57 protein-coding genes (2 of these 57 only partly in view) are annotated in these 54,179 nt (G+C 69.4%); 27 read left to right on the top strand and 30 right to left on the bottom strand.

All coding sequences use genetic code 11. From position 1 onward, the window contains the following. Window positions 1-2,818 carry the 5' portion of an NAD-glutamate dehydrogenase gene (locus tag ABTW65_RS22435; RefSeq protein WP_350664205.1) on the bottom strand. The gene continues 1,133 nt to the left of window position 1, outside the view, so 2,818 of the gene's 3,951 nt are visible here — the first part of the coding sequence; the start codon lies at window positions 2,816-2,818; its stop codon lies beyond the left edge, outside the window. 184 nt (window positions 2,819-3,002) lie between these two features. Between ABTW65_RS22435 and ABTW65_RS22440 the strand changes: the two genes are divergently transcribed. The 3 genes from ABTW65_RS22440 (at window position 3,003) to ABTW65_RS22450 (ending at window position 5,716) form a co-directional block, all read left to right on the top strand. Then, the gene (locus tag ABTW65_RS22440; RefSeq protein ID WP_350664208.1) at window positions 3,003-3,476 is read left to right on the top strand and encodes a DUF2505 domain-containing protein; all 474 of its coding nucleotides are present in this window, start codon (window positions 3,003-3,005) and stop codon (window positions 3,474-3,476) included. Between the two features lie 51 nt (window positions 3,477-3,527). Then, window positions 3,528-4,004, top strand: a complete 477-nt coding sequence (locus ABTW65_RS22445; protein ID WP_160024749.1) for a DUF2505 domain-containing protein — start codon at window positions 3,528-3,530, stop codon at window positions 4,002-4,004. A gap of 122 nt (window positions 4,005-4,126) precedes the next feature. After that, on the top strand, window positions 4,127-5,716 hold the full coding sequence (locus tag ABTW65_RS22450) for a lysyl oxidase family protein (protein WP_350664210.1): 1,590 nt from the start codon (window positions 4,127-4,129) through the stop codon (window positions 5,714-5,716). A gap of 28 nt (window positions 5,717-5,744) precedes the next feature. On the opposite strand, the gene ABTW65_RS22455 is transcribed toward ABTW65_RS22450, so the two are convergent. Then, the gene (locus ABTW65_RS22455) at window positions 5,745-6,089 is read right to left on the bottom strand and encodes a DUF6912 family protein (RefSeq protein ID WP_350664213.1); all 345 of its coding nucleotides are present in this window, start codon (window positions 6,087-6,089) and stop codon (window positions 5,745-5,747) included. A gap of 25 nt (window positions 6,090-6,114) precedes the next feature. After that, on the bottom strand, window positions 6,115-7,569 hold the full coding sequence (locus tag ABTW65_RS22460) for a wax ester/triacylglycerol synthase family O-acyltransferase (protein ID WP_350664215.1): 1,455 nt from the start codon (window positions 7,567-7,569) through the stop codon (window positions 6,115-6,117). Window positions 7,570-7,731: 162 nt separating this feature from the next. On the opposite strand from ABTW65_RS22460, the gene ABTW65_RS22465 reads away from it, so the two are divergent. The 3 genes from ABTW65_RS22465 (at window position 7,732) to ABTW65_RS22475 (ending at window position 9,815) form a co-directional block, all read left to right on the top strand. After that, window positions 7,732-8,106, top strand: a complete 375-nt coding sequence (locus ABTW65_RS22465; RefSeq protein ID WP_350664217.1) for a hypothetical protein — start codon at window positions 7,732-7,734, stop codon at window positions 8,104-8,106. Continuing rightward, window positions 8,103-9,431: a hypothetical protein gene (locus tag ABTW65_RS22470; RefSeq protein WP_350664219.1), complete on the top strand. Its 1,329-nt coding sequence runs from the start codon at window positions 8,103-8,105 to the stop codon at window positions 9,429-9,431. The genes ABTW65_RS22465 and ABTW65_RS22470 overlap by 4 nt, the downstream gene beginning before the upstream one ends. Window positions 9,432-9,554: 123 nt before the next feature. Continuing rightward, on the top strand, window positions 9,555-9,815 hold the full coding sequence (locus tag ABTW65_RS22475) for a helix-turn-helix domain-containing protein (protein WP_350664221.1): 261 nt from the start codon (window positions 9,555-9,557) through the stop codon (window positions 9,813-9,815). A 101-nt stretch (window positions 9,816-9,916) separates the two neighbouring features. Here the strand turns inward: ABTW65_RS22475 and ABTW65_RS22480 are convergent, their stop codons facing one another. The 3 genes from ABTW65_RS22480 to sigE form a co-directional block, all read right to left on the bottom strand. Then, entirely contained in the window at window positions 9,917-11,320 is a 1,404-nt protein-coding gene (locus tag ABTW65_RS22480; RefSeq protein ID WP_350664223.1) for a S1C family serine protease, read from the bottom strand. Window positions 11,321-11,390: 70 nt separating this feature from the next. Beyond that, window positions 11,391-11,861, bottom strand: coding sequence for an anti-sigma factor (locus ABTW65_RS22485; protein ID WP_350664226.1), 471 nt, complete (start codon window positions 11,859-11,861; stop codon window positions 11,391-11,393). After that, complete coding sequence (sigE, locus tag ABTW65_RS22490; protein ID WP_406031469.1) at window positions 11,858-12,454, bottom strand: RNA polymerase sigma factor SigE; 597 nt, start codon at window positions 12,452-12,454, stop codon at window positions 11,858-11,860. Before sigE ends, ABTW65_RS22485 begins: the two co-directional genes overlap by 4 nt. Window positions 12,455-12,632: 178 nt before the next feature. On the opposite strand from sigE, the gene ABTW65_RS22495 reads away from it, so the two are divergent. Then, entirely contained in the window at window positions 12,633-13,268 is a 636-nt protein-coding gene (locus tag ABTW65_RS22495; RefSeq protein WP_350664230.1) for an O-methyltransferase, read from the top strand. A gap of 90 nt (window positions 13,269-13,358) precedes the next feature. Here the strand turns inward: ABTW65_RS22495 and ABTW65_RS22500 are convergent, their stop codons facing one another. From ABTW65_RS22500 to ABTW65_RS22530, 7 genes are all read right to left on the bottom strand, one after another. Continuing rightward, entirely contained in the window at window positions 13,359-14,882 is a 1,524-nt protein-coding gene (locus tag ABTW65_RS22500; RefSeq protein WP_350664232.1) for a leucyl aminopeptidase, read from the bottom strand. Beyond that, window positions 14,883-15,056 carry a DUF3117 domain-containing protein gene (locus tag ABTW65_RS22505; protein WP_008358749.1) on the bottom strand — a complete coding sequence of 58 codons (174 nt, stop codon included), beginning with the start codon at window positions 15,054-15,056 and terminating at the stop codon, window positions 14,883-14,885. It abuts the gene before it with no gap. Window positions 15,057-15,201: 145 nt separating this feature from the next. Then, window positions 15,202-16,911, bottom strand: a complete 1,710-nt coding sequence (locus tag ABTW65_RS22510) for a hypothetical protein (RefSeq protein ID WP_350664234.1) — start codon at window positions 16,909-16,911, stop codon at window positions 15,202-15,204. 15 nt (window positions 16,912-16,926) lie between these two features. Further along, on the bottom strand, window positions 16,927-17,265 hold the full coding sequence (locus ABTW65_RS22515) for a DivIVA domain-containing protein (RefSeq protein ID WP_350664236.1): 339 nt from the start codon (window positions 17,263-17,265) through the stop codon (window positions 16,927-16,929). A 3-nt stretch (window positions 17,266-17,268) separates the two neighbouring features. Then, window positions 17,269-17,988: an LOG family protein gene (locus ABTW65_RS22520; protein WP_350664238.1), complete on the bottom strand. Its 720-nt coding sequence runs from the start codon at window positions 17,986-17,988 to the stop codon at window positions 17,269-17,271. Further along, entirely contained in the window at window positions 17,985-19,070 is a 1,086-nt protein-coding gene (gene dapE, locus ABTW65_RS22525; RefSeq protein ID WP_350664240.1) for a succinyl-diaminopimelate desuccinylase, read from the bottom strand. The genes ABTW65_RS22520 and dapE overlap by 4 nt, the downstream gene beginning before the upstream one ends. 21 nt (window positions 19,071-19,091) lie before the next feature. Beyond that, on the bottom strand, window positions 19,092-19,892 hold the full coding sequence (locus ABTW65_RS22530; protein WP_350664242.1) for a TetR/AcrR family transcriptional regulator: 801 nt from the start codon (window positions 19,890-19,892) through the stop codon (window positions 19,092-19,094). 99 nt (window positions 19,893-19,991) lie between these two features. On the opposite strand from ABTW65_RS22530, the gene ABTW65_RS22535 reads away from it, so the two are divergent. From ABTW65_RS22535 to ABTW65_RS22545, 3 genes are read left to right on the top strand one after another with little or no spacing between them, the layout of a single operon-like run. Next, complete coding sequence (locus ABTW65_RS22535) at window positions 19,992-20,447, top strand: nitroreductase/quinone reductase family protein (protein WP_350664244.1); 456 nt, start codon at window positions 19,992-19,994, stop codon at window positions 20,445-20,447. After that, window positions 20,444-21,406: an ATP-binding cassette domain-containing protein gene (locus ABTW65_RS22540; RefSeq protein ID WP_350664246.1), complete on the top strand. Its 963-nt coding sequence runs from the start codon at window positions 20,444-20,446 to the stop codon at window positions 21,404-21,406. Before ABTW65_RS22535 ends, ABTW65_RS22540 begins: the two co-directional genes overlap by 4 nt. After that, window positions 21,403-22,203, top strand: a complete 801-nt coding sequence (locus tag ABTW65_RS22545; protein WP_350664248.1) for an ABC transporter permease — start codon at window positions 21,403-21,405, stop codon at window positions 22,201-22,203. The genes ABTW65_RS22540 and ABTW65_RS22545 overlap by 4 nt, the downstream gene beginning before the upstream one ends. A gap of 61 nt (window positions 22,204-22,264) precedes the next feature. On the opposite strand, the gene ABTW65_RS22550 is transcribed toward ABTW65_RS22545, so the two are convergent. Then, the gene (locus tag ABTW65_RS22550) at window positions 22,265-22,741 is read right to left on the bottom strand and encodes an aromatic ring-opening dioxygenase LigA (RefSeq protein ID WP_350664250.1); all 477 of its coding nucleotides are present in this window, start codon (window positions 22,739-22,741) and stop codon (window positions 22,265-22,267) included. Window positions 22,742-22,878: 137 nt separating this feature from the next. Here ABTW65_RS22550 and ABTW65_RS22555 point away from each other — a divergent pair, with 137 nt between their 5' ends. After that, entirely contained in the window at window positions 22,879-23,292 is a 414-nt protein-coding gene (locus tag ABTW65_RS22555) for a cupin domain-containing protein (protein ID WP_350664253.1), read from the top strand. Between the two features lie 126 nt (window positions 23,293-23,418). Continuing rightward, window positions 23,419-23,889 carry a DUF6069 family protein gene (locus ABTW65_RS22560; protein WP_350664255.1) on the top strand — a complete coding sequence of 157 codons (471 nt, stop codon included), beginning with the start codon at window positions 23,419-23,421 and terminating at the stop codon, window positions 23,887-23,889. A 13-nt stretch (window positions 23,890-23,902) separates the two neighbouring features. On the opposite strand, the gene ABTW65_RS22565 is transcribed toward ABTW65_RS22560, so the two are convergent. After that, window positions 23,903-24,583, bottom strand: coding sequence for a class I SAM-dependent methyltransferase (locus ABTW65_RS22565; RefSeq protein ID WP_350664257.1), 681 nt, complete (start codon window positions 24,581-24,583; stop codon window positions 23,903-23,905). 79 nt (window positions 24,584-24,662) lie between these two features. Between ABTW65_RS22565 and ABTW65_RS22570 the strand changes: the two genes are divergently transcribed. Next, window positions 24,663-25,145, top strand: a complete 483-nt coding sequence (locus tag ABTW65_RS22570) for a hypothetical protein (RefSeq protein ID WP_350664259.1) — start codon at window positions 24,663-24,665, stop codon at window positions 25,143-25,145. A gap of 12 nt (window positions 25,146-25,157) precedes the next feature. On the opposite strand, the gene ABTW65_RS22575 is transcribed toward ABTW65_RS22570, so the two are convergent. The 4 genes from ABTW65_RS22575 to ABTW65_RS22590 form a co-directional block, all read right to left on the bottom strand. Next, on the bottom strand, window positions 25,158-26,135 hold the full coding sequence (locus tag ABTW65_RS22575; RefSeq protein ID WP_350664261.1) for a putative endonuclease domain-containing protein: 978 nt from the start codon (window positions 26,133-26,135) through the stop codon (window positions 25,158-25,160). Between the two features lie 95 nt (window positions 26,136-26,230). Continuing rightward, on the bottom strand, window positions 26,231-27,019 hold the full coding sequence (locus ABTW65_RS22580; RefSeq protein WP_350664263.1) for a class I SAM-dependent methyltransferase: 789 nt from the start codon (window positions 27,017-27,019) through the stop codon (window positions 26,231-26,233). Window positions 27,020-27,113: 94 nt separating this feature from the next. Then, window positions 27,114-30,344, bottom strand: a complete 3,231-nt coding sequence (gene ileS, locus ABTW65_RS22585; protein ID WP_350664265.1) for an isoleucine--tRNA ligase — start codon at window positions 30,342-30,344, stop codon at window positions 27,114-27,116. 268 nt (window positions 30,345-30,612) lie between these two features. Then, window positions 30,613-31,059, bottom strand: coding sequence for a GNAT family N-acetyltransferase (locus ABTW65_RS22590; RefSeq protein WP_350664267.1), 447 nt, complete (start codon window positions 31,057-31,059; stop codon window positions 30,613-30,615). Between the two features lie 56 nt (window positions 31,060-31,115). On the opposite strand from ABTW65_RS22590, the gene ABTW65_RS22595 reads away from it, so the two are divergent. The 4 genes from ABTW65_RS22595 to ABTW65_RS22610 all read left to right on the top strand — a co-directional run bounded on the left by ABTW65_RS22595 (window position 31,116) and on the right by ABTW65_RS22610 (window position 34,975). Then, the gene (locus ABTW65_RS22595) at window positions 31,116-31,886 is read left to right on the top strand and encodes an enoyl-CoA hydratase/isomerase family protein (RefSeq protein WP_350664269.1); all 771 of its coding nucleotides are present in this window, start codon (window positions 31,116-31,118) and stop codon (window positions 31,884-31,886) included. A gap of 58 nt (window positions 31,887-31,944) precedes the next feature. Beyond that, the gene (locus tag ABTW65_RS22600) at window positions 31,945-32,514 is read left to right on the top strand and encodes a DinB family protein (RefSeq protein WP_350664271.1); all 570 of its coding nucleotides are present in this window, start codon (window positions 31,945-31,947) and stop codon (window positions 32,512-32,514) included. An 89-nt stretch (window positions 32,515-32,603) separates the two neighbouring features. Next, window positions 32,604-34,793, top strand: a complete 2,190-nt coding sequence (locus ABTW65_RS22605) for a carbon starvation CstA family protein (protein WP_350664273.1) — start codon at window positions 32,604-32,606, stop codon at window positions 34,791-34,793. After that, window positions 34,790-34,975: a YbdD/YjiX family protein gene (locus tag ABTW65_RS22610; RefSeq protein ID WP_350664276.1), complete on the top strand. Its 186-nt coding sequence runs from the start codon at window positions 34,790-34,792 to the stop codon at window positions 34,973-34,975. The genes ABTW65_RS22605 and ABTW65_RS22610 overlap by 4 nt, the downstream gene beginning before the upstream one ends. A 4-nt stretch (window positions 34,976-34,979) precedes the next feature. Here the strand turns inward: ABTW65_RS22610 and ABTW65_RS22615 are convergent, their stop codons facing one another. Next, the gene (locus ABTW65_RS22615; protein ID WP_350664278.1) at window positions 34,980-35,270 is read right to left on the bottom strand and encodes a hypothetical protein; all 291 of its coding nucleotides are present in this window, start codon (window positions 35,268-35,270) and stop codon (window positions 34,980-34,982) included. Between the two features lie 68 nt (window positions 35,271-35,338). Here ABTW65_RS22615 and dapD point away from each other — a divergent pair, with 68 nt between their 5' ends. Further along, window positions 35,339-36,268: a 2,3,4,5-tetrahydropyridine-2,6-dicarboxylate N-succinyltransferase gene (dapD, locus tag ABTW65_RS22620; RefSeq protein WP_141803449.1), complete on the top strand. Its 930-nt coding sequence runs from the start codon at window positions 35,339-35,341 to the stop codon at window positions 36,266-36,268. 22 nt (window positions 36,269-36,290) lie between these two features. Then, window positions 36,291-37,139 carry a hypothetical protein gene (locus tag ABTW65_RS22625; RefSeq protein ID WP_350664280.1) on the top strand — a complete coding sequence of 283 codons (849 nt, stop codon included), beginning with the start codon at window positions 36,291-36,293 and terminating at the stop codon, window positions 37,137-37,139. A 102-nt stretch (window positions 37,140-37,241) separates the two neighbouring features. On the opposite strand, the gene ABTW65_RS22630 is transcribed toward ABTW65_RS22625, so the two are convergent. Genes ABTW65_RS22630 through fdxA form a run of 3 tightly spaced genes read right to left on the bottom strand, consistent with a single transcriptional unit; the run spans window position 37,242 to window position 39,737 of the window. Continuing rightward, window positions 37,242-38,270 (bottom strand): VldE C-terminal domain-containing protein, encoded by a 1,029-nt coding sequence (locus ABTW65_RS22630; protein WP_350664282.1) that lies wholly within the window; start codon window positions 38,268-38,270, stop codon window positions 37,242-37,244. A 37-nt stretch (window positions 38,271-38,307) separates the two neighbouring features. After that, the gene (dapC, locus tag ABTW65_RS22635; protein WP_350664284.1) at window positions 38,308-39,414 is read right to left on the bottom strand and encodes a succinyldiaminopimelate transaminase; all 1,107 of its coding nucleotides are present in this window, start codon (window positions 39,412-39,414) and stop codon (window positions 38,308-38,310) included. After that, window positions 39,414-39,737 (bottom strand): ferredoxin, encoded by a 324-nt coding sequence (gene fdxA / locus ABTW65_RS22640; protein WP_008358813.1) that lies wholly within the window; start codon window positions 39,735-39,737, stop codon window positions 39,414-39,416. The genes dapC and fdxA overlap by 1 nt, the downstream gene beginning before the upstream one ends. A 79-nt stretch (window positions 39,738-39,816) precedes the next feature. Here fdxA and ABTW65_RS22645 point away from each other — a divergent pair, with 79 nt between their 5' ends. Together ABTW65_RS22645 and ABTW65_RS22650 are read left to right on the top strand one after the other, a co-directional pair. Next, window positions 39,817-40,707 carry a GNAT family N-acetyltransferase gene (locus tag ABTW65_RS22645; protein WP_350664287.1) on the top strand — a complete coding sequence of 297 codons (891 nt, stop codon included), beginning with the start codon at window positions 39,817-39,819 and terminating at the stop codon, window positions 40,705-40,707. A gap of 101 nt (window positions 40,708-40,808) precedes the next feature. Continuing rightward, entirely contained in the window at window positions 40,809-41,759 is a 951-nt protein-coding gene (locus ABTW65_RS22650) for an endonuclease/exonuclease/phosphatase family protein (protein WP_350664288.1), read from the top strand. Here the strand turns inward: ABTW65_RS22650 and ABTW65_RS22655 are convergent. Continuing rightward, the gene (locus ABTW65_RS22655) at window positions 41,751-42,140 is read right to left on the bottom strand and encodes a VOC family protein (protein ID WP_350664290.1); all 390 of its coding nucleotides are present in this window, start codon (window positions 42,138-42,140) and stop codon (window positions 41,751-41,753) included. The genes ABTW65_RS22650 and ABTW65_RS22655 overlap by 9 nt on opposite strands. Window positions 42,141-42,203: 63 nt before the next feature. On the opposite strand from ABTW65_RS22655, the gene ABTW65_RS22660 reads away from it, so the two are divergent. Together ABTW65_RS22660 and ABTW65_RS22665 are read left to right on the top strand one after the other, a co-directional pair. After that, entirely contained in the window at window positions 42,204-42,455 is a 252-nt protein-coding gene (locus ABTW65_RS22660; protein ID WP_350664292.1) for a type II toxin-antitoxin system Phd/YefM family antitoxin, read from the top strand. Next, window positions 42,442-42,843, top strand: a complete 402-nt coding sequence (locus tag ABTW65_RS22665; protein WP_350664294.1) for a type II toxin-antitoxin system VapC family toxin — start codon at window positions 42,442-42,444, stop codon at window positions 42,841-42,843. The genes ABTW65_RS22660 and ABTW65_RS22665 overlap by 14 nt, the downstream gene beginning before the upstream one ends. Before the next feature lie 35 nt (window positions 42,844-42,878). Here the strand turns inward: ABTW65_RS22665 and ABTW65_RS22670 are convergent, their stop codons facing one another. After that, entirely contained in the window at window positions 42,879-43,709 is an 831-nt protein-coding gene (locus tag ABTW65_RS22670) for an esterase/lipase family protein (RefSeq protein WP_350664296.1), read from the bottom strand. Window positions 43,710-43,950: 241 nt separating this feature from the next. On the opposite strand from ABTW65_RS22670, the gene aspS reads away from it, so the two are divergent. Beyond that, complete coding sequence (gene aspS, locus ABTW65_RS22675) at window positions 43,951-45,300, top strand: aspartate--tRNA(Asn) ligase (RefSeq protein WP_350664299.1); 1,350 nt, start codon at window positions 43,951-43,953, stop codon at window positions 45,298-45,300. 45 nt (window positions 45,301-45,345) lie between these two features. Here aspS and ABTW65_RS22680 read toward each other — a convergent pair whose 3' ends face one another. The 4 genes from ABTW65_RS22680 to ABTW65_RS22695 all read right to left on the bottom strand — a co-directional run bounded on the left by ABTW65_RS22680 (window position 45,346) and on the right by ABTW65_RS22695 (window position 49,710). Next, a complete protein-coding gene (locus tag ABTW65_RS22680) occupies window positions 45,346-47,673 on the bottom strand; it encodes a VanW family protein (RefSeq protein ID WP_350664300.1) in 2,328 nt (775 codons plus the stop codon). 62 nt (window positions 47,674-47,735) lie between these two features. After that, window positions 47,736-48,092, bottom strand: coding sequence for a hypothetical protein (locus tag ABTW65_RS22685; protein WP_350664302.1), 357 nt, complete (start codon window positions 48,090-48,092; stop codon window positions 47,736-47,738). Then, complete coding sequence (mshB, locus tag ABTW65_RS22690) at window positions 48,089-49,000, bottom strand: N-acetyl-1-D-myo-inositol-2-amino-2-deoxy-alpha-D-glucopyranoside deacetylase (protein WP_350664304.1); 912 nt, start codon at window positions 48,998-49,000, stop codon at window positions 48,089-48,091. The genes ABTW65_RS22685 and mshB overlap by 4 nt, the downstream gene beginning before the upstream one ends. After that, a complete protein-coding gene (locus ABTW65_RS22695; protein WP_350664306.1) occupies window positions 48,997-49,710 on the bottom strand; it encodes a (deoxy)nucleoside triphosphate pyrophosphohydrolase in 714 nt (237 codons plus the stop codon). The genes mshB and ABTW65_RS22695 overlap by 4 nt, the downstream gene beginning before the upstream one ends. Before the next feature lie 112 nt (window positions 49,711-49,822). Here ABTW65_RS22695 and ABTW65_RS22700 point away from each other — a divergent pair, with 112 nt between their 5' ends. Continuing rightward, entirely contained in the window at window positions 49,823-51,439 is a 1,617-nt protein-coding gene (locus ABTW65_RS22700) for a M15 family metallopeptidase (RefSeq protein ID WP_350664308.1), read from the top strand. Between the two features lie 18 nt (window positions 51,440-51,457). On the opposite strand, the gene ABTW65_RS22705 is transcribed toward ABTW65_RS22700, so the two are convergent. Continuing rightward, a complete protein-coding gene (locus tag ABTW65_RS22705) occupies window positions 51,458-52,285 on the bottom strand; it encodes a thioesterase family protein (protein WP_350664310.1) in 828 nt (275 codons plus the stop codon). Between the two features lie 45 nt (window positions 52,286-52,330). Between ABTW65_RS22705 and ABTW65_RS22710 the strand changes: the two genes are divergently transcribed. Beyond that, window positions 52,331-52,708 carry a YidH family protein gene (locus ABTW65_RS22710; protein WP_350664312.1) on the top strand — a complete coding sequence of 126 codons (378 nt, stop codon included), beginning with the start codon at window positions 52,331-52,333 and terminating at the stop codon, window positions 52,706-52,708. A 46-nt stretch (window positions 52,709-52,754) separates the two neighbouring features. Further along, window positions 52,755-54,179, top strand: the 5' portion of a protein-coding gene (locus ABTW65_RS22715) for an AtzH-like domain-containing protein (protein WP_350664314.1). It continues 123 nt past the right edge of the window; the window shows 1,425 of its 1,548 coding nt (coding positions 1-1,425); the start codon lies at window positions 52,755-52,757; its stop codon lies off the right edge, out of view.

Here is a 54,179-nt window from a genome sequence, read left to right on the forward strand (position 1 = left end):
CCGCGGTGATCTCGTCGGTCTGCGGGTCGATGCCGAGCCGCTTGAAGTGGTGCTGCACCGAGACCCAGGCGCCACGCGAGGTGATGCCCATGGCCTTGTGGTCATAGCCCGCCGAACCGCCGGAAGCGAACGCGTCGCCGAGCCAGAAGTCGTACTCCGCCGCGACCGAGTTGGCCAGGTCGGAGAACGTCGCGGTGCCCTTGTCGGCGGCGACGACCAGGTAGGAGTCGTCGGAGTCGTGGCGCACCACGTCGGGCGGCGGCACGATCGCACCGTCCACCCGGTTGTCGGTGACGTCGAGCAGACCACGCAGGAACGTGACGTACGCGTCCGGACCGGCCACGCCCTTGGGGACGAAGCCACCCTTCGCGCCACCCGGCACGATCACGGTGTTCTTGACCTGCTGCGCCTTCGCCAGCCCGAGCACCTCGGTGCGGAAGTCGTCGCGCCGGTCGCTCCACCGCAGCCCACCACGGGCCACGGCGTCGAAGCGCAGGTGCACGCCCTCGACGTCGGGCGAGTAGACGAAGATCTCGTACGCCGGCCGCGGCAGCGGCAGGTCGGGCAGCTGCTGCGGGTCGAACTTGAGCGCGAGGTAGTTGCGCCCGCGGTAGTAGTTCGTCCGCGTCGTGGCCAGGATCGTGGTGACGTAGCTGCGCAGGATCCGGTCCTGGTCCAGGCTCGCCACGTCGTCGAGAGCCTCGATGATCGCCTCGGCCCGCTTCGTCTCGTCACGCGTGGTGAGCGAGGGGTCGAAACGGGTCTCGAACAGCTCCACGATCTGCCGAGCGATGCCCGGGTTGGTGCACAGCGCGCCCGCGATCGTCTGGAACGAGTTGGGCGTGCCGGCCTGACGCAGGTAGCGACCGTAGGCACGCAGCAACGTCACCTGTCCGTGGTCGAGACCAGCCAGGACGAGCGCATTCAGCCCGTCGACCTCGCTGCGGCCGGACCAGGCCTGGTGCAGCGCTGCGACCAGCTGTGTGGGCGTGCCGACCGGGGTCCCGGAGTAGGCGAGACCGAAGTCGTAGATGAACCACTCCTCCGACCCGGACGGGCCGACGCCCTCGAGGTCGTAGGGTCGCTCGTCGGTGACCTCGAAGCCGAACGAGGACAGGATCGGGAGCATCAGGGACAGCGAGAGCGGGCCACCGGTGCGGTAGATCTTGATCCGGAACCCGCCGGCGCTCTCGGGGTCCTTGTAGAAGGAGAAGTCGACCGCCTCACCCTGGTGCGAGAGCATCTCGAGCCGGGTCAGGTCGGCGGCGCCGGTGTCGGCGTCGAAGTCCTCCTTGTAGGCCTCCGGGAACGCGTCGAGCACGTGCGAGAGCCGGGCCGCGCCGTCCTCGCCCGCATGGGCGATGACCGCGCTGACCAGGTCGTCGCGCCAGCTCCGCGCGGCCTTGCGCAGCCGCGACTCGAGGCTGTCGACCAGCCCCGGGGTGTCCAGGGCCTTCCCCAGCGACTCGGTGGTGCCGTGGACCACGAAGTGCACCCGGGCGGTGGTCGACTCGCTGATGCGTACGGTGAACTCCAGGTCGGTGCCGCCGAGGGCATCGAGGAGCACCTTCGAGAACCGCTCGCGGACCGTCGTGTTGTAGCGGTCACGCGGCAGCGAGACGAGCACCGAGACATAGCGACCGTACGTGTCGGGCCGGACGGCCACCCGCAGGATGCGACGCTCGATCGCTCCCAGCGCGGCCTCGGCGAGGTCCATCAGCTCCTCGGTGGAGGCGTGGAAGAGCTCTTCGCGCGGGTAGGTCTCCATCGCGTCGAGCATCGCCTTGCCGGTGTGGCTGCGGGCGTCGTAGCCGGTGTGGTCGAGGACCGCGGCGACCTTGCCGCGTACGACCGGGATCCGGGTCACCGACTGGCGAGCCGCCTTCGTGGTGAACAGGCCGAGGAAGCGGTGCTCCCCCGTCACCTCACCGGCGCCGTTGAAGATCTTGATGCCGACGTGGTCGAGGTAGGCGGGCTCCCCGACTGTCGAGCGTGAGTTGGCCTTGGCCAGGACGAGCATGACCTTGTCGCGGGCGTGGGCGGCGACCTTGGGCGGCATCTTGCCGTGGTCGGGAGCCTGCGGCGGGTCGGCGCGCAGGATGCCCAAGCCGGTGCCGGAGCGACCGCGCAGGTAGTCGCCGTCGAGGCGGTACTCGCGGTAGCCGGTCAGCAGGAAGTGGTCCTCGGCCAGCCATGCCAGCAGCTCGGCGGCCTCGGAGGCCTCCTCGCGCGGCACGCTGTTGGGCGGGGTGTAGCGCAGGCCGGCCGCGATCTCCGCCAGGCGGCGGTGCAGCCTCGGCTCGTCCTCGACGACCTCGCGTACGTCCTCGAGCACTCCTTCGAGCCCGGAGACGATCTCCTTGGCGGCGTCGGGGGCGAGACGGTCGATCTCGATGTGCATCCAGGACTCGCTGATGTCGCCTTCGTTCACCCCCTCGAGCGCACCGGTCACGTCACGGGCGACGTCGATGACGGGGTGGACGACGAGATGTACGTCGAGGCCACGACGGTAGAGCTCGGTCTTGACCGAGTCCACGAGGTAGGGCATGTCGTCGACGACGATCTCGACGACGCTGCGGCCTCCGGCGGACCAACCGTCTGCGGCGGTGGTCGGGGTGAGGATGCGCACGGCGGCGGTGCCCTGCGGGCGATTCGCTGCCAGCGCCAGATGGGATCCCACCGCGCCGGCGAGATCAGCCTCGCTGCGGCCGGTGAGCTCCTCGGGAGCCACGTGGCGGAAGTAGGTGGTGCTCGGCAGGCGGTTCTGCAGGACGTTCTGCTGAGCTTGGACAGGTTTGATATGCGTCTCCGTTGACACACCTGTCACGGTATCCCGGGAGGGCTCTGAGTAGGCGGCTGGATCCGAAGGAATCGCCGATGTGAGTCATAGGCTCACGACCTGCCGCAGGCCTGGGGGTAAAGAGCATACTCCGGGAATGTGTCGGTTCTCTCGGCGGCTCCGCTGATGACTCTGGCCGCACTAGGCGTCATGATGTGTGGTTATGAGCAAAAAGCTGTCGGTCGATCTGGCCTACGACGCCCCGATCGCAGCCGTCTCCGGGATGCTCGCCGACGCGGCGTTCCGCGAGCAGGTCTGCGATGCCCAGCACGCGCTGTCCAGGAGCGTGGCGATCACCGGTTCGACGGTGAGCATCCGCTACGAGCAGAAGGTGAGCGGCGTGCCCGGGTTCGCCAAGAAGTTCGTGGGCGACTCCATCGAGGTGCACCAGGACGAGATCTGGTCGGCCGACTTCACCTCCGGCGACCTCAAGGTCACCCTGCCGGGCAAGCCGGGCTCGCTCTCCGGCATCGCGCGGCTGGCCGAGAACGGCACGAAGACCATCGAGACGGTCACCCTGACCGCTACGGTGAATGTGCCCCTGGTCAGCGGAAAGCTGGAGGATCTCATCCTCTCGATCTTCAAGAAGGCGCTCGAGAAGGAGCATGAGGTAGGCACCCGCTGGCTCGCCGCCTGAGCCTCCTCATCCCCCATCCCAACCCGCAGAAGAGCCCCAAAGGATTCGGCAATGACGACGACCCTTCAACACGAGCTCGTCTACGACGCCCGCATGGGCGAGGTCTCCGCGATGCTGGCTGATCCGGGCTTCCGCGAGCGGGTCGCCGACGCCCAGGGAGCGCTCCGTCGCCGGGTGACCATCGGCGGTGCGCCGCGGGAGGTCCGGATCGACCGGGTGCAGTCGACCGTCGGCGTACCCTCCTTCGCGAAGCGCATCGTCTCCGGCGACCTCACCGTCCATCAGAACGAGGTCTGGTCCTCCGACACCGTCGCCGTCGTCGACATCACCGTCCCCGGTGGCCTGGCCACCTTGCGCGGCAACATCTCGCTGTCCGAGTCCGACGGACGCACCACCGAGAGCGTGCGGCTGAACATCAAGGTGCCCGTGCCGCTGGTCGGGGCCAAGCTCGAGGAGTACGTCGAGGAGCTGATGCTCAAGGCCTTCGACCTCGAGCAGGCGGTCGGCGCGGCGTACCTTTCTCGCTGATCTCCCCGATCTGGTGCAACCAGACCAGGAAACCAACCGTCCCCATATGCGGCGGGCACTAGATTGCCGGCCACTCGGCGCCTCGGATCGGGAGGATCCAAGGCCGTTATAAGGGGATCTCGATGGTCAAACCTCGCACTCGCGTCCGGCAGCTGGTCTCGGCCGGCATCGGGCTGGTCGCAGCCGGACTCGTCGTCACTACGACGGTGACCGCGAACTACGGTGCCGCGAGCGGCACCACCGGCAAGGGAACGTTGAAGCTCGTCGCCGCCGCCGACACCGTCGAGGTGGCGTCGTACGACGGGGTGGCGTACGTGGAGCCGTCGGTCTGGCTGGCCGCCTATGACGCGGCCTTCGAGTTCCGTGCCAGCCACAAGGCCTACGACGAGCCGGTCAAGCTGACCAAGACCATCATCCGGGGCAAGAAGCGCACGACCACGACCGCGCCAGCCTCGATCGTCGACGGGATGAAGGGCTTCAAGGACGGCCTTCGGGTCACGCTCAAGAACAAGGCCGGCAAGGTGATCCTCGACGAGATCCGACCGCTGTGCCCCGGCGGCTACGACCGGCAGCGGGTGCAGACCGACGGCGCCACCGGACCGGTCTACCCGGAGTTCTGCGGCGGCAACTGGTTCACCAAGGGCGTGCTGTACGGGATCGAGCGGGGCATGGCGGTCCCGACCGTCTCCGACCTCGAGTTCGAGACCAAGGGCGAGACCGCGCTCACCATGACGATGAGCGTCAGCAAGCCCGTCGCCGACTTCCTCGGTCTGCCGAAGGCCAGCCGCAGCGCCAAGCAGAACCTGGTCATCGTCGACGGGTGCCCCGAGGGCGGCTGCGAAGGCGACGGCGGGGGCGAGGGCGAGATGAGCACTCACTCGGCCCATGGCGCCGATGATGACCAGGGCGCTCGCACCGTGGTGCCGCGAGAGTCGCTGGAAGGCGCCGAGGACGGTCGCGGACGACTCCCGCTGGGCGGCGGCGCAGGAGGTACGTCGCACGGCAAGCCCAAGAAGAGCAGCCTGCCCGACCTCGTCTCCGTGCCTGCCTGGCAGATCTCGACCGCGGTCGACGAGGAGGGCACCGATCGCCTCAACTTCGCCGCCAACGAGTGGAACGCCGGACCGGCTCCGATGATCGTCGAGGGCTTCCGTCGCGGCACCTCTCCGGTGATGGACGCCTACCAGATGTTCTACCGCGACGGTAAGCAGGTCGGGATGAAGCGCACCGGCACCATGGAGTTCCACGAGGCACCGGAGCACAACCACTGGCACTTCCTCGACTTCGCGAAGTACGAGCTGGTCGACGCCAAGGACAAGGTCGTCTCGACCAGCGGCAAGCAGTCGTGGTGCCTCGTGCCCACCGACCCGGTGGACCTGACCGTGCCCGGAGCGACGCTGCGACCGGGGCAGACCGGCCTGGAGTCGGCATGCGGCTCCAAGTCCGCGCTCTGGCTGCGGGAGAGCCTGCCCTCCGGCTGGGGCGACACCTACGACCAGTCGCAGACCCAGGCCTTCGACCTCTCCAAGGTCAAGAACGGCACCTACCGGATCAAGGTCACCGTCAACCCGGACGGCAACCTCTACGAGACCACCCGGTCCAACAACGTCAGTCACCGCACCGTGATCATCGGCGGCAAGGCCGGCGCCCGCACCGTCACCGTCCCGCCCTACCAGGGCGTCGACACCGAGACCTGGTGGAACGAGAGGTGAGCCCGGCCTGAGCCGGCGCCGGCGTCGATCACCCGATGAGCTGCGGGATCTCCTGGGTCGCGAACCAGCCCAGGTCCTCGTCGGGGTCGGCGTCGGCAGGCCGGTCGGCCAGGTCGGCGTGGACGGCGGCGACGAGCTTGAGCGGGACCACCTGGTCCCCCAGCGCGGCCGGAGCGTCGACGACGACGACGACCCTGCGTCCGGGGCCGGCCAGGAGTGCCGCCGAGTCGTCGGCGGCGCTCATCAGGGCGGCGTACTCGGCCTCTTCGCTGTCGTCGGCGGCCGCGTAGCCGTCGGCGGTGCCGGGCAGCTCGCCCTTGGCGTACCAGTCAGCGAGGAGCTCGAGCGTGGCGGGTACGTAGATGCGGGTCACGGGTCGGATTCTGCCTCACTCGCCGTCACTCGCCGGAGTTCTTGACCACGCGCAGGCCCCGGGGCGCGCGGAAGCGGCGTCCGGAGGCGGTGTCGAGCAGCTCGTCGAGGGCCTCGCTGATGCACTGTCCGACCAGCGACGCGTCGGGCACCAGGTCGCGGTCGGCGGTGATCGCGAAGAAGACCTGGCCGTCGTAGGAGGTCACCCCGATCGCGAGGGTGTGTCCCTCGGCCAGCGGGTGGATGGGATAGGAGGCCACCAGCCGGGAGCCGGCCGCATAGCGCGGCTCCTGCGGGCCGGGCACGTTGCACACCGAGAGCAGGTAGTCGTGCTCGCTCTCGGCGGCCACCCGGGAGCCGACCACGTGGAAGGTCGCCGGGGCGAAGCCGCTGATCCCGGCCAGCCGCTGCGCACTGACCGTGCGGGCGTTGGCGTTGTGCTGCTCGAACGAGTAGGACACCTGGTGAAGACGGACCACAGGCGACGGCTCGGCGACCGGGAGCACCACGAAGTGGGGTGCCACCGCGGAGCCGAGCTGGGTCGGGTCGAGCTCCTCGTCGATCACCGAGACCGGCACCAGCGCCGGCACCTGGCGTACGCCGGCCAGGGACTGCTGCCGGGTCATCAGCCAGTCGCGCAGGCCGCCGGTGACGGCGGCGAGGATGACGTCGTTGACGGTGCCGCCGTGGGTGTCCCGGATGCGGCGGAAGTCGGCGAGATCGGCCTGCAGCGTGACCACGAGCCGCTGCTGGGATAGGGGCCCGTTGAGCGGCGTCGGCCGCTCCGGAGCCCGGCGGGTGAGCGCCCGGGCGATGCCGGTGCCGGCGTTCTGGACGTCCTTGGCGACACCGGTGACCCGCCCCAGCGCGTACCCGCCCAGACTGCGCGCGGTGTCCGTCAAGGCGCTGACCGAGGTGACCGCCTCGAAGACCGCGCCCGCGACCAGGCGCGCGCTCGACTGCGGCTCCGGCGGCTCCCACAGGTCGGGTACGACCGGCCCGACTTCGGGCTTGTCGTCGAGCAGCAGCTGGACCAGGTCGACGGTCTCGGCGCCGTCCACCAGCGCCTGGTGGGTCTTGGTGATCAGCGCGACCCGGTCGCCGGCCAGCCCCTCGATGACGTACAGCTCCCACAGCGGCCGGGAGCGGTCGAGGGGCCGAGAGACGATCCGTCCGGCGAGGTCGAGCAGCTGATCCATCGAGCCCGGACGGGGCAGCGCGGAGCGGCGTACGTGGTAGGTGAGGTCGAAACGGTCGTCGTCCGCCCAGACGGGATAGGCGATGCGACCGGGCACCACACGGACCCGTTGCCGGTAGCGGGGCACGAAGGAGAGCCGGTCCTCGACGTGCTCGAGGAAGGCGCCGTAGTCGAAGCCCTCGGCCTTCGGCTCGATCAGTTCGATACTCGCCACCTGGTGCGGAACGGACAGCGTCTCCCCGTCCAGAAAGGCCACGTCCCGTGCCTTCAGCCGATCACTCACGCCGCCACCTCCGTAGCGCAGGCGCCATGGTACGGACGCGGCGGCGTGTTGGCCCCACGATTCGCTCGCTGACGCTCGCTCATGCCCTCTCAGCCCCCTCTTTGGTTCATGTGCGATTGTGGCAGACGCCAGCTTGAACTTAGTCCACGAAACGGGGAAGCAATGCGCCTCACGGCCCGGATCATCGCGGTCGTGGCAGCAATCTGCGGGATCGCGTGCATCGCGACAGCCTGCGGAAACGACGTCGCCACCGAGCCCAGCAACGACAGCGACCCGGTGGTCGTCGAGATCAACTTCTCCGGTAACTCGGTCGACCCGCACGGGACCCAGATCGACGTCCCCGTCGGCCACGGAGTCGAGCTCGACGTGACCGCCGACGCCGCCGGCGAGATCCACGTGCACTCCGACCCGGAGCAGTCCGCCGCCTACGGCGTGGGCACCACACGGATCAGCCTGGGCGCGTTCAAGATCCCTGGTCAGTACGAGGTGGAGTCACACACCCTCGGCAAGACCATCGTCACCCTCGAGGTCAAGTGATCCTCACCCACGGCGTGGGCGGTCGTCAGGACCTCCCACTGCCGCTCGAATACGTCATCGCGGGCGCAGTCCTCGCCCTCCTCGTCTCCTTCGGGCTGCTGGTGCTGACCACCAAGCGCGCCGCCGAGGGCCAGGTGGTCGGCGTACGCAACCCACGCGGCTGGCCGGTCCCCCGTCTCGGGCGTGTCGTCGACTCCCCCGCCTGGATCGCCCTGTGGCGCGTCGTCGGCCTGCTGATCTTCGCCTACTTCGTGCTGGTCGCCTTCGCCGGCTCCGACAACGCCAACAACCCCATCTTCGGGATGACGTACGTCTGGCTGTGGGTCGGCCTCGTCCCGTTCTCCCTGCTCTTCGGACGGGTCTTCCGGGCGATCAGCCCGGCCCGCACGATCGTGGCCGGACTGACGTGGCTGCGCGGCACCGGCGATCCGCCGCTGCGACTGCCCGAGCGTCTCGGCTACTGGCCGGCGGCGTTCACGCTGCTCGCCTTCGCCTGGCTCGAGCTGGTCTACCCGGAGAACAACTACCTCGGACCCGTACGCCTCTGGCTGGCCGTCTACCTGGCTGTGATGATCCTCGGCGGCGTGCTCTTCGGCGAGGAGTTCCTGGAGCGCTGCGACCCGTTCGAGGTCTACTCGTCGCTGACCGCGCGGCTGTCGGTGTGGGGACGTACGCCGGCCGGCAACCTGGTCCTGCGGACACCGCTCGGCAACCTGGACACCCTGCGCCCGACTCCGGGCCTGGTCGCGGTCGTCTCGGTGCTCTTCGGCACCATCGTCTACGACTCCTACCGGGAGTCGCCACCGTGGCTCCAGTTCGTGCAGAACCCGGAGATGTCGGGTGCCACCGCCTACCTGATCAGCAACATCGCGCTGATCGCGTTCCCGCTGCTCGTGGCCGGGTTCTACTGCCTCGGGACGATGCTGACCGGCGTCGGTGACGTACCGCGCCGGGCGCTGCCCGCCGAGCTGGCACCCTCGCTCGTGCCGATCATCGTCGGCTACGTCGTGGCCCACTACCTCAGCTACTTCTGGGAGAGCGGGCTGGCAACGCTGCGCAACGCCTCGGATCCGTTCGGAAACGGAAGCGACTGGTTCGGCACCGCAGACCTGCCGGTCTCCTACTTCTTCGCCTTCCACGCCACCCTGCTGGCCGTCATCAAGGTGGCCGCGGTGATCACCGGACACGTGCTGGGGGTCTGGTCGGCCCACATCCGGGCGCTCCAGGTGCTTCCGCGGCAGCACCTCGTGACCGGGCAGATCCCGCTTCTGCTCACGATGGTCGGCTTCACTGTCGGTGGGTTGTACCTGCTGTTCGCCGCATAGCGCATCGCTGCTTCACGGTTCACCCACCACGCATCCACAAAGCAGCGCAACAGTACCTAATGCGGACTAACAGGTTGGCGCGATGGTTTACGGCCGCTTGCAGAGTCTGGGAGACTGATCCTTATGTCTGGTACCCCCCGCTTCCTGACTCTTGCCGACGTCGCCGAGGTGCTCAACACCTCGAGCGCACAGGTCTATGCCCTTGTCCGCCGTGGTGAGCTTCCCGCCATCAAGATCGGCGGGCGCGGCCAGTGGCGCGTTGAGGCCAGCGTCCTCGAGAAGTTCATCGATGACATGTACTCGCAGACCAAGGCCTTTGTGGCCGACCACCCGTTCGTCGAGGCCGAGCCTGCTGCGCCCGCCGCCACGCCGGACGCTTCTTGAGTCAAAGCAACCTCAACCCCCACAACTAAACCTTCCCCACAACAACGCGAAGAGCTGCCAGGCACCGTGGTGCCGAGCAGCTCTTCGCGTTCTTTTCCTGGTCAGGCGAGGTTCTCGGTCTGCGCCTCGAGTTTGATCTTGAGCTCGTGGCGGGCGCCGTTGCGCATCACCGTGAACTCGACCGTCTCCCCCGGCTGGTGAGCACGGATGGCGACGATCATGCCGATCCCGTCGGTGACGGTGACGTCTCCGACCTTGGTGACCCGGTCGCCGTCCTTGAGCCCACCGGCGGCGGCCGGCGAGCCGGCCTCGACCACCGAGATCAGCGCTCCGTTGTGGTCGACGGCCTGCACGTCGACGGAGGCTCCCACGATCGGGTAGGTCGCCTTGCCGGTCTTCAGGATCTGCGCGGCGGTCACCTTGACCTGGTCGATCGGAATCGCGAAGCCGACGCCGATGCTGCCGCCCTCGCCGCCCTCTCCGCCACCTGCGGTGGCGATGGCCGAGTTGACGCCGATGACCTGGCCGACGAGGTTGACCAGCGGACCACCGGAGTTGCCGGGGTTGATCGCCGCGTCGGTCTGGACGGCGTTGATGTAGGAGGTGTCGTCTTCGGTCTGCCCGGTGCTCACCGGGCGCTGGAGCGCACTGACGATGCCCGAGGTCACCGTGGAGCTGAGGCCCAGCGGCGACCCGATGGCGACGACGCCCTCACCGATCCTCAGCCGTGAGGTGCTGCCGAGCGAGGCCGGCTCGAGCTCCTTGACCTCCGGCACGTTGAGCACCGCGAGGTCGTAGACGGCGCTGCGCCCGATCACGTCGGCCTTGTAGCGGCGGCCCTTGTGGTCGACCACCTCGATGCTGCCCTTGGCCTTGGCCGCGTCGGCGACCACGTGGTTGTTGGTCACCACGTGGCCGTTGCGGTCGAAGACGAAACCGGAGCCGGTCGCGGCATCCTCCACGCCCTGGTACTCGGCGAAGATCTGGACCGTCGAGGGCAGCAGCGTCGCGGCCACCTTCACGATGCTGGCGTCGTCGCCCTCCAGGGGCGCGTCGGTCTCGATCGAGCCCGGGTCGAGGCCCCCGCCGGCCAGGCTGGACATGTCGTCCTGATCCTCGAGTACGCCGCCGGCATAGCCACCCAGCACGCCGAGCAGGAAGGCGACAGCAGCCGCGAGCGCCCAGATCGGGCCGGGGATGCGGCGACGCGGCGACGAGTCGGTCCGGGTGGGTGATGACGGTGGTGGTGACGCAGGCGGGGCATCGAACCCGGGCAGGGACCCGCCCGGCGGGGGTGGTGGCACCAAGGGCGGCAGCGGAGCGGTGTCGGCGGCCGGAACCGGCGCGACGGCGGGTCTCGGCATGCCCGGCAACGGCACCTCGGCCGTGTCCCGCTCGTCATCGACAAGGTCGTCAGGGGACGACTGCCCGGCCGGAGGCACGTCGGACGGTGGCGCCCAACGGGAGATCGGCCGCGACTGGTCGTCTTGTGGTTCCTGCGTCACGACACCCATTCTTCCCACTCGCCCCAACTATCGGCAGCCCGGGTCTCGTGTCGCGTCACCGGGCGGTCGGTCAGCGGCGTACGTGGGCGACGACGGGAGCGCCCGGGGCGCCCGGCACCTGGGTGACCGCGGTGACCGGGAGGTTCCTGGGGACCGGCGCGTCGGCGGGCGCGGCGGCGAAGGTGAACATGCCGAAGACGGCGGCACTGACGGCACCGCCACCGGCGGCGACCATCACCAACGTACGCCGCATCGACCGGGGGTCGGAGTAGGTCTCATCGAGGTCGTCGGCGGGCCACATCGAGGCGCCGGCCAGGGCACCGCCGCGAAGCGAGCCCTTCAGGTCGGCCGGTGCGGTGACTCCGGGGTCGACGCTGAGGCCGGCCAGGCGTCGCTTGAGCCAGCCCTCACGCTCCACGGCGCGGCGGCAGGCGCAGCACTCGTGCACGTGCGCCCAGGCGCGCTCCTCGTCTGCTGCGGGGAGCTGTCCGTCGAGAAGGGCGCTGATGCGCGCGCCGAGGTGGTTGCCCAGAAGACTCATGAAGCCCCGCCCCACAACACCTTGGGCCCGGAGTGACGCAGTCGTCCGCCGCGCGGGGCGCGGTGGGCGAGGTTGTCACGAAGCATCGCCCGGCCGCGGTGGATACGCGAGCGGACGGTGCCGAGCTTGGCACCGAGGATCTCGGAGATCTCCTCGTAGGAGAGCCCCTCCACGTCACAGAGCACGACCGCGGCCCGGAAGTCGGGCGGCAGCGTAGCCAGCGCGCGCTCGATGTCGTCGTCGAAGCGCTGGTCGGTGTAGGCCACGTCCGGCGTCGGGCCGCTGCTCGTCAAGCGCGAGGCGCGCTCGTCGGAGAGGGCATCGAAGCGGATCCGCTGCTTACGACGGGCCTGGTCGAGGAAGAGGTTGGTGGTGATCCGGTGCAGCCAGCCCTCGAAGGTGCCGGGGCTGTAGGTGTCGAGAGAGCGGAATACGCGCACGAAGACCTCTTGGGTGAGGTCCTCCGCGTCGTGGCGGTTGCCGGTGAGACGGTAAGCGAGCCGGTAGACCCGGTCGGAGTGCTTCTCCACGATCTCGTCCCACGTCGGAACACCCGGCTCTACGGTCGGGGCCTGCGTGGGTTCGGCGGTCATGGTGCTCCTGTCGTCTGTCTCGCTGATCGCTGACATCTCCTACGGTAGATCCCCTGGGACCGGAAGGGCTGAGAGTTGCCTGTGAGGCTCCTATTTTTCCTCTTCCTGTGCTCTTCCAACGCACAAGTTGGATCAGGCGTTCCCGCACCGTTACGGGAAACAGGTTAGGTTTTGCGGTGTGACCAGCCCTGTCTCGACCGCAAGTTGGACCTACGCCGACGAGTTCGTCGGTGAGGACGACCTCCTCGCAGCCGCCCGATCCCGGGCCGAGGAGGTCGGTGTCGCGCCGATCGGGCCTGGCGGCGGCGCGGCGCTGCGCTTCCTCGCCTCGGTCCTCGACGCCAAGAACGTCGTCGAGGTCGGCACCGGCACGGGTGTCTCCGGGCTGTGGCTACTGCGCGGCATGCGCCCCGAGGGGGTTCTGACCACCGTCGACATCGAGACCGAGCACCAGCGGCTGGCCCGCCAGAGCTTCACCGAGGCCGGTTTCGGGCAGCGGCAGGCGCGGTGCATCGCCGGCGCCGCCCTCGACGTACTCCCCCGGCTCACCGACAACCACTACGACCTGGTGTTCGTCGACGGCGACAAGACCGAATACTCGGCCTACCTCAAGGAAGCGCTGCGTCTGCTCCGTCCCGGCGGCGTCGTCGCCTTCGACAACGCGCTGTGGCATGACCGGGTGGCCGACCCGTCCGTACGCGACGAGGAGACCGCCACCATCCGCGAGCTCAACCAGCAGGTCGCCGACAACGACGGCCTGATCCCGCTGCTGCTCCCGGTGGGCGACGGCCTGTTGCTCGCCCGAAAGTCCTAGCCCAAGCGTCACTCCCGTCGGCCGAGGCGGCACTCGAGTGCCATCTCGACCGACGTACGTGACCTCTCGGCCGGCGGGGGTGACGTCTCGTCAGGAACCGACGCCGGACAGCGGGTCGGCGCTCGCCAGCCAGCTGAGGAGGACCCGGGCACCGAAACCGGTGGGACCGGGAGTGAGCTCGTGGACATCGGCGTACGCGTCGCCGCAGGCGACGTCGATGTGGGCCCACGGGATGCCACCGGTGAAGTGGTGCAGGAAGAGCGCGGCGGTGATGGCGCCGGGCCCCCCGGGGGCGTTGTCGGCATCGGCGACCTTCGAGGAGAGCTTGTCCTCGTAGTCGGCGACCAACGGCATCCGCCACAGCGTCTCACCGGAGACATCAGACGCCTCGGCCAGCAGCGTGGCCAGGGCGTCGTCGTCGGCGAAGTAGCCGGCCATCGTCTGACCGAGCGCCACTCGCATCGCGCCGGTCAGGGTGGCGATGTCGACCAGGGCGGCCGGTTTGAGCTTGTCCACGGCGTACGCCATCGCATCGGCCAGCACGAGGCGGCCCTCCGCGTCGGTGTTGGTGACCTCGGAGGTGCGGCCGCCGTAGTGGGTGATCACGTCGCCGGGGCGCAGCGCCGAGCCGGAGATGGCGTTCTCCGCAGAGGCGATGAGGCCGACCACCTTGACCGGGCAGCCGATCTCGGCCAGCGCCGACATCACCGCGAGCACCACCGCGCCGCCGGTCATGTCGCGCTTCATGTTGACCATGCCGTCACCGGGCTTGATGTTGAGCCCGCCGGTGTCGAAGGTGATGCCCTTGCCGACCAGTACCACCGTCGGCGTCTTCCGTCCCGCCTTGCGGGGCGTGTAGTCGAGCCGGATCAGCCGGGGCGGGGTCGCCGACCCCTGGCCGACCGCGACGATGCCCCCGAAGCCCTCCGCCGCGAGCTGCTCCTCGTCCCAGACGGTGACCTTCAGGCCGGTCTCGGCCCCCAGAGTGTTGGCCTGCTCCGCGAGCCAGGCCGGGTTCTTCAAGTTGCTCGGGACCGAGGAGAAGAACCGCGCGCGCCAGCTGGCGCGCGCGATCGCCTGGGCCCGGTCCAACGCTGCCGCCTGGTCATCGCCCAGGTCGGCCAGAGTGATCGTCTCCACCGGTTTCCACGGCGCGCCCTCGGAGCGCCAGTGGAAGAGGAAGGACCCCAGGGTCGCGCCGGCCACGAACGGCTCCAGCCCGACCTCCGGGTCGGCTACCGGAATGGTCGTGACCACATCGGCCCGATCCCGCACTGCGCGAGCCAGCGCGGCCCCCGCCCGCCGGAAGTCGTCGCGACGTTGCGCGCCGACACCGATCAGAAGGATCTGTCGCAGAGTGCCAGAGCCGGTGACGGCGTACGTCGTCACCTCACCGGCACTGCCGGTGGCACCTTCGAACTCGAGGTGACCCAAGAGGTCGTGGTGGTCGCCGAGGTCGGCGGCACCAGGACCGATGACCAGCGCGTCTTCACCCGGGATGACCGGCAGCGCGATGATCTCGGCATCGAGGCTCTCCGGACCGAGCGGGTTGAGCGAGAAGGTGGGCGGCCCAACCTGCGACGGCAGAGCCGGTGACGGCAGCGTTGTGGTCATCTACGCGTTCAGCCCAAGACCTTTGATCTCTTCGCCGAGCGCGGCGGCCTCTTCGGCGTTCAGTTCGACGACCAACCGGCCACCACCCTCGAGCGGGACGCGCATCACGATGCCCCGACCTTCCTTGGTGACCTCCAGCGGACCGTCTCCCGTCCGCGGCTTCATCGCCGCCATGCGGCACCTTCTTCCGTGTCTCGCGTGTCGGCGCTCACCTGCCGGATGGCCTCGGAGCGCGCATTGCACGTCCATTATCCCTCATCAGGTCAGCAGACCTTACGGCAAGGTGGGAGTTTCGGCGGGTTGACCTGCTTCGAACCTGTCAGATGACCGAAGTTCCGTAGGCCCAGGTCAGCCAGATCGCGAGGATCACCAGCGTGAGGTGCACCGCGATGGCCGCTCCGGAGGACTCGTGGAACGCTCCGTCCCGGTCCCGGCGGTCGCCTCCGACGGGCCGGTCGTAGGCGTCGTCGTAGCGCTCGTCATAGCCGCGGTCGTAGGCCTCGTCGTAGTCGTAGCCCTGCGCGTACGCCTGGTCATAGCCCTGGTCGTAGCCCTGCTCGTGTCCCGCGTAGGCCGGCTCGTCGTAGCCCTGGTCGCGCTGACGTCGACGCGGCTGCGCGTCGGGCGCGGGCGGGGCCGGAGCAGGAGGCTCGGTCCGGTCGCGGCGCCGGTCCCGGTCGCGCGGACCGTAGGACTCGAAGGAGTAGGGATCGTACGTCTCGGGCTGCTGCCCCGCGGGGCGGCCGGACTGTCGGCTCGGCGCGGGCGGCGGCGCGGGTGCGGGTGCTGGCTGGGGTGCCGGTTGGGGTGCTGGCCGGGGCGCCGGGCGCGGTGCGCGCGGCGGGGTCGGCTGCTGTTGGCCCGGGTAGTCCGAGTAGCTGCTGTCGCGCCGGTATCGGCGGTCGGCGAACTCGTCGTGGTTCTCGTTGCGGCGGTCGTCATAGCGGTCGTCGTAGCCACGCGAGCGGCGCTGCGGCGGCTCCTGACGGCGACCCCACGGGTCCTGGCCGCCCTGACCCGGCTGGGGCTGCTCGGGCGCCGGACGCTGAGGGGCCGGACGCTGCGGGGCGGGGCGCTGGGGGGCGGGGCGCTGGGGAGCCGGACGCTCGCGCACCGGCTGCTCCGGGGCACGCCGCTCCGGCGCGGGTCGCGCGGGCGCTGGCGCAGGCGCCGGGCGGTCCTGCCGCGGCCGGGCGGGAGGCTCGGGGGCGGGCGGCTGAGGCACGGGCTGGTGACGTACGGGCTGCTGGGGCGCCGGCGGCTGGGGTGCGGCTGCCCGCCGGGGTGGCCGCTGCGGCGACGGCTGGGGCTGCGGTGCCGGCGGGGGCGGGGCCTGCCGCCCTGCCACCCGGCGACCGGTCTGCCCGTCCCGCATCGGCGCCGGCGCGGGAGCCGGGGCAGGCGCGGGAGCCGGAGCTGGGGCAGGTGCAGGAGCCGGCGGCGGCGCAGGCGACGGGTCGCGTTCGACCGGTGGCATCACCGCGGTCTCGTCGACACCCGCCGCTGCTCGCCGGGGCTCGGGCCGGCGTTCGGCCGGGCGTCCAGGCTGGGCGACGGGCTGAGGAACAGGCTGCTGAACCGATCGGCGCGGGTCGGCGTAGGCCGCCCGGTCGTCGGGCTCGGCGTAGTCGTCGTAACCGGCCTCGGCGTAGCCGGGCTCGTCGTAGCCGTAGCCGTCCTCGGCGTACTCCTCGTCGTAGCCGTCGTCATAGCCGTAGTCGTCGTGGCCGGCGGCCGCGGCGCGCTGCTCCTTGATCCGACGGGCGAGCAGGTAGAGGCCCGCGATCGCGGCTAGCCAGATCCCGAAGAGCCCGATGACACCCGGGACGTCGCCGCCGAGGAAGAACGAGGACGGCGAGGCGAGGAAGAGGACCCAGATCAGCAGGCCGGCGGCGCCGGCGTACAGGTGGATCTTGGGCGGCAGCCCCGCCTCCTGCGACTGCAGGAGGTGTGGCTTCAGATAGGTGAGCGCGACGATCACCGCGACCAGGACGGTCACGGCGTAGACGAGTACGGCAGCGAAGCTCACGGCAGCGATTCTGTCCTAGACGTCGGGCGAGCCCGAATCGGGCTCGGGCGTATGTGGTGTGAGTCCCCCGACTCCGACCTCGGCATCGGCATCCCCGGCCGCGGTCGACTCACGCCATTCTGCCTCCTCGGCAAGGCGGGCGATCAGAGCGTCCACCTCGTCCATCCGGTAGCCGCGGAAGGCCACCGAGAAACGTACGTGACGCAGGTCTGAGGCCTCCAGGACGCGGTCGCGGGGCACCAGAGCGTCCGGCTGGTCGCCGTACTCCTCCCCCATCGGCGCGCCCGTCCCGGCGGCTACGAGGGCGACTCCTCCGAGAGCCAGCACGATGAGTGCCGCGAAGATCCAACCCATCGGTCAGTCACGCGCCTTCAGCATCAGCTCGACCGCCTCGTCCACGTCGTCGGTGAGGGTGATCATGTCCAGGTCGCTCTGCTTGATCCGGCCGTCGGCCAGCATCGTCTCGCGCATCCAGTCGAGCAGCCCCTGCCAGTGCTCCACGCCCATCAGCACGACCGGGAACTGGGTGATCTTCTTGGTCTGGGAGAGCGTCATCGCCTCGAAGAGCTCGTCCATGGTGCCGAGACCGCCAGGCATGACGACGTAGCCCTGGGAGTACTTCACGAACATCATCTTCCGCACGAAGAAGTAGCGGAAGTTGAGCCCGAAGCTGACGTAGTCGTTGAGCCTGGCCTCGAAGGGCAGCTCGATGCCGAGGCCGATCGACTCCCCACCGGCCTCGAGGGCGCCCTTGTTGGCCGCCTCCATCGTGCCCGGACCGCCGCCGGTGATCACCACGAAGCCCGCTTCCGCGAGACCTCGGCCGACGGCCTCGGCCTGCGCGTAGGTCGGGTGGTCCTTCGGCGTGCGCGCCGACCCGAAGACCGAGACCGCTGGGCCGACCTCGGAGAGGTCGTTGAACCCCTCGACGAACTCGGCCTGGATCTTCATGACCCGCCAGGGGTCGGTGTGGACCCAGTCGCCGTGGCCGGAGCTGTCCAGCAGTCGCTGGTCGGTGGTGCTGCCGGCGGGGCGCCCCTTGGTGGGGCGTGGGCCGGAGCCGCTGCGTCGGGTCATGCGGTCAACCAATCACGAAGGGCCTGCTCGCAGGTGATGATCTCGGAGATCCGCACGTGCTCGTCGGCCTTGTGGGCGAACATCGGGTCACCAGGACCATAGTTGACCGCCGGTATGCCGAGAACCGTGAACCGCGCCACATCGGTCCAGCCGAACTTGGGCCCGACCTCGCCGCCGACCGCCTCGATGAAGGCCTTGGCCGCAGGACGGTCCAGACCGGGCAGCGCACCCGGGGCCGAGTCGGTCAGGGTGACGTCGTAGCCCTCGAAGAACTCGGTCACGAACGCCAGCGCCTCCTCCTCGCTCCGGTCGGGCGCGAAGCGGAAGTTGACCGTCACCACGCACTCGTCGGGGATCACGTTGCCCGCCACTCCACCGGCGACGAAGACCGCGTTGAGGCCCTCGTGATACTCCAGCCCGTCGATGACCGGCTTGCGCGGGAAGTACGACTCCAGGCGGCGCAGCACCTCGCCGGCCTTGTGGATGGCGTTGACGCCACGCCAGGAGCGGGCGCTGTGGGAGCGCTCGCCGGTGGTGCGTACCTCGACACGCAGCGTTCCCTGGCAGCCGGCCTCGACGCCGGCGTTCGAGGGCTCCATCAGGATCGCGAAGTCTCCGGCGAGAAGGTCGGGCTCACTGGCCGCGAGCTTGCCGAGGCCGTTGTGGACGGCCTCGATCTCCTCCGCGTCGTAGAAGACGTACGTCACGTCACGGTTGGGCTCATCGAGGGTGGCGGCGAGCTTGAGGATGACCGCGTCGCCGGACTTCATGTCGCAGGCGCCGAGGCCGTGCAGGATGCCGGTGGCCTCGTCGAGGCGGCTCGGGAAGTTGCCGTTGACCGGCACCGTGTCGAGGTGGCCGGCGATGACCACGCGCTCGGGGAGGCCGAGGTCGGTGCGCGCGACGATCGAGTTGCCGCGCCGCTCGACGACGAGGTGGTCGTACGCAGCCAGCGCCCGCTCCACTGCGTCGGCCAGCTCCAGCTCGTTGAGGCTCACGGAGTTGATGTCCATCAGCTGCCGGGTCAGCGTCACCACGTCGGTCGTCAGGTCGATCTCGGGAGTGTCAGGACTGGTTGTCACAGGCGCTAGTCAACCAGCCCTTCATGAGAGTTCGTCGGCCGCACCGGTTGACCGGCGCTCGACGTGCGCGAGCACCCCGTCGATGATCCTGGCCAGCCCGTAGTCGAGCTCGCGGGCGGGGTCGGTGGCCGCCTGGTAGGTCTCACCGGCGGCGGTGCCGACCCGGTTGGCCAGCGGATAGTGGCTGTCCGCCATGACCTCGTTCAGCGTGTCGTAGTTGGCCTCCCACCACTCCGACTCGGTCATCCCGGTGACCTGCTCGGCGCGGCGCTTCATGAGCTCGCTGCGGGCGATGTTGCCCGCGAAACCGATCAGCACGGCGACCGTCTGGTCCATCTCCAGGTCGGAGAGCCCGAGACCGTCGACGGCCTGCAGCTGCCACTCGTAGCGGTCGCTCATGTTGGGCCCGAGCCAGGGGCGTACGTCCTGCACCTCGAGCAGCCACGGGTGGGCGCGGAGCTCGTCGTGGGCGAGGTTGGCGACCAGCTCGAGGCGCTTGCGCGGATCCTCCGGCAGTTCCGGCAGCTCGGCGCGGCCGGTCACCTGGTCGGCCATGAGCACCAGCAGCGCGTCCCGGTTGGGCACGTAGGAGTAGAGCGTCATCGCGCCCAGACCGAAGCGCTGGGCGATCGCGCGCATCGTCACCGCGGCGAGGCCCTCGGCGTCGGCGATGTCGATCCCGGCGTCGACGATCTCGTCGACGCTCACCTTCTGCTTGGGCCCACGCCTGGTCCTGGGCTCGTCGCGCACCCCGGTCCGATGGCGCCACAGCAGGCGCAGGGACGGGTCCGACTGGTCTGGCTGGTCCGGCACGTCGCTCATCGTAACCTCCTCCGAAATAATTTCGTACGTCGTACGGAACAAATGCTACAGTCGGTCCGTTGACATCTTCGTACGACGTACGAAATTGGAGGAACGTGTATGCCGAACGACGCGAAGCCGGTCCCGCCGCGCTGGCTCAAGCCGATGAACAAGGTCTTCATGACCCTGTCGAAGACCGGGCTCGGGATGAAGGAGCTGCCGGTGCTCACCGTGCCGGGCCGCGCGAGCGGCAAGCCCCGCAGCACCCCGCTCTCGGTCCTGGACCTGGACGGACGGCGCTACCTGCTCGAGGGTTTCCCAGGAGCTGACTGGGCCCGCAACGTACGTGCCGCCGCCGGCCGCGGCACCCTCCGGATCGGTAGGAACACCGAGGAGGTGCGCCTCGTGGAGGTGGAAGGGGACGAGGCGTTGACCGTGCTCCGGGTGTGGCCGGAACGGATGACGGACGGCGCGAAGATCATGCTCGACGCCGGCGTGGTCACCGCGGTGACGCCGGAGGCGTTCGAGGCGGTCGCGGGCCGCTGCGGCGTGTTCCGGATCGAGGTAGGCCGATGACCTCGACTCCCCTCTCCGCACGCGGCGTGCGCAAGCGCTACCGCGACACCCAGGCGCTCGACGGTCTCGATCTCGAGGTCGCCGCCGGCACCGTGCACGCCCTGCTCGGGCCCAACGGTGCCGGCAAGTCGACCGCGGTGAACGTCTTCGCGACCCTGACCCGGCCCGATGCCGGCGAGGTGCGTGTCGGCGGCCACGATGCCGTACGCCACCCCGCCCGGGTCCGCTCCACGATCGGCCTGGTCGGGCAGAGCGCCGCGCTCGACGAGGCCCTCCACGGCCGGGAGAACCTGGTGATGTTCGGACGCCTCCATGGGTTGCCGAAGACCGATGCCGTACGTCGCGCCGGCGAGCTCCTCGACGCCTTCGGCCTCACCGAGGCCGGCGACCGGAAGGTCTCGGGATACTCCGGAGGGATGCGGCGGCGCCTCGACATCGCCGCCGGCCTGGTCACCCGTCCGCGGATCCTCTTCCTCGACGAGCCGACCACCGGGCTGGACCCACGCGGCCGCCACGAGGTCTGGGAGATGGTGCGGCAGGTGGTCGCCGACGGGACGACGGTGCTGCTGACCACGCAGTACCTGGACGAGGCCGACCAGCTCGCCGGCATGGTCACCGTGCTCGGCGCGGGCCGGGTGATCGCCGAGGGCACCCCGTCGGCGCTCAAGAGCGATCTGGGCGGCGACCGGGTGATCATCACCGCGACCGGCCCGGACGACCTCGCCCGGATGGCCGGGGTCCTCGGCTCCGCGGCCGTCGTCGACCCCGACCGGCTCGAGGTCACCGTCGAGGCCGGCGCGGCCGGCGGTGGCGCCGCGGTCGTGGAGGTCGTACGCACTCTCGACTCCGCCGGCGTCACCGTCGACGACGTGCTGCTGCGCAGACCGACCCTGGACGAGGTCTTCCTCCACCTGACCGCCCCCGACCACGTACTCGATCCTGAAGGAGCCGCCCGATGACCGATCTGACTTCAGGTATCTCTTCCACCCTGCGACAGACCTGGGTGATCACGCTCCGCGACCTCAAGCACTGGCAGCGCGAGCCATGGGGACCGGTCTTCGGGATCCTGTTCGCGATCATGATGCTGCTGATCTTCGGCTACCTGTTCGGCGGCGCGATCGAGATGCCGGGCGGCGGGACGTACCTGCCCTATCTGCTGCCCGGGGTGCTCGCGCTGACGATGATGTTCGGCATCGACGGCACCATGGCCGTGGTCACCGAGGACACCAAGCGCGGTGTCACCAACCGGTTCCGGTCGCTGCCGATGAGCGGGCTCGCGGTGCCGCTGGGGCGGGCCATCGCCGACCTTGGCAACTCGGCGGTCCAGCTGGGCGTGCTGATGCTCGGCGGGCTGCTGATCGGGTGGCGGATCGAGGGCTCGTTCCTCGAGGCGGCCGCCGCGGTCGGGCTCCTGCTCTGGCTGCGGCTGGCGATGCTGTGGCTGGGCATCTTCCTCGGGCTGACCCTGCGGATGGAGGGTGCGCTGACCATGGTGCAGGTGCTGGTGTGGCCGCTGGGGTTCTGCTCGAGCCTGTTCGTCTCGCCCGAGACGATGCCCGGCTGGCTCGGCTTCCTGGCCGCCTGGAACCCGGTCTCGGCGACCGCCACCGCCTGCCGCGACCTCTTCGGCAACCCGACCGGAATCACCTCCGGCGCGCTCGCCGACCACGCGACGCTCCTGGCCGTCGCCTGGCCCGCGGTCCTGCTGGCGATCTTCGTCCCACTCTCCGTCCGGGCGTTCCGGCGTTTGGGCTGAGGACAAGAGAACGGGCCTGGGAAGGCGATGCCTTCCCAGGCCCGTTGGCGAGTGGATGGGGTCAGGCAGTGGCCGGTTCGAGGCCGTCGGTCTCCTCAGCGGCCTTCTCCTTCGCCGGCGCGACGGCTCGGGTCAGCGACCCGAGTGCGAAGGCGACGAACAGCAGCACGACGCCGAGGCCCGCGACCAACGCCGAGAGACCGAAGGCGGTGACCGCGGTGAGCAGCGAGGCGCGCACGAAGGACGACTCCGCCGCGACTGCGCGGATCGGGTCCTCCTGGTCCAGCTCGGCGTACGTCTTGCCCTTGGTGATCCCCAGGGCGTGCTTCTCGACGGTGGCCGCCTGGGAGTAGGCCGAGAACGGGCCGTCGACGATGTCCCCTGCAAGGAAGGATGCGTCGTCGGCGACAGTGATCTCCTGCGCCTTCAGCTGGGTGTGGGCCATGTAGTAGCTGGCGGCGCCACTGGCGATGAACAGGAGGCCGAACAGCCCGATCAGGGGGCTCAGCAGCTTCGCGATCCGAGGTTTGCGGGTCATGCAGACTAAGGCTCACCTAACTTACCTTCGGATGAAAGGCCCGGAGGGTGTGATCTTCGACTACGTCACGCGCCGCTGCTCGGTATTGTGCCGGGGAAGGGCCGCGGCGCGGCCAATGACAACCGTCGGGAGAGCCGATGACGGAGACACTCGACCTCAGCGGACATCAGCGTTTGCGAGTGGTCGACTCGACGCCGGCGATGCTCGCACTTGAATCGACCTGGACGCCCGGTGGCGACCCGCCGCGGGCCCATTTCCATCCGTCCCAGGATGAGACCTTCGAGGTGCTCGATGGCGAGCTCACTGTCGACCTCGACGGCGTGCGGAGGGTGCTCGGGGCCGGTGACCGGATCGAGGTGCCGCGGCGCACCGTCCATCGGATGTGGAACGCCGGCGAAGTGCCCGCGCGGGCCACCTGGCAGGTGACCCCGGCGCTGCGTACCGTCGAGATGTTCCGGACGATCGATGCCGGTCCCTCCGCCGCCGGGCTGGTGCTGATGCTGTGGACCTTTCGACACGAGTTCCGGCTACCACTGCGTTCCCCGCGCTGAACCCGTCCAGATTTTTTTCGGGAGTTTTTCCGGGAACCTGTCGGATCGGTGTCGAGCCGTTCGTGGAGTGAGTGAGAAGCGGCCAGACGGACCGCGACAAACCACCACAGGACGAGAGGCACCATCATGAGCACCAGCACCTACACCCAGGCCACGACCTCCACCCGCGGTCAGTTCGCAGCGCGGATGCCCGTCTGGCTCGTCAGCGTCGCCGCCGTCCTCGTCGGCGCGCTGGTCACCGGCGTCTACGAGTTCGCCGCCCGCGCGGTCGGGATCCCGTTCAACGTCGCCCTACCCGGCACCGGCATGGAGCCCGCCGCGATCCCCGCGACCGGGCTCGCCTGGGCCGTCGCCGAGCTCGGTCTGATCGGCATCATCATCGCCGTCTGCCTGGCCCGCTTCGCCAAGCGTCCGCGCTCGACGTGGAACCGCACCGCCTGGACCCTCACCGCCCTCTCGTGCGTCCCGAGCCTGATCGCCGTCACCGACTCCTACGCCACCAACATCATGCTGGTGATCTCCCACCTCGTCGCCGCAGCGGTGATCGTCCCCGCCATCGCCGCCCGGCTGGCGGAGCGGAACCCGCGTCGCGCCTGAGGTCCTGCGTACGTCAGCCCGGTGGTCGGCGAGCGATGATCAGCTCGCCGACACCGGGCATCGGCGTCGTCTCGACCGTGAACCCGGCGTTGGCCAGGTCCGCGAAGAGCGCCAGGTTGGGATGAGTGCGGTAGTACATGACGAACTTCGGCCGCCACACCGCGTTGCGCACCCGCATCACCAGGTCGAACCCGGAGAGCAGCCAGTACGCCGGATGGGTCGGCCCCGGCGCCCGGCTGACCGGCAGCGCGAACACCCCGCCCGGCCGCAGCGCCCGATGGATGCCGTCGAAGAGCTCCGGCCGCTCCTCCGGCAGAAAGTGCCCCAGCGCCCCGAAGCTCACCACCAGGTCGTACGCAGCCTCGAACGGCAGCGCGCGAGCATCCGCCCGCACCAGGTCGGCGTCGGGGTGAGCGGCCCTGGCCTGCTCGAGCATCCCCACGCTGAAGTCGACCCCTGTCGGCCGCTCCACGGTCGCCTCCGCGAGCAGCTCCAACCCGGCCCCGGTGCCGGTGCACACATCGAGGCCACGCTCGAACGGCCCGTACTCCCGCAGCGCGGTGATGGTCGCGGCGAGCAACCAGTCCGGCGTCCGGAACGGCGTCGCGTCGAACTTCGGCGCCAGCAGGTCGTAGCCCTGCTCCACCGACGACAGGGCCTGCACCATCAGCTCACGAAACGTCGGCCCCTGCATACTCTGACCGTAGCGCTCGGTCGACTCTCGAGTGTGCGAACTCATGCGGGCCAACGCCCCGTTGCTGGACACTGATGACATGACCCCCACTCGGCGAGCCCTCACCTTCGGGTCCTACTGGATCATCGGCGTCGTCGCCTTCGCCGTACTCCTCGCGCCGTACGAGCTCACCTGGCGTGCTCATGCGGACATTCCTGCCGTTCTCACCACAGCACCGGGCGCAGGATCGGACTCGCTCGGTTGGGTGGTGTACGCGCTCGTCACCATCGCCATCCCGCTCATCGGCGGGACCATCGGCGGCCGCGTGGTCGCGGCGCCCTTCTCCGACGCGCCCACCTCGGTCCGCACCCAACTGGCGGCTTATGCGGGTGGCGCAATCGTGTCGATCTGCGCCGGATGGGTGACCCTCATCGCCAGCGCCCTGACCTTCTCCGCCATCCCGCCGCGCACGACCCTGGCGGATGCGACCTACGCCTTCATCGTCTGGACCGCCTACGCAGCGGTCGCCCTCGCAGTGGCGAGGTCGGCCGCCCGGCGCAACGCCAGGCTCGCTATGGCGTGACCGTTGCCTCTGCTAGAACCGCGCTATCAGGCAGGAGTCGCCGCACGCCGTCGGGAAGTCCGTCCAGCCGCGGGATGCCAGGACACGCGCGATGCTCTGCGCGGTTCGGCATGGCGTCTCGAAGACCTGGTGCCAACGGAGTCGCGCGGTGACACTGCCCGTGGCGGCGAGATCATCGAGCACTCGGTCGGCATCACGCGCCTGGTCGCGCCAGGTGTCATGCCCCAACGCTCCGTCGAGCTCAACAATCAGCCCGTACGCCACGTACTCCACGTCTCGGAACTGGTTGCCCATCGGCGTCGCCCGCACCGTCTGTAATTCGGACCGTGGCAGCCCGTGGACGCGCTCGACCTTGGTGAGATAGCCGTGCTCGAGCACGGAATTCGTGCCGGACTCCAGATCGTCGATGATCCTGGCGATCCAGGCGCGGCGGCGCAGGGACGGGAAGCGACTCAGCGCCCCACGGAGTGAGCCGGCGGTGACGTAAGCCCGCCCGGCGACGTCGGCGAGACTGGCGATCGCGTCGATCTCCGAACGGGCGTCGTGCGCCATCGCCAGAGCGTTGTCGTCCAACTTCAGGCGAGGAGGGACGCCTCCGTGGGCATGAGTCTCGAGGTTGGTGAGGCGGTGGATCACGATGCCGGGCTGAGGCACAACTCTCCGGGTCTGGTCGATCGCGACATGGATCGGGTCCAGGACCATCCCGGGCACCATCGGCCGCTCCGTGCGGGGTGCCTCTACGCTCGGGCCACACACGTACGCGGGCGCGGCATAGAGGACGGCTGCCCAAGCGCGCTGATGCCAGGTGAGCGGACCGGTGTGATCGACGTACACCCGCGGATGCACCCGCACGATCTCCTTGCGCCGCTGCATTCTGATCATGTCGGCGCGCGTCAGCCCACCGGCCGCGAGCTGCGCATGACTGAGCACACCATCCTGCTGACGTCGCTGTGCCTCCATCAGCCGCTCTGCGTGCTCTCGCTCGCCCATGGATTCCGAGATGTCCACACCACAGTTATCGCACGCGACGACTCCAGGATGAGAACCCCTAGGAGGGTGAGTCATGCCCCGCGTGACTCACCCTCCTAAGGTCGCCTACCGGCTGCGAGTAGATGGTTGGAGAGGTCGTGGACTCCTCGTTGCCCGGCCACGGCGCGCGCCACAGTCAGCGCGGCCGAGTAGACCTCTGGGTCGATCTCGGTCAGCTGTTCCAAGGCCAAGCCGGCAGGTCCTTCGACACCCACCACCTCGACCTGCAGCAATCCAGACTCACTCAACTCGGCTGCCAACTCGGCACCGGTGTGGAAATGTCCGCCCGGGAATCGTCCGCCGGCGGGCGCGACTCCACGCCCGATCAGGTCTTCCCACCCACGCGGCAATCCAGCCCCGCCGGTGATCGCCGCGAGCCTCGCCAGTCTCGGAATCGCGGCAGCGAAGACCCACCCTCCAGGTCGCACCACCCGGATCGCCTCATGCAGCACCCGCAGTCGGTCCTCACGGTCGGCCAGGTGGTAGAGCGGACCGAGGAGCAGCACCACGTCCAGACTGCTGTCCTCAAAGGGCAGCCCCCGCGCGTCGCCGACCAGGGCCTCGAAAGTGCCGAACGTCCGCGCTCGATCAACCTGGTCGATGACCGGGTCCAGAAGCGTGACCTGATGCCCAGCAGACGCAAGCGCCGCGGCATGGACCCCGGTCGCGCCGCCGACATCTGCTATCCGCGATCCCGCTGGGATCCGCTCGGCAATGAGCTCCTGCGTACGCTCGAACTCCAGAACCCCCTGGGCCGATCTGCTGGTCAGCCGAGCTCCCTCGTCCCAGTCGAGGCCACCGTAGTAGGCCTGGATCTGCCGATCGATGTCCTCCTGGCTGGCCACGCTCGCACACTATCGACCGCGCGCCTCCCGCGGGAGAAACCTTAGGAGGGTGAGTCACGCCCGGCGTGACTCACCCTCCTAAGGTTCAACAGGATCAGGCCTTCGCTACCGCGATCTGGGCCTTTTCGCCGTCGCCCAGGTCGACCGGGTTACCCTCGAGCGAGTCGACCACGTCGTACGTCGTGGCGAGGGTCTCGCGGGAGATCAGGTCGGCGTGGGTGGTGGCGGCCTGGCGTACGGTCTCGGAGCCGGCCACCGAGAGGGTGATGCGGTCCTCGACGTTGAGGCCGGAGTCCTTGCGGGCCTGCTGGACCGCGCGGATCAGGTCGCGGGCGAGGCCCTCGGCGGCGAGCTCGGGGGTGACGACCGTGTCCAGGACGATGAAGCCACCAGCGAGCATCGAGACGGCGATGTCGTCGGAGGCGGCGCCGGCGACGGTCTCGAGGGTGTATTCACCCTCCTCCAGCGTCAGCCCACCGGCAACGACAACGCCGGACTCGTCGACCGACCAGTCACCGGACTTGGAGCCCTTGATGGCCTTCTGGACGTCCTTGCCCAGGCGCGGCCCGGCGGCGCGGGCGTTGACGGCGAGCTTCTGCTCGATGCCGTAGGTGCCGGCCTCCTCCGAGTCGGCGGCGAGCAGCCGGACGGACTTGACGTTGACCTCGTCGGCGACGATCTCCTCGAAGCCGGCGATGTCGGCACCGACCACGGTGAGACCACCGAGCGGCAGGCGGTTGCGGAGCTTGCGTGCCTTGCGCAGGGCGGAGGTCGAGGAGCAGACGGAGCGTACGGCGTCCATTCGGGCGACCAGGTCGGCGTCGGCCGGCAGGTCCTCGACGACCGGGTAGTCGGCCAGGTGCACCGAGCGGCCACCGGTCAGACCGCGCCAGATCTCCTCGGTGGTCAGCGGCAGCAGCGGTGCGACCAGGCGGGTCACCGTCTCCAGCACCGTGTAGAGGGTGTCGAAGGCGGCCTTGTCCTCGTTCCAGAACCGCTCGCGGCTACGCCGGATGTACCAGTTCGTGAGCACGTCGATGAAGCGCTGGGTCGCCTCGCAGGCCTCGGCGACGTAGTAGTCGTCCATCGCGGAGGTCATCTCGGCGACGTAGTCGCGCAGCTTGGCCAGGACGTAGCGGTCCAGCGGGTCCTCGGATGCCGTGGAGCCGGTGGTCTCGAGATCAGCCGCGTTGGCGTAGAGCTGGAAGAAGTACCAGCTGTTCCACAGCGGGATCATCACCTGGCGTACGGAGTCCCGGATTCCCTGCTCGGTGACGACAAGGTTGCCGCCGCGAAGGATGGGCGAGGACATCAGGAACCAGCGCATCGCGTCGGCGCCGTCGCGGTCGAAGACCTCGTTGACGTCGGGGTAGTTGCGCAGGCTCTTGGACATCTTCTGGCCGTCGGAGCCCAGCACGATGCCGTGGCTGATGCAGCTCGAGAACGCCGGGCGGTCGAAGAGCGCGGTCGCCAGGATGTGCAGGGTGTAGAACCAGCCGCGGGTCTGGCCGATGTACTCGACGATGAAGTCGCCCGGGAAGTGGTGCTGGAACCACTCCTCGTTCTCGAACGGGACATGGTTCTGCGCGAACGACATCGACCCGGAGTCGAACCAGACATCGAGTACGTCGGAGACCCGGCGCATCATCGACTTGCCGGTCGGGTCGTCCGGGTTGGGACGGACCAGGTCGTCGACGTACGGACGGTGCAGGTCGGGGTTGCCCTCGGCGTCCTTCGGCAGGGTGCCGAAGTCGCGCTCCAGCTCGGCGAACGAGCCGTAGACGTCCAGGCGCGGGTTGGCCGGGTCGTCGGACTTCCACACCGGCACCGGCGAGCCCCAGAAGCGGTTGCGGGTGATCGACCAGTCGCGGGCGTTCTCCAGCCACTTGCCGAACTGGCCGTCCTGGATGTGCTCGGGCACCCAGCGGATCTGCTGGTTGAGCTCGAGCATCCGGTCCTTGATCTTGGTGACCTCGACGAACCAGCTCGAGACACCTTTGTAGATCAGCGGCTGACGGCAGCGCCAGCAGTGTGGGTAGGAGTGGTTGTAGGACTCGCGGCGCAGCAGGATCGTGCCGGCGGTCACCGATCCCCCGGCCTCGCCGCGGGTGACCGCCTTGAGGTGGTCGATGATCTGCAGGTTGGCGTCGAAGACCTGGACACCGGCGTAGTCGACCACCGGCGCGGTGAAGCGTCCGTCCTTGCCGACCGGCATGACCGCCTCGATGTTCTCGCGGTCGGTCACCTCCTTGTCGACCTCACCGAACGCACCGGCGGTGTGGACGACCCCGGTGCCGTCCGTGGTGGTGACGGCGTCGTCGGCGGCCACGACTCGGAAGGCGTTCTGGTGCCCGGCGTAGTAGGAGAACGGCGGGGTGTAGCTGCGGCCGAGCAGCTCGGAGCCCTTGTAGCGGCCCAGGACCGTCGCCTCGTCCGCCTCCGGGAAGAGCTCCTTCTGGTACGCCGCGAGGCGAGCCTCCGCGAGGACGTACTTGGCCGTCTTGTCGGTGCCCGGGACCGGGCCCTCGACCACGGCGTAGTCGATGTCGGAGCCGACCATGACGGCGAGGTTGGACGGGAGGGTCCACGGCGTGGTGGTCCAGATCAGGATGTGGGCGCCGTCGAGGACCTCGTCCTCACCGGTGGCGTCGAGCGCGTAGCCCACGGTGACCGCCGGGTCCTGGCGGTCCTTGTAGACGTCGTCGTCCATCCGCAGCTCGTGGTTGGACAGCGGCGTCTCGTCCTGCCAGCAGTAGGGCAGGACGCGGAAGCCCTCGTAGACCAGGCCCTTGTCATAGAGCGTCTTGAAGGCCCAGATCACCGACTCCATGTAGTCGGGGTTGAGGGTCTTGTAGTCGTGGTCGAAGTCCACCCAGCGCGCCTGGCGGGTGACGTAGTCGCGCCACTCCCCGGTGTACTTCAGCACCGAGGCGCGGCTGGCCGCGTTGAACTTGTCGATGCCCATCTCGACGATCTCGTCGGTCGTCTTCAGGCCGAGCTGGCGCATCGCCTCGAGCTCGGCGGGCAGGCCGTGGGTGTCCCACCCGAAGCGCCGCTCGACGCGCTTGCCGCGCATCGTCTGGTAGCGCGGGACGATGTCCTTCACGTAGCCGGTCAGCAGGTGGCCGTAGTGCGGCAGGCCGTTGGCGAACGGCGGGCCGTCGTAGAAGACGAACTCGTTCTCGCCGTTCTCGCCGGCGTCACGGTTGTCGATGCTCGCCTGGAAGGTCCCGTCCTTCTTCCAGTAGTCGAGAATCTGCGTCTCGATCTCCGGGAAGCGTGGGCTGGCCGGGACTGTGGCTGAGTTGACCTTCGGATAGGCCATCGACGCATCTCCTGCTGGGTGGTAGTGGGTTGTCTTCACCACAGGGACGATCTTTCGACCGCGGTACCACCCTGCTTGTCCTGGTCGGCCACGCTCCACCGGTGGTTGAGCTTGTCGAAACCAGGGCCACTCATTCTCGGCTGTGACGGGCCACTCCCGCCGGGTTCTACTTGCCCGAAGGCTTTCTTCCCGGGGCTCGCCGCTGATGACGGCTCGAACGCCTGTAAGGAAGAGAGTACGCCGCCCGGCGCCCGCCACGCGAACCCGATTACACCGCGCGCCACATCCGCACGTGCGGACCGATCTCCGGGTCGTCCCACGGCTCACCGATCTCGACGAACCCGGCCCTCGCGTAGAAGGCGGCTGCCGGCGTACGCGCGTTGCACCAGACCAGCCCGCCACCCTCGGCTGCGACATGCTCAAGCGCCGCCTGCAGCACCTCGGCTCCGACACCCTGGCCACGCCACCCGTCCGCCGTCGCCATCCCCCGGATCCGCCACCCCTTCCCAGGGTGTTCGGGCAGGTCAGGGCACCCTTCGGGAAAGAGCCCGACGCACCCGATCAGACTCCCGTCCACATCCAGTGCCGCGTACGTCGCAACCTCGGGACCGTCATCCCCCGGCACCCTCGCCGCCTCCGGCGGCCCAGCGTTGCGCAACACCTTCGCCCGCAACGGATACGTCTCCTCAACCGCCACCCGGCGCACTGTGATCACGTCGCGACCATATCGGCGTGCGGACCCCTCGTCGGCGCACCTGGCAGGATGCGCGCATGAGTCTGATTCGCTACGAGTACGCCGATGGTTGCGCCCGCATCACGATGACCAACCCGGACCGGGGCAACGTCTTCAAGCCCGAGGCGGGCGCGGAGATGCTGGCGGCGATCCTGCGGGCGAAGGCGGACTCGGCGCGGGTGATCGTGCTGGCGGCGGAGGGGAAGTACTTCTCCGTCGGTGGTGACCTCGCCGGGTTCGCGGCCGCCGACGACCTCGGGCCGTTCATCCTCGAGCTCGCCGAGGGCGCCAACCGGATCATCACCGAGCTCGTCCGCTGCGACGCCATCGTGGTCAGCGCGGTCCAGGGCACTGCTGCTGGGGTCGGGTTCCCGCTGGCCGCGGCCGCCGACATCGTGATCGCGGCCGACAAGGCGAAGTTCAGCCTGGCCTACGCCAAGGTCGGGCTCTCGGTCGACGGCGGCGGGTCGCTCCTCGTACACACTCTGGGCCTGCACCGGGTGCTGCGGCTGACCCTGCTGGGCGACATGCTCTCCGCGACCGAGGCGCTCGAGGCCGGGCTGGTCGCTCGCGTCGTACCGGCCGATGACCTCGCCGCCACGGTGGACGAGGTCGTCGCGACCCTCCTCGCAGGCTCCCCCGAGGCGCTGGCGAGCACCAAGCACCTGGTCCGCGACGTCGCCGACCCCAATCCCGAGTCGGCGCTGCGGCGCGAGGCGCAGTCCATCTCCGCGCTCGGTGGCTCGGCCTCGGGACGCGAGGGCATCAACGCATTCCTGGAGAAGCGGCCGCCCAGCTTCACCGGCTGAAGTCATCGGCGACTGAAATCATTTGGCGCGGGGACTCTCGTTCCGCGAGGGTGAGCCCATGAGCAGCGATCAGCGACAGGTGGGGTTCGGCGGCATCTGGCTTCCCGAGGGCGAGGACCCGCGCCACCAGGACCAGCCGGCCGTCGGCGAGCTGGCGACGTACCGCGACTACCTGCGCCACTACCGGCTCACCCTCGAGCTCAAGTGCGAGGACCTCGGTCCGGAGGACCTGGTCAAGCAGAGCGTGCCGCCGAGCGACCTGAGCCTGCTCGGGCTGATCCGTCACATGGCGCGGGTCGAGCAGAGCTGGTTCCAGCGGGTGCTGAAGGAGAACCTCGACCTGCCGCGGCTCGACGCCGACGACCCCACCGGCGGGTTCCACAAGGTGGAGCCGACCCAGGAGTCGGTCGACGAGGCGTTCGCGAGCTGGCGTGAGCAGGTCGCGGCGGCCGACGAGTGGCTCGACTCGATCGACGACTCGATGCTCGGCGAGACCCGGGACGTCGGCCGCGGCGACGAGCCGACCAGCATCCGCGACATCCTGGTCCACATGATCGAGGAGTACGCCCGCCACGCAGGTCACGCCGACCTGCTGCGAGAGGTCATCGACGGGCGTACCGGGCAGTAGCCCCTCCCCCGCCCAACAAGCAGTTTCCTGAGACTAGGCTGAGACAGCGGTCACAACGACCGTAAACCGTGCTGAATCAGAGGGAGACCATGTCGACGTCGACCGCCAACCCCACCAGCTCGGGCCCAGGGTCCGGGCCCAACACGCCCCGTAATTGGAGGGCCATCGGCATCTGGACCGCCGTCGCTGTCGTCGGCGCCGTCTGCTGGGCCATGCTCGCCCTGTCCCGAGGCGAGGAGGTCTCGGCACTGTGGATCCTGTTCGCCGCGCTGGCCTCGTACGCGATCGCCTACCGGTTCTACTCGAAGTTCATCGCCAACAAGGTGCTGAAGGTCGATGACACCCGGGCCACCCCGGCCGAGCGGCTGGAGAACGGGCAGGACTTCGACGTCACCGACCGGCGAGTGCTCTTCGGGCACCACTTCGCCGCGATCGCCGGCGCCGGCCCGCTGGTCGGCCCGGTGCTGGCCGCGCAGATGGGTTACCTGCCGGGCACGATCTGGATCATCGTCGGCGTCATCCTCGCCGGTGCTGTGCAGGACATGGTCGTGATGTTCTTCTCGATGCGCCGCGACGGCAAGAGCCTCGGTCAGATGGTGCGTGAGGAGATCGGCACCGTCGCCGGCGTGGCCGCACTGATCGCCGTCTTCGCGATCATGATCATCATCCTGGCGGTGCTCGCGCTGGTCGTCGTCAATGCGCTCGCGGAGTCGCCGTGGGGTGTCTTCTCGATCGGTCTCACCATCCCGATCGCGCTCTTCATGGGCTTCTACCTGCGCTACCTGCGCCCCGGCCGCGTCAGCGAGGTGACCGTCATCGGCGTCGCGCTGCTGCTGCTGGCCATCATCGGTGGTGGGTACGTCGAGGAGATGGGCCTGGCCAACGCCCTGACCCTCTCCCACGAGACGCTGGTGATCTGCCTGGTCGTCTACGGTTTCGTCGCCTCGATCCTCCCGGTGTGGATGCTGCTCACCCCGCGTGACTACCTCTCCACCTTCATGAAGGTGGGCGTCATCGTGCTGCTGGCCGTCGGCCTGGTCCTCGCGGCCCCGGCGCTGCAGAACGAGGCCATCACCGACTTCGCCACCAACGGCGAGGGTCCGGTCTTCGCCGGCAAGCTGTTCCCGTTCGTCTTCATCACCATCGCCTGCGGCGCCCTCTCCGGCTTCCACGCGCTCATCGCCTCCGGCACCACGCCGAAGATGGTCGCCAAGGAGTCGCAGGTCCGCATGATCGGCTACGGCGGCATGCTGATGGAGTCGTTCGTCGCGATCTCCGCCCTCATCGCCGCCTCCGTGATCGACCAGGGCATCTACTTCTCGATGAACGCCTCCTTGGGCGCCACGGGCGGCACCCCGGAGACCGCCGCCGCCTTCGTCAACGGGCTCGGCTTCACGATCACCCCGGCCGAGCTCCAAGCCGCTGCGGACAGTGTCGAGGAGACGATCATCTCCCGCACCGGTGGCGCCCCGACCCTGGCGTTCGGGATGTCGCTGATCTTCACCGAGGCGTTCGGTGGCGGCCTGGCCGCCTTCTGGTACCACTTCGCGATCATGTTCGAGGCGCTCTTCATCCTGACCGCCGTCGACGCCGGCACCCGCGTGGGCCGATTCATGCTCCAGGACACGATCGGCAACGTCTGGAAGCGCTACGCCGACACCTCCTGGCGGCCGGCGGCCTGGTCGGCCTCCGCGCTGGTCGTACTGGCCTGGGGCTACATGCTCTGGATCGGCGTCGGTGACCCGCTCGGCGGGATCAACCAGCTCTTCCCGCTCTTCGGCATCGCCAATCAGCTGCTCGCCGCGATCGCCCTGACCCTGGCCACGGTGCTGATGTTCAAGCACGGTCTGGCCAAGTTCGCCTGGGTGCCTGGCATCCCGCTGGTCTGGGACCTCATCGTCACCATGACGGCGAGCTGGCAGAAGGTGTTCAGCGACAACCCCGCGATCGGCTACTTCGCCCAGGCCTCTGCCGCACGCGAGGCACGCGACGCCGGTGAGCTCTACGGGGTCGCGAAGACCCCCGCGGACGTCGACCAGATCATCTACAACTCGACCCAGAGCGGCATCCTGCAGGCAGCGTTCGCGCTGCTGGTGATCGTGATCGTCGCCGGTGCCGCGGTGACTGTGGTCAAGGCGATCCGCGCCGGCGGGCTGCCGACCACCGAGGTCCCGAAGGTCGAGTCGAAGATCGTCGCGCCCTCCGACTTCTTCGCGACCAAGGAGGAGAAGGAAGCCGTACGCGAGTGGGAAGCCTCCCAGAAGACGCCGGTCTCATGAGTGTGCTCGCTGAGCGTGTCTCCGGCGCCTGGCGGCTGCTCCGCCAGGCGACCGGGGAGGCGAAGTGGGACGAGTACGTCGCCCGGTGCGAGCGCGAGGGCGTCGAGCCGATGAGCCGGCGCGCGTTCGAACGTCACCGAGCCGACGAGAAGGAGCACAACCCTCAGGCCCGCTGCTGCTAGCGGCCTAGCGGGGGCTGTCGTCGGCGAAGGCGGCGTCGAGCCAGGCGTAGACCTGCGAGTCACCTCGGGTGACGAGCAGGACCACCTGCTTCTCGGCGTCGCTCACCGGCTTGCCGTTGATCCAGCTGCGGACGATGTCGGAGGCGGCGCGGCGTACGACCTCCACGCCCTTGGCCATCGCCCACTCCGGCGCCGGGTGACCCTTGCTGGTCGCCACGCCGGGGATCTCCAGGGTCCAGGTGTCGTCCTCGGCCTGGAGGAGCTGGGGCATCGGCAGCGCACTCTTCTTGCTCACCCGCTCATGTTCGCACGTCGAGACCGTCGATAAGGGACCACTCAGGCTCGGCCATTAGACTGCGCCCCGTGACGAATGCAGCTTGGGGCTTCGGCCTCGTGACGTACGCCGCCGACAACTCTGTGCTCGACGTGTGGTTCCCCGCGCCGCAGCTGGGCGAGAAGCCCGCCGACGCCACCGCGCCGGCCGAGCTGACCGCGCTCGAGGGCGCCGACGAGGTGCGTCAGGTCACCCAGCGGGTCGCTCTCGTCGAGGTCAAGGACCTCGAGACCGCGCCCGAGACCACCGAGGACGTCTGGCTGCGACTCCACCTCCTCTCCCACCGCCTCGTGCAGCCGCACGGGCAGAACCTCGACGGCATCTTCGGCCTCCTCACCAACGTTGTGTGGACCAGCGCCGGCCCGTGCGCCGTCGAGGGCTTCGAGCTCACCCGCGCCCGGCTGCGCGCCGCAGGCCAGCACGTGACCGTCTACGGCGTGGACAAGTTCCCGCGGATGGTCGACTACGTCGTCCCGAGCGGCATCCGGATCGGCGACGCCGACCGCGTCCGCCTCGGCGCCCACCTGGCCTCCGGCACCACCGTGATGCACGAGGGCTTCGTCAACTTCAACGCCGGCACGCTCGGCGCCTCGATGGTCGAGGGCCGGATCTCCGGCGGTGTCGTCGTCGGCGACGGCTCCGACGTCGGTGGCGGCGCCTCGATCATGGGCACCCTCTCCGGTGGCGGCAAGGCCGTCATCTCCATCGGCCAGCGCTGCCTGCTCGGTGCCAACTCCGGCATCGGCATCTCCCTGGGCGACGACGCCGTCGTCGAGGCAGGGTGCTACGTGACGTACGGGACCAAGGTCACGCTTCCCGACGGCACCGTGACGAAGGCCGGCGAGCTCTCGGGCGCCTCCAACATCCTCTTCCGCCGCAACTCGGTCAGCGGCGCCATCGAGGCAGTTCCGTGGAAGGGCGAGGGCATCGAGCTCAACGCCGCCCTCCACGCCAACTGACGTCTCACCGAAGAGTGCTGAGTTGAAGAAGCTTCTCACCGCCCTGGTGGTGCTCAGCGTGATCGCCGGCGGCATCTACTGGGTCGTCCAGGCCGCCACGGACAAGCTGGACTCGATCCTCCCCGACCTGCAGCAGTGCACGGCGGTCGCGGGTGAGTACGAGGCGCGCTTCGACCCGGAGCAGATGGGCAACGCCGCCGTCATCACCGCGCTCGGGCTCAAGCGCGGCCTGCCCGCGCGGGCCGCCACGATCGCGATCGCGACCGCGATCCAGGAGTCGAAGCTCTACAACATCAGCCACGGTGACCGGGACTCGCTCGGCCTCTTCCAGCAGCGCCCGTCGATGGGCTGGGGCACCGAGGAGCAGGTCCAGGACCCCGTCTACGCCACCAACAAGTTCTACGACGCGCTCGTGAAGATCGAGGGCTACGAGGACATGGTGGTCACCGAGGCGGCGCAGGAGGTGCAGCGCTCGGCCTACCCCGAGGCGTACGCCGACCACGAGGGCGAGGGCCGCGCCATCGCCTCCGCGATCAGCGGCTACTCCCCCGCCGCGCTGACCTGCCGGATCGACGAGCCCGAGGCCGGCTCCGGCAAGCCCCAGGCCACCAAGACCGAGGTCAACCAGCTGCTCGGCCAGATGGTCGGCCGCGCCCGGGTCGACGGCACCACCGTGATCATCCCCGTCGACGCCGGCGAGACCGGCCAGCGCAACGGCTGGGCCGTCGCCCACTACGTACTCGCCCGGGCCAGCGAGTTCGGTGCCACCTCCATCGCCTACGACGGCCGCACCTGGTCCGCCGGCAAGAACGAGGAGTGGGCCGCCACTCCCAAGGTCACCGGCGACCAGATCGTCGTCACCCTCGCCTGACTCCACCAGCCGAGGCGTCACCCGCGTCGGCCGAGGCGTCACCCCGGTCGGCCGAGATGGCACGTGGGTGCCCACTCGGCCGACGTACGTGACGCCTCGGCCTCAGTCGGCTACGTCGACGTGCACGTGGTCGCGGTGCTCGAGGATGGCCTGGTCGCCGCCGCGGGGCGGGACCTCGTAGTCACGCCAGCCGGCGCCGGAGCGGAACTTGGTCCAGATGCGGTCGTCGTAGATGACGGTCTCGATGTCGAGGCGGTCGGCGTTGGCGACGAGATAATGCGCCAGGGACCAGCCCTTGATGTTGTTGGGGGCGTTGATCGGCCGGAAGAAGTAGTCGACCGCGCGCCCCTCGTAGTGGGCCGAGCCGACCATGTGCCCGGTGGTCACACCGCCGGGCTGGAAGCCGCCGTCGGGGAGGCCCCCGTAGACGTTGCGTACGTCATCGCGCAGCGCCTCCGCACGCGAGGTGAGCCCGGCGCCGCTGAGCCTGTCCGGGACCTCCTCGGCGCTGCCCTTGACGACGCACGAGAACGCCTCGGGAGTGTTGCCGGTCAGCGCCGAAGCCAGGGCCCGCGCCTCGGGCTCGGCGTCGCGGTAGCCGTCGCGCGAGCCGTCGCTGATCTGCTGGGCGACGCCAGGGACGGACTGCTGGCGGTAGTCGGCGACGCCGGAGAGGCGGTCGTAGAGGCCGGCCGCCTTCGCCGGGTCCCGTTCGAGCGAGTGGTCGGCGATCTCGACCGCCAGTACGACGGAGGCCGCGCGGGCGGGGAGCCCGCGACGTACGGCCTGGGCGGCGATCGCAGAGGCACGTTCGGCCTTCTCGGAGGAGAGGTCGTAGGTCTCGCCCTCGGAGGTGACGGTGCAGGACTCGCGGGCGAGGACCGGGATGCCGCCGACACCGACGCCGAGGAGCCGCAGGCCGGCGAAGACCAGGGCTACGGCGATCACGACGCCCAGGATGATGAGGTGCTTGCGCACCGGCCGCAGCTGCTTCCGGGCTTCCCGCGCCGACTTACGCAGCGCCTCGCGTGCCGGCTCCGGGAGCCTCGGCCCGGAAGGGCCCGATGCGGGAGGCGGACCCGGGGGCGGGATGGTCGGTGGGCCCGTCGGGGTCCCCGGCTGTGCGCTCACTCCACCAATCTTCACGTATGGGGCAAACCCCGGCCGGCTACGCCGCGAGGCGGGAGACCGCCGCGTCGACGCGCTCGTCGGTGGCGGTGAAGGCGATGCGTACGTGCTGGCTGCCGGCGCGGCCGTAGAAGGTGCCGGGAGCGGCGAGGATGCCGCGCTCGGCCAGCCATTCGACGGTGTCCCAGCAGTCCTCGTCACGGGTCGACCACAGGTAGAGGGATGCCTCGGAGTGGTCGATACGGAAGCCGGCCGACTCCAGCGCCGTCTTGAGCTTGGTGCGCCGGGCGGCGTAGCGGGCGTGCTGCTCCTTGGCGTGCTGGTCGTCGGCGAGCGCCGTCACCATGGCGGCCTGCTGCGGGCCGGGCATCATCAGGCCGAGGTTCTTGCGGACCGCGAGGAGCTCGCCGAGGACCGAGGCGTCACCAGCGACGAAGGCCTCGCGGTAGCCCGCGAGATTGGAGCGCTTCGAGAGCGAGTGGACGGCCAGGATGCCCTCGTACGAACCGCCACAGACGTCCGGGTGGAGCACCGAGATCGGCGAGGCCTCCCAGGCGCACTCGATGTAGCACTCGTCGGAGATCAGCAGCGTGCCGCGCTCGCGCGCCCACTCGACCGTCTTACGCAGGTGCTCGACCGGGAGTACCCGGCCGCTCGGGTTGGAGGGCGAGTTGATCCACAGGATCTTCGGCGCCTTCGGGCCCAGAGCGACCAGCGAGTCGGTGGCGACGGTGTCGGCGCCGACGAGAGCCGCGGAGACCTCGTACGTCGGGTAGGCGAGCTCCGGGTAGGCGACCAGGTCACCCTGTCCGACGCCGAGGTGCAGCGGCAGCGATCCGATCAGCTCCTTGGAGCCGATCACCGGCAGCACGTTGTCCAGCCCGAGGCCGTCGATCCCGTGGTTGCGCGCAAGCCAGTCGATGGCGGCCTGACGCACCGCGGGAGTGCCGACCGTGGTCGGGTAGCCCGGTGAGTCGGCAGCCTCGGCGAGGGCCTTCTGGATCACCGCGGGCGTCGGGTCGACCGGCGTGCCGATCGAGAGGTCGACCAGCCCACCGGCGTGCGCCGACGCCTTCTCCTTGAAGGGAGCGAGCTTGTCCCAGGGGAAGTCAGGCAGCCGCTGCGAGACCGGGATCGAGGCCGGCATCAGTCCTGGTTCTGCGGGGGCAGCGCGGCGACGAACGGGTGGTCCTTGTCGATCTCACCCATGCGGGCGGCACCACCGGGCGAACCGAGGTCGTCGAAGAACTTGACGTTGGCGTCGTAGTACTCCTTCCACTCCTCCGGGGTGTCGTCCTCGTAGAAGATCGCCTCGGGCGGGCACACCGGCTCGCAGGCGCCACAGTCGACACACTCGTCGGGGTGGATGTAGAGCATCCGCTTGCCTTCGTAGATGCAGTCCACCGGACATTCGTCGACGCAAGCCTTGTCCTTCACGTCAACACAGGGCTGGGCGATGACGTACGTCATTCGGGGCTCCTCCAAGCGGGGTATCACGAAAGTCAGAGGGGCACGACTGGCCCTTCAGGGAACAGCCTAGTATCCCCACGTGCCTGCTCATCTCCTGGGACCACATGTCGTCGGCAAGCGGATCGTCATCCGTCGCCTCGTGCCCGGCGAGACCGGCCCCACCGGCGGTCCCGCCTTCACCGACATCCTCGGAGTCTGTACGTCCTGGGCCGACGGCACCGCGGTCATCGAGCGTGAGTCCGGGGAGCGGGTGAGCGTGCCCGTCGCCGAGATCGTCTCCGGCAAACCAGTGCCGCCACGGCCGAACGTACGGCTCCGGATCGGGGTACGCGAGGCCGAGCTGCTCAGCGCCGCGATCTTCCCCGGCACCACCTCGGAGCCGTTGGGCGAGTGGGTGCTCTTCGACCACGAGGTCTCGGTCCGCCGCCGACCCAACTCCGCGCTGGCGATCGGCGAGCCCGGCATCGGCCTGGATGCGGCGATCGACAAGGTCGAGAGCTACTACCGCAGCCGCCACAAGCGCCCGCGGGTGAAGATCGAGGTCGGCTCCGCGGTCGAGGAGGCCGTGGTCGCCCGCGGCTGGGTCGAGGACGTGACCGTCGGCTTCCAGCTCGCCGGGCTCGCCGCCACGCGCCGCCTCCTGCCTCCGCCCGTCGAGGACGCCCGCGTGGAGATCACCGGCGCCGACGGCGCTCAGGTACTGATCACCTTCGGCGACACCGCCCGGATCATGGGCACGATGGAACGCGACTGGCTGGCCATCCACGACCTCGAGGTCGCCGAGTCACACCGCCGCCAGGGCCTCGCCACCAAGGCCCTCGCCACCCTGCTCGAGTGGGGTGCCGAACGCGGCGCCCGCGCCGCCTGGCTCCACGTGGAGACCAACAACGCCCCCGGCCTAGCGCTCTACGAGGGCCTCGGCTTCACCGAGCACCACCGCTGCCGCTACTACGCCTCGCCCACCCCGTAGCCCACTCCGTAGCGGAGCCGTCCGGGCCCGCTCACCCGGAGTTCCGCGAGTGCTCATCTGCGCCTGTTGAGGTGGTGGAAACCCCCACCGAAGGAGCAACGATGGAATCGGGCATCAGCATCACCAGGCGAGGAATTCTCTCTTCAGCGGGCGCGCTGGGCGTGGCCGCAGCGGCCGGTACGACGTTGGGCGGCGCCATGCCCGCGGCCGGCGTCGCTGCGTACGAAGGGCCTTCGGGCGACGCGTTGATCGGCAAGGTCAAGGCGCCCGACCTGCACGTGATGAGCTTCAACATCCGCTACGACCGCGAAGGCACCCAGCCTGGGCAGCCCGACTACTGGCCCGAGCGCAAGCCCCTGGTCACCGAGCTCGTCGAGCTCGAGAAGCCGACGATCCTGGGCGTACAGGAGGCGGAGTTCGGGCAGCTCGTCGCGCTCGAGGCGGGTCTCGGGCCGAAGTATCGGATGCTCGGGTTCGGGCGTGACGGTGGAGCCGGCGGCGAGTACTCCTCGATCTTCTACGACGCCTCCCGGCTCGAGGCACTGTGGTGGGACCAGTTCTGGCTCTCCGACACCCCCGATCTGATCGGCTCGGCAACCTGGGGCAACTCAGTGACCCGGATCGTGACCTGGGTGCGGTTCCGTGACCTGGCGACGGGCACGGAGTTCCTGCACGTCAACTCCCACTTCGACCACCAGTCCGAGAACGCCCGGGTCCGGAGTGCGGAGGTCGTCCGCGCGCTCATCGCCGACACCGGCCTCCCGGCCGTCTTCACCGCCGACTGCAACGCCGCGGCCGAGGCCTCGGTGTCCTACACGACGCTGGTGACCGACGGCGGCCTGATCGACACTTGGCTCGCGGGCACTCAGCTGACCCCGCGTGTTGGCACCTTCCCCAACTACGGCACACCCTCCCCGGCCGGCAACCGGATCGACTGGATCCTGACGACTCCTGGGATCACCGTGAAGGAGTCCGCGATCAACACCTGGACCAAGGACGGTCGCTGGCCCAGCGACCACACCCCCGTCCAGGCGCTCGTACGCCTACCCTGACAGCAGGTCCCACAGGTTGCCGAAGGGGTCCCGGAAGACCTGAAGGGTGCCGTAGGACTCCTCGCGCACCGGCCCGACGAGCTCGATCCCGGCGGCGACCAGATTTTCGTACGCCTCTGGGAAGTCGTCCACGCGCAGGAAGAACGTCACCCGGCCGCCGGTCTGGTCACCGACTCTCGCGGCCTGTGCCGGGCCGTCGGCCCGGGCGAGCAGGAATCCGGTGCCGCCGCCCGGCGGGCGTATGACCACCCATCGCTTCGGGCGGCCGTCGTTCGTGGTGGAAGGCGCGTCCTCGGTGACTTCGAAGCCGAGGACGTCGCGGAAGAACTCCACCGCCTCGTCGTAGTCGGGTACGACGAACGTCACCAGATCCAGATGCATCTGCCCTCCTCAGCGGGTCGCGGCTGGGTTGACCAACTTGGTTGACCAACCTACCGTGGATGTATGGATGCAGCACATGTCGTAAAGGTGCAGGAGGCGAAGACACACCTGTCGAGCCTGCTCACCGAGGTCGAGGCGGGCGGCCAGGTCATCATCGCCCGAGGCGACCATGCCGTTGCGCGCCTGGTGCCGATCGAACGGCCGACCAGGCGGATTCTCGGCGGCCTACGCGTGAGCGTCCCCGATGAGTTCTTCGAACCGCTTCCGGACGACGAGATCGCCGCCTGGGAGGGGTCTCTCGATGAAGACCTATGAGCGGGTGCTTCTCGACACTCATGCCTACATCTGGCTGGTGAGTGACCCCGACCGGCTCAGCACCACCGCCTACGAGGCCGTTATCGACATCGACACCGAGGTGTTCGTCTCGGCGGCGAGCCTCTGGGAGATCTCGACCAAGGCTCGGCTCAGCAAGCTCCCCGGTGGAGGGACCCTGGCAGCCACCTTTGAGGACCGCACACGCCTTCATGTCCTCGAGCGGCTGCCGATGGATTTCAACCACTCACGCCTCGCCGGAGAGCTCGACTGGGACCACCGCGACCCGTTCGACCGCATGCTCGCAGCTCAGAGCATGCTCGAGAACCTTCCCCTGGTGACCAAGGACAGCCGACTGCAGGCGTACGAATCCATTCACACCATCTGGTGACCACGTCGCCAGGGGATGTGCTCTCCCGGCGACGGTCAGCAGGTCTTCAGGTCCGGGGATGCGGGGCCTTCGTTGGTGAGCGCGTCGAGGGTGAGGGCGATGGCGGAGGTGCTCATCGGGATGAGCAGGTGGTCGGAGAGGTCGAGGGCGCAGGCGTCCTGGATGCGTACGTTGGTGGTGTTCGGGCCCTCAGCGAGGAAGCCGGAGGTGTGGGGAACGACCACCTCGTCGGTGGCGGTGACGATCTGGGTGTAGGAGATCTCGCCCGGGGTCTCGTCGCCGGCGTTCAGGTCGGCGAGGAACTGCGAGCCGGCGGCCTGCTGGGCACAGGACTGGCACAGGCCGGTGGCTCCGATCGCGGTCCCGTCCATGACGATGGTCGTGCCGTGGTTGGAGGGGGCGAGGCCGACGAGGTCCTCGACGTAGGCGGCGCCGCCGAGGTTCTTGATGTAGTAGCGCGGCATCATGCCGCCCTGGGAGTGACCGACGAGGGACACCTTGTCGGCGTCGGTGACCTCGCGTACGCGCTCGATGAACTCACTCAGGTGAGCGGCCGAGTCCCGGATGTCGCCGGTCGCGCGGTTGCCGTAGTCGAACGAGTAGATGCAGAACCCGGCCCGCTTCATGGCCAGCGAGATCGGATCCAGCAGCGAGCGGCGGTCGCCGAAGGTGCCGTGCACCAGGATCACCGGCGTCGGGCGCGCCGCCGACGGCGCGCACGCCCAGTCGTTGGACCCGGCCGGGTCGCCGTAGGGCGACCCCGGCAGTGGGATCCCGGTCTGGCTCGACCCCGCCGCTGCGGGAGCTGAGATCGGGGCCAGGACGAGTGCGACAGCAGCGAGAAGACTCAGCAGGAACGGGCGCATGACCGCTTCAACGAACAGATGTGATCCGCGTCACGACCAGAAACGTGTTGGCGGGCGGCCCGCGGCGAGATCTACGATCGTGAGCGGCACCGCCGAGGAGTGACGACCCTCTGCCCACGGCATGGCGGCGCCCGCGCGTACGGCGTATCGACGAGAGGCTGATGAGACATCAGCGAAGGTGTGGTGGCACCGCGACCTAGCCCCCGCCCACACCTCCAGGGCCTCGCCACCTGGAGGAATGATGAAACCGATAGACCGTACGCTCGCCGCCGGTCTCACCGCGGCAACGCCCGGCACCACCGTTCGACTCTGCGGGCACGTGCACCGACGACGCGAGCTCGCCGCCGTCACGTTTCTCGTGCTGCGTGACCGCAGCGGCTCGGCGCAGGTGGTGATCAAGCCGGCCGATGGGCAGCAGACACCACCCGAGGAGACGCCGGTCGAGGTGGTCGGCATCGCCACCGCCAACCCACAGGCACCAGGAGGGGTCGAGGTCACCTCGCCGGTGGTCACATCGCTCTCCGACCCGGCGCTCAGCCCGCCGGTCGAGCTGTGGCGACCCGAGCTCGCGGCCGGACTGCCGACCCTGCTCGACCACGCACCGGTCACCTGGCGTCATCCCGCGGTCCGGGCCCGATGGGAGCTCGCTGCGGCATCCCTGCGCGGCTTCCGGCAGACCCTCGACGCCGCCGGCTTCACCGAGGTCCACTCCCCCAAGATCGTGGAGTCGGTGACCGAGTCGGGAGCGAACGTATTCGAGATCGACTATTTCGGGCGGCCCGCCTACCTCGCCCAGTCACCGCAGTTCTACAAGCAGCAGCTGGTGGGCGTCTTCGAACGGGTCTACGAGGTCGGGCCGGTCTTCCGGGCCGAGCCGCACGACACGGTGCGACACCTGGCGGAGTACGTCAGCCTCGACGTGGAGCTCGGCTTCATCCGCGACCACCGCGACGTGCTCACGGTGCTCCGCGAGGTGGTGGCAGGCATGGTCGAGGGGATCACGACGTACGCCGCGGACGCGGTCGAACGACTGGGTGCCGAGCTTCCCGTGATGCCTGCGGAGATCCCGGTGATCCACTTCACCGAGGCGCTGAAGCTGGTCGGGGCACCCGAGGACGAGCCCGACCTCGCTCCCGAGCACGAGCGTGCGCTCGGAGCGTGGGCTCGGGAGACGTACGCCTCCGACTTCTTGGCCGTCGAGGGCTACCCGATGCGGAAGCGGCCGTTCTACACCCATCCGCAGCCCGGCGACGAGCGCTGGAGCAACAGCTTCGACCTGATCTTCCGGGGCCTGGAGCTGGTCACCGGCGGGCAGCGTCTGCACCGGCTCACTGACTACGAGCAGGCGATCCGGGCACGCGGCGAGGAGCCGGAGGCGTACGCCTCGTACCTGCAGGCCTTTGCGCATGGCATGCCGCCCCACGGCGGCTTCGCGCTGGGCCTGGAGCGATGGGTCGCTCGGCTCGTCCAAGCCGCCAACATCCGCGAGGTCACCCTGTTCCCGCGTGACCTGCACCCGCCTCTCGCCCTGACAGCTCGCCCCGAGTCGGCTCATCCTGACAGAAATCAACGCCGAGTCGGCGCGTCATGACGCGCCGACTCGGCGTTCGTTTCTGTCAGAACCGGCCGACTCGGCTCAGTTGGGGTCGGCAGGGGGCGGCGGCTTCTCCGACTCGTCGGTGCACTCGACCTCGTCCTGCGGGATGTAGGTGGTCTTGAAGGTCTCGGTGTTGACCTTCGAGCCCGATCCAGCGTTGTAGAAGTCGCGCCAGACGTTGATCGAGAAGCCCGGGGCGCCGACGGTGTTCTCGCAGTTGCCGTCGGTGATCTTCTGCTTGCTCGGCGGCTTGAAGTCGTAGCGCTCGCCGGTGCGGGTCTTGATGTCCCAGATCTTGGTGGACCACATCTCGACGGTGACCGAACCCTGGCCGCTGGCGCTGGCGGGGTTGACCCAGGAGCGGATCAGGACGCCGTACTTGGTGTTGTTCTTGAACTTCAGGTCCAGCGAGGGCCAGGCGACCGTCGCCTCACGGCCGATCGGGTAGCGATCGATGTAGAGCGAGTGAGCCTTGTGCTCGACGTCCTGGAGACCGGCGAAGAACATCGCGTTGAAGGTGGTCGTCGCCATCTGCGAGACACCGCCGCCGTAGTCCTCGCGGAAGATCCCGTTCTGGATCATCCAGCCCTTGGTGAAGCCGTTGGCGGCCGTACGCTCCCCGACGATGCCGTTCAGGGAGAAGGTGTCGCCCGGGGCGAGCACGGTGCCGTTGACCAGCTCGGCGGCGCGGCCGATGTTGACGTTGCGGTATTCGGCGTAGGGGAAGTTGGTGGTGAAGGTGGAGACCTTCTCCTTGACGCCCCAGGCCTTGGCCTCTTCGGTGGTGACCTTCGGCTTGGCGACCTTCGACTTCACGTCGACGGTGCGCTCACCCTTGGGCGCCGTGACGACGTCGAGGAAGACCGCCTCCAGGTCCTTCTGGTTGAAGGTGACACCCGGCTTGGCGGGGATGACCTTCGGAGCGCCGTTGACCATCTTGATGGTCGCGTCGACCGGCTTAGCGGCGTCGTCGGCGAGAGCCTTCTTGAGCACCTTCTTGAGCTTGCTGGGCGCGACCGAGGCCTGCAGCTCGCCGTCCTTCGGGTCGAACCGGATCGCGTCGCCGAACTCCTTCGGGGACAGCTCCACCGGGGTCTTCTCGAACTTCAGCGTGATCGGCCCGGAGACCGCCGGGGTGGCGACCTTGTCGACCGCCTCCTGGACGTCAGCCTCGTCGACGTCGGGGGTGAGCTCCGCGAGAGGTACGTCGGCCTTGCGGTCACCCTCGACGAGCAGCTGACCGGCGAGCGCGGTCCGGAGCGCGTCGTCGCTGACACCCTCGCCCGCGACCGGCTGGGTGGTCTTGATCTTGCCCTTCTTGATGACGACGTCGCCGTCCTTGAAGGGGGTGCCGGCGCGCTTGTTCACCTTGGCGGCGACCTTGGCGATCAGCTTGTCGTCGGCCTTGATGACGGGCTCGATCTCGCCACCGCCGGTGAAGTGCTTCCACAGCTTGACCGGGCTCCAGCTGCGTACGGCGTTGGCCTTTTCGATCGTCGCCTCGGCGTCGAAGCTCAGGCCCGCGTCGGCGGGGTTGACCTCGGTCGTGCTCTCGCCGGCGGTCACGTTGATCGGCTGGCTGTGGGCCGGGGCGAACTTCTGGTCCAGCAGCGGCGTCGCCTCGGCGGCCGTCATGCCGCCGATGTCCACGCCTGCCACCGTGGTGCCCTCGGAGATCTTCTCCCCGGCAACGGCGTACGCAGCAGCCCAGCCGGCGAAGGCCAGGATGGCGACGCCGCCCACGAGCGCGGCGGCGACCTTGGTGCCGGTGCCGACCGGCTTGCTCTCGGCCGCGACCGGCTGGGCGTAGTCGGGCTGCTCGAAGGCGGAGTGGTCGAAGGCCGATGGGTCGTACGCCGATTGGTCGAACCCGGACTGGTCGTACCCGGACTGGTCGGCGGGGCCCGGCTCGTTCACGACGAACGGCCCGACGCCCATGACGGTCGCCTCGAGCGGCTCGTCGTCGAAGTCCGGGGAGTCCTGGACCTGGTTGTCGAGCGCGACCTCGGTGGCCGCATCGCTGGCCAGGTCGGGAGCGGCGTCGACCGCGTCCGGCTCCGGGGCGAACTTCCGGTTCTTCGAGACGAAGAGGAAGTTGTCGTCCTCCGGCAGCTCCGCGCGCTTCGGCAGCTCCGAGCGCAGCATCGTACTGCGCAGCAGGGTCTCCTCGGCGGGATCCTCATCGGCGTCGTTCGGGACCGGCGCAGCACCCGTCGACTCGGCAACACGAGCATCGATCTCGATCTGAGGGATCATGATCGTCTCGATGGCAGCATCGTCCGCGCCAGCTTGGCTGGCGTTGGACCCGGCCGCGTCAGTTTGCTTCGCGGGCTCGGGGGCCTTGGAGGCCTCGGGCTCATTGGACATGCGGGAGAGCCTAGGACCTATACCCCCCTAGGCCGAACCCGTAGCCCATCTTGGGACGTTCGTCACTTCCCGGGGAGGTCCTCAACCGCCTGTGCCGTGACCCTCGACACAGTCGCCGTGGCCACCACGATCATCAGCACGGCCCAGAAGATCATCAGGTATCCCGCCACATCGCCCGCGACGGCATACCCGCCCGTCGGCCTCGGCGTCGCGGCCAGCGCGACCACGATCGCCCAGGCCGCGGCGTACGCGATCCGCGAGGCTCCGCGCGGCAGCACGATCAGCATCGCCGAGGACGCGGCCACGGCGAGCAGCAGCCCCCACCACCAGGGGTGGACCGCTACCGCCGCGACCCCGACGACGAGGCCGAGGAGAAGACCGGCCCCACAACGAGCCAGGCCGCCCCCGAACGACCTCACAACCCGGCGAAGAGGTCGGTCAGGGTGGTCCCTTCGACGTCTCCCTTGGCGATCCGGAAGTGCTCGTGAGACCAGGCGGTCGTCCCGAGGCTGTTCGTCATCGCGAAGATCCCCTGCTCCATGTCCATCTGGGTCGGGTAGGCGCGCATCGCGGCGACCTTCTGGTCGGCGTAGGCGGTGCCGTCGATCGCCGCAGCGATGTCGACGTCGGGCGTGGCCATCGGCAGCGGACCCTCGGGGTCCATCCCGCCGAGCGCGTCCTCGTCGCCGGCCGCCCGGGCCGCCCGCAGCCCCTCGCGGATCCAGCTCTCCGCGATCGCGGTCCAGAAGATCCGGTCGATCTCGTGGGCCTCGCCGAGCTCCTCCTTGTAGGTCGGCACGGCGGCGAGATGGGCGGCGTACGTCGCGACCCGGTGGGCCTGGATGTGGTCGGGGTGGCCGTAGTTGCCGAACTCGTCGTAGGTGACCAGCACCTGCGGCCGCACCTCGCGGATGATCGTGACGAGGTGGTCGGCGGCCTCGTTGAGATCGGCGTACCAGAAGGCGTTCTCGCGGGCCTCGGGGTCGGGGAGCGCGTGGGTGCGGTCCTCGCTCCAGGTCATCCCGGAGTCGCGGTAGTTGCCGAACCCGCCCAGCCAGCGGTGGTCGACCTGGCTGCCGTCGGGCGCCTTCAGGGCCGCCATCGCGTCCTCGATCTCTCCCCGGCGGTGCACGCCCAGGCCGTCCTCCTGGTCAGCGGCGAGGTGGGCCAGGCCGGGCACCAGGATCTCGCCCATCTCACCGGCGGTGCAGGTCACCAGGGTGACGCGGGCGCCCTCGGCGAGATATCTCGCCATCGTCGCCCCCGTCGCGATCGTCTCGTCGTCGGGGTGGGCGTGCACGAGCAGCAGGCTCTTCTGTGAAGTCACGAACTCGATCCTAGGTCGGGGCGCTTTATCCGCTTCGGGTTGTCGGGGAGCTCGACGGGTTCGGGGGCGATCGAGTCGTCCGGTGCGTCATCGGGGATGTCGAGCCAGCCGTCGTACTCGTCCACCAGCAGCTCCAGGACCATCTCCGGGGCGTCCGTCTCCACCGACCACGGGTGGTCCTCGTCGTCGTCCTCGCCCTGGTAGCGCTCGCGGCTGATCCGGGCCGTCCAGCCCTCGCGCTCCAGCGTCGACGCTGCGGTCCGGGCGGCCTCCTCCTCGAAGAAGATGCCGCGCAGGGTGGCCCCTTCGGGCACGCCGAGTACGTGACGGAGCGCATCGAGGAACGGACGGTCGGGCTCCAACCAGTCGACCGAGTCGAGATCCTCGGCCGCCAGCCAGAGGACCTGGTCGTGCTCGCGCGGCCTCGGCTCCCCCGCGACCACCCGGGCGGTCGCGGCGATCAACCGGCCGGCGGTCCCGCCGATGGCCGACTCGCCCTCCATCCAGTCGAGCACCTCGATCAGGCAGCCGAGCTCCTCGCCGATCTCCCGGACGAGGGCCGCCTCGGGCGTCTCGCCCTCCTCGACCTTGCCGCCGGGGAGCTCCCAGCGTCCGGCGGCCTCGGGCGGGGACGTACGCCTCGCGGCCAGCACCTGCTTGCCGTCGGCGCTGAGGATCGCCGCGGCTACTACGGTCTTGGGGCTGTTCACGTGTGAGATTGTTCCCTAGACACCCGGAAAGTGGTGTCTCTTGGGTACGCTCCAACGCCGTGCCCCGCCGTCTTCTGCTCATCGCCTGCCTGCCCCCGTCCGGGGTCCGTTCATGAGCGATCAGCAGTGGCCACCGCGGCGCCCAGGCGAGCCTCGCCCGCCCTACCGGGGACAGCAGCCCTATCCGGGCCCGCGGCAACAGCCGTATCCGGGCCGACAGCAGCAGCCCCAGCACCCGGGACAACAGCAGCCGCATCCCGGCCAGCAGCAGCCCCACCCCGGCCAGCAGCGGCCCCATCCGGGGCAGCACCAGCCCTACCCCGGCGGGCAGCGCTACCCGGACCAGCGGCCGTACCCGCCTCAGCAGCAGCCCTATCCGCCGGCACAGCAGCCTTATCCGCCTGAGCAGGATCCCTACGGCCAGCGGCCCTATCCGGATCAGCCCTACCCCGAGCAGCCCTACGCCGAGCAGCCGTACTCCGAGCAGCCCTATGGGCAGCAGCCGCCCCCGGGTTACCCGCAGGGCTTCGGTCCCGGCCGGTTCGAGTCCGAGCCGCCGAAGAAGCGGCGGCGGTGGCCGAAGGTTCTCGTGAGCCTGCTGGTGCTCGCGCTGGTCGGTGTCGGGGGCTACGGGGCGTACGACTTCTACGACCAGATGCAGAAGTGGGAGCAGACGACGACCGACGACCTGAACGGCGTCGGCAGCGACCTGTCGGTGGCGGTCGCGTCGCTGCGCAGCGTCGGCTGGGAGGTGACCGCCGCCGACATCGGCACCTGGCTGGAGCAGCCGGGCGCCTACGGCGACGGCCTGAGGCTGCGTACGCTGCAGGCCGACGAGGCAGGCAACAGCTTCGAGGTGGCGGGCTACCGGACCTGGCAGGACACCTACGCCAAGCGCGACCACACCACGGTCGTGTGCGCGAACATCACCCTCGCGACCGGGACCCAGAAGCCGCTGAGCGAGTCGATCACGACCTGCCCCGAGGACGTCCCGAAGACGGCACCGGAGGCCGGTCAGACCGACCCTGACACGAAGGCGGGCGGGGTCACCGGCCACTTGGCAGAGCTGGCGGTGCAGGCCTCCGAGCAGCGCGCCGCCGGCGCCGCCGAGGGCAAGCTCCTCCAGGTCGCGGCACCAACGAGGCCGGTCGGCAACCCACGCGCCGACTCGACCGGGCTCGTGTGCTCGCCGGGGACTAAGGACCTCGGCGAGGGCGAGGGGTACGACGAGGGCAAGCTGATCCCGGTGCGGCTCTGCGCGGTCGAGGGGCTGCCCAACACCGGCACCGAGAGCACCAAGGGCGACCCCTACTACATCGACGGCTCCGACGGCCTGACCGTCGTGAACGCACGCATCTCCGGGGCCGCGGCAGCCCTGGTCAAGAGGGCCGAGAAGCAGGGCGTCGACCTGGTCGCGGGCAGCTCGTTCCGGACGATGAAGAAGCAGAAGGCGCTGTGCCAGGAGGACGCCACCGGCGGCTGCCCGACTGGCGACTACACGCTCACCGCGCAGCCCGGCCACTCATCCCACCAGCTCGGCATCGCCATCGACTTCGAGCAGCCCAGCGCGACCGGCGGCAAGACCTGCGCGACGCGGGCCTCGGAGCCGGCCAGCGCGGTATGGCGGTTCCTCAACAAGAACGCTCTGAACTTCGGGCTGAAGCAGTACTCCGCCGAGGCGTGGCACTGGGACGCGTACGGCGGGAAGGACCGCTGCGCCCCGATGTGACCGCCCCGCTCTGACCCGTCAGGCGCGGGGCAGCCGAGCCAGCTGACGCGCCTGCGCGACCAGCTTGCCCTCGGAGTCCCAGACCTCGCAGTCCTCCTCGAACATGCCGCCCGAGAGGTTGCGGGAGAAGTGGGTGACCTTGAGCCAGCCCGGTGCGGGCTTGTGGCGGATATGGCAGGTGAGCTCGAGCGTCGGCGCCCAGCCCGGCAGCTCGAGCCCGAAGGTCACCGGCGGAAGCGCGTCGAGCACCTGCAGCAGCGAGAGCGGGTCGGGCTCACGGTCGTGATGACGGAACCAGCCGGTGAAGACCGCCTCGCCGGTCGGCGCGGCACCACCCCAGACGAACTGCTCCTTCGGCACGCAGAGCTCATAGCGGTCCAGCATCGGCACGAACTTCTTCATCTCCTCGGGCGCCGTGGTCGAGGAGAGGCACTCATCGAGCGGTGGCAGCTCCGGCTCGGTCGCGGTGACCCGCTCGAAGCCGCTGCTCTTGGCGTGGAGACCGTCGAGGTCCGCGTACGTCGCCGTGGTGGTGATCCGCAGGTCATCGCCCTGCCACAGCTCGGCGGTCGCGATGGCCAGCGAGCCCTTGTCGCGCTTGGTCTCGATGCGGACCTCCGCCGGTCCCGGGGTGCTCGCGCCGGCGTAGAACGCGCTCAGCACGATCGGGTCCGGGTGGTTCGGCAGGTGAGCCCGCAGCGCGTTGGCGATCACCGCGAGCAGGTAGCCGCCGTTGACCCCGCCGCCGACCACCCAACCGGGGGCGAGCTCGGCTGCGTACGTCTTCTCGTCGGTCCTGCGGACCGCGATGTCACGGTCGAACTCCGCCTGTTCCCTATTACCCATGGGTAATAATCTAGATCGGGACCCGATGTGGTGGACGATGGGGGCATGACCGAGACGCCATCGAAGGATGACCCCCGGCACCCGCACTGGGTCTACCACCACGGCTCGGAGCCGGACCCGCGGTTCACGCTGGCCAACGAGCGCACCTTCCTGGCCTGGGCGCGCACGGTGCTCGGCCTGCTCGCCGGCGCGGTCGCGCTGCACTCGTTCCGGGTGCCCACCACGGAGGGCGTACGCATCGGGGTGATCGGTCTGCTGGTGCTCACCGCGATCGTGTGCACCATCCTCGCGATGGTCCGCTGGGCACGGGTCGAGCGCGCGATGCGGGAGCGGCGCCCGCTGCCGGCCTTCTCCACTGGGTTCATCCTCGCCGGGGCACTGCTGCTCATCGCGGTGCTGCTCGGCGTCTCGCTCGTCTTCTGAGCGTCAAAGGCGTACACGCCACGATCCGCAAGGCAGACTTCGCCCTATGACCCCTCGACAAGCTCGGGACGGCGCCCAGCTCAAGCCGGTCCCGCACGGGCTGCTGCAGGCCTTCCGGGCGTACGAGAGCGCGCTGATGTCCGACGACATCGCCGCTCTGGACGCGCTCTTCGCCGACTCACCGACCACCCTGCGCGGCGACGCGGCCGGACTGCTCGTCGGGCACGAGCAGATCGCCGCCTTTCGTGGGTCGCGCGGCGGCGCGCCGAAGCGTCGCATCGTGCAGACCCATGTGCAGGTGATCGACGAGGACCACGCGCTGATCGTGGCCGTCACCGAGCTCGACCGCGGCGGGCGCGGGCTGCAGACGCAGCTGTGGGCGCGGGACCCCGTGCGGATCGAGTACGGCGGCTGGCAGGTCACCGCGGCCCATGTCTCGGCGCCCGCGCCGGCCTTCGACACCCGGATCTGGCGGGTCGTCGGCGACCCGCTGGTCTCCTCGCACACCGCCGACGGCGCCCTCTCCGGAGAGACCGTCGCGGTCAAGGACCTCTTCGCGGTCGCCGGTTTCGCGGTCGGCGCCGGCAGCCCGGCATGGCTGGAGCAGGCGCCGGTGACGCCGTCGCACGCCGCCGCCGTCGCCGTCGCCGCGTTGCTCGACGCCGGGGCATCGGTTCGCGGAATCGCGCGCACCGAGGAGTTCGCCTACTCGCTGTCGGGGCTCAACGCCCACTACGGGGCGCCGCCGAACCCGAAGGCTCCCGGGCGGATCCCCGGCGGCTCGTCATCGGGATCGGCGACCGCGGTCGCGCTCGGCCAGGCCTCGATCGGGCTCGGGACCGACACCGGCGGCTCGATCCGGGTCCCGTCCGCCTACCAGGGCCTCTACGGGATCCGTACGTCGCACGGGGCCGTCTCGCGCGAGGGCCTGCTTCCGCTCGCCAAGGCCTTCGACACCGTCGGGTGGATGACTCGTTCGGCGTTCCTGCTGCAGGCGGTGGGTGACGTACTGCTGCCGGAGGCGCCGGCGTCGTCGCCCGCCCTGGACGAGATCTACCTGGTGCCGTCGCTGGTCGGGCTCGCCTCGGAGGATGTCGCCACCGCGGTGAGCGAGGCGCTGCCCGAAGCCAAGCCGCTGGCCTGGGAACCGCCGCAGCTCGACGAGTGGCGCCAGGCCTTCGTCACCGGACAGGCCTACCAGGCGTGGCAGGCCCACGGGGCCTGGCTCGGGACCCGGCTGGACACGCTCGGCGAGGCCGTGCGGGGTCGGTTCGAGATGGCCCGTTCGGTGACGCGGGAGCAGGCCGCCGACGCGCGTGCCGTGCTCGCGCAGGCGCGTACGGAGATCCTCGACGTGGTCGGCGACCGTGTCCTCGCCTATCCCAGCGCCTCTTCGGTGGCGCCGACCGCTGCCGACGCAGCCGGGGTTCGCGACGACACCATGCGCCTCACCTGCATCGCCGGGATCGCC

Source organism: Nocardioides sp. NPDC127503 (assembly GCF_040302165.1).
GTDB lineage: Bacteria > Actinomycetota > Actinomycetes > Propionibacteriales > Nocardioidaceae > Nocardioides.

What these genes read in the sequence shown, in the direction of transcription:
- ABTW65_RS22440 (WP_350664208.1), top strand. Translation starts at nt 3,003, where the DNA reads ATGAGCAAAAAGCTGTCGGTCGATCTGGCCTACGACGCCCCGATCGCA.
- ABTW65_RS22445 (WP_160024749.1), top strand. Translation starts at nt 3,528, where the DNA reads ATGACGACGACCCTTCAACACGAGCTCGTCTACGACGCCCGCATGGGC.
- ABTW65_RS22450 (WP_350664210.1), top strand. Translation starts at nt 4,127, where the DNA reads ATGGTCAAACCTCGCACTCGCGTCCGGCAGCTGGTCTCGGCCGGCATC.
- ABTW65_RS22465 (WP_350664217.1), top strand. Translation starts at nt 7,732, where the DNA reads ATGCGCCTCACGGCCCGGATCATCGCGGTCGTGGCAGCAATCTGCGGG.
- ABTW65_RS22475 (WP_350664221.1), top strand. Translation starts at nt 9,555, where the DNA reads ATGTCTGGTACCCCCCGCTTCCTGACTCTTGCCGACGTCGCCGAGGTG.
- ABTW65_RS22485 (WP_350664226.1), bottom strand. Translation starts at nt 11,861, where the DNA reads ATGAGTCTTCTGGGCAACCACCTCGGCGCGCGCATCAGCGCCCTTCTC.
- sigE (WP_406031469.1), bottom strand. Translation starts at nt 12,454, where the DNA reads ATGACCGCCGAACCCACGCAGGCCCCGACCGTAGAGCCGGGTGTTCCG.
- ABTW65_RS22500 (WP_350664232.1), bottom strand. Translation starts at nt 14,882, where the DNA reads ATGACCACAACGCTGCCGTCACCGGCTCTGCCGTCGCAGGTTGGGCCG.
- ABTW65_RS22505 (WP_008358749.1), bottom strand. Translation starts at nt 15,056, where the DNA reads ATGGCGGCGATGAAGCCGCGGACGGGAGACGGTCCGCTGGAGGTCACC.
- ABTW65_RS22515 (WP_350664236.1), bottom strand. Translation starts at nt 17,265, where the DNA reads ATGGGTTGGATCTTCGCGGCACTCATCGTGCTGGCTCTCGGAGGAGTC.
- ABTW65_RS22520 (WP_350664238.1), bottom strand. Translation starts at nt 17,988, where the DNA reads ATGACCCGACGCAGCGGCTCCGGCCCACGCCCCACCAAGGGGCGCCCC.
- ABTW65_RS22530 (WP_350664242.1), bottom strand. Translation starts at nt 19,892, where the DNA reads ATGAGCGACGTGCCGGACCAGCCAGACCAGTCGGACCCGTCCCTGCGC.
- ABTW65_RS22535 (WP_350664244.1), top strand. Translation starts at nt 19,992, where the DNA reads ATGCCGAACGACGCGAAGCCGGTCCCGCCGCGCTGGCTCAAGCCGATG.
- ABTW65_RS22540 (WP_350664246.1), top strand. Translation starts at nt 20,444, where the DNA reads ATGACCTCGACTCCCCTCTCCGCACGCGGCGTGCGCAAGCGCTACCGC.
- ABTW65_RS22545 (WP_350664248.1), top strand. Translation starts at nt 21,403, where the DNA reads ATGACCGATCTGACTTCAGGTATCTCTTCCACCCTGCGACAGACCTGG.
- ABTW65_RS22550 (WP_350664250.1), bottom strand. Translation starts at nt 22,741, where the DNA reads ATGACCCGCAAACCTCGGATCGCGAAGCTGCTGAGCCCCCTGATCGGG.
- ABTW65_RS22555 (WP_350664253.1), top strand. Translation starts at nt 22,879, where the DNA reads ATGACGGAGACACTCGACCTCAGCGGACATCAGCGTTTGCGAGTGGTC.
- ABTW65_RS22560 (WP_350664255.1), top strand. Translation starts at nt 23,419, where the DNA reads ATGAGCACCAGCACCTACACCCAGGCCACGACCTCCACCCGCGGTCAG.
- ABTW65_RS22565 (WP_350664257.1), bottom strand. Translation starts at nt 24,583, where the DNA reads ATGCAGGGGCCGACGTTTCGTGAGCTGATGGTGCAGGCCCTGTCGTCG.
- ABTW65_RS22570 (WP_350664259.1), top strand. Translation starts at nt 24,663, where the DNA reads ATGACCCCCACTCGGCGAGCCCTCACCTTCGGGTCCTACTGGATCATC.
- ABTW65_RS22575 (WP_350664261.1), bottom strand. Translation starts at nt 26,135, where the DNA reads ATGGGCGAGCGAGAGCACGCAGAGCGGCTGATGGAGGCACAGCGACGT.
- ileS (WP_350664265.1), bottom strand. Translation starts at nt 30,344, where the DNA reads ATGGCCTATCCGAAGGTCAACTCAGCCACAGTCCCGGCCAGCCCACGC.
- ABTW65_RS22595 (WP_350664269.1), top strand. Translation starts at nt 31,116, where the DNA reads ATGAGTCTGATTCGCTACGAGTACGCCGATGGTTGCGCCCGCATCACG.
- ABTW65_RS22600 (WP_350664271.1), top strand. Translation starts at nt 31,945, where the DNA reads ATGAGCAGCGATCAGCGACAGGTGGGGTTCGGCGGCATCTGGCTTCCC.
- ABTW65_RS22605 (WP_350664273.1), top strand. Translation starts at nt 32,604, where the DNA reads ATGTCGACGTCGACCGCCAACCCCACCAGCTCGGGCCCAGGGTCCGGG.
- ABTW65_RS22610 (WP_350664276.1), top strand. Translation starts at nt 34,790, where the DNA reads ATGAGTGTGCTCGCTGAGCGTGTCTCCGGCGCCTGGCGGCTGCTCCGC.
- dapC (WP_350664284.1), bottom strand. Translation starts at nt 39,414, where the DNA reads ATGCCGGCCTCGATCCCGGTCTCGCAGCGGCTGCCTGACTTCCCCTGG.
- fdxA (WP_008358813.1), bottom strand. Translation starts at nt 39,737, where the DNA reads ATGACGTACGTCATCGCCCAGCCCTGTGTTGACGTGAAGGACAAGGCT.
- ABTW65_RS22650 (WP_350664288.1), top strand. Translation starts at nt 40,809, where the DNA reads ATGGAATCGGGCATCAGCATCACCAGGCGAGGAATTCTCTCTTCAGCG.
- ABTW65_RS22655 (WP_350664290.1), bottom strand. Translation starts at nt 42,140, where the DNA reads ATGCATCTGGATCTGGTGACGTTCGTCGTACCCGACTACGACGAGGCG.
- ABTW65_RS22660 (WP_350664292.1), top strand. Translation starts at nt 42,204, where the DNA reads ATGGATGCAGCACATGTCGTAAAGGTGCAGGAGGCGAAGACACACCTG.
- ABTW65_RS22665 (WP_350664294.1), top strand. Translation starts at nt 42,442, where the DNA reads ATGAAGACCTATGAGCGGGTGCTTCTCGACACTCATGCCTACATCTGG.
- ABTW65_RS22670 (WP_350664296.1), bottom strand. Translation starts at nt 43,709, where the DNA reads ATGCGCCCGTTCCTGCTGAGTCTTCTCGCTGCTGTCGCACTCGTCCTG.
- aspS (WP_350664299.1), top strand. Translation starts at nt 43,951, where the DNA reads ATGAAACCGATAGACCGTACGCTCGCCGCCGGTCTCACCGCGGCAACG.
- ABTW65_RS22680 (WP_350664300.1), bottom strand. Translation starts at nt 47,673, where the DNA reads ATGTCCAATGAGCCCGAGGCCTCCAAGGCCCCCGAGCCCGCGAAGCAA.
- ABTW65_RS22700 (WP_350664308.1), top strand. Translation starts at nt 49,823, where the DNA reads ATGAGCGATCAGCAGTGGCCACCGCGGCGCCCAGGCGAGCCTCGCCCG.
- ABTW65_RS22705 (WP_350664310.1), bottom strand. Translation starts at nt 52,285, where the DNA reads ATGGGTAATAGGGAACAGGCGGAGTTCGACCGTGACATCGCGGTCCGC.
- ABTW65_RS22710 (WP_350664312.1), top strand. Translation starts at nt 52,331, where the DNA reads ATGACCGAGACGCCATCGAAGGATGACCCCCGGCACCCGCACTGGGTC.